This is a genomic window from Rhizobium atlanticum, assembly GCF_030182485.1.
Classification (GTDB): Bacteria; Pseudomonadota; Alphaproteobacteria; order Rhizobiales; family Rhizobiaceae; genus Rhizobium.
Genome location: NZ_JAQJCJ010000009.1, coordinates 169,166 through 226,329 on the forward strand (window position 1 = coordinate 169,166; position 57,164 = coordinate 226,329).

A 57,164-nucleotide genomic window follows, 5' to 3' on the forward strand; every position below is an offset into this window, starting at 1 on the left:
GAAACCTCTCGCGGAATTCGTGCAGCACGTCCACCACGGCCCGCGAGGGCACCATGACGCTGATGGCTACGGAAACTTCCGCTTCAAGCCCTTCCCTCAGGCTCTTGACGCGCGCCCGCATGACCTGCAGGTCACCCAGAATGCGACGCGCATCCTCGAGCATCGCCTTGCCCGCCTCGGTCAGCTTCGGCTGACGTGCGCCAGAACGCTCAAACAGCGCCACTTCGAGCTGCGCCTCCAAGTTGGCGATCGTATAGCTGATGACCGATTGCGCCCGGTTCAATGCCCGCGAAGCGGCCGAGAAGCTGCCGGTTTCGGCAACAGTCAAAAACACCTGCAATTGATCCAGGGTGGGGTTCGGAAGCATCTTCCATCCATTCCATCGATAGTTTCGATCGACATTATCTCCGTTTTTTCGATAGCAGGCCAGACTTATTTTCCTGTTCGACACCGCGGCTCATCTCCCAGCAACGAGCCGTTCCGTTCAATTCGAAAGGAAATGATCCATGTCGTCCATTCTTCTTCTGACGTCCAGCCCGCGTGCCGAATCGCTCTCGACCCCGATCGCCGCCGATCTCGCCGAGAAGCTGAAAAACCAGAAGCCGGGCAGCGTCGTCGTTCGCCGCGACCTTGCCGCCACGCCGCTGCCGCATATCGACGACCTCTTCACCGGCGCGATCCGCAAGCCGGCGGAAGCCCGCACCGCCGAAGAGATTGCAGCCATCAAGACCTCCGACGAACTGGTCGCCGAACTGTTTGCCGCCGACACGATCGTCATCAGCACCGGCTTGATCAACTTCAACATCTATTCGTCGCTGAAGACGTGGATCGACAATGTCGCCCGCGCCGGCGTGACCTTCAAGTACACGGAAAGCGGCCCGGTGGGCCTCGTAACCGGCAAGAAGGTTTATGTGGTGCTTGCTTCCGGCGGCGTCTACTCGCAGGGACCGGCTGCTCCTCTGAACCATGCCGTGCCTTACCTGAAATCGGTTCTCGGCTTCCTCGGCATCACCGATATCGAGACCATCTATGTCGAAGGCCTTGCTTTCGGCCCGGAAGCCGCCGAAAAGGCCATTGGCGCCGCCAAGTCGCGCGTCGAGGAAATCGCACTCGCAGCCTGATCGGCTTCCGAATCCTCCATTGAACGGCCGGCAGCTGCTGGCCGTTCGTCATTTGCCGATATCGGCGACGAAATCCCGGATCGTCTCCAGGATTTCGCCCGAAAGAGCCTCATCCGAGGAAACCCTGGCAAGGCCGACGCCGCCTGCCATCATGGCGAAAGCCATGATTGCCTTTCGCCGTCTTTCTCCTTCATTTGCTCCCGTGGCCTTGCCGGCCAATGCCTGGAAATTGCGTTCGAGCCGCTCCGTGGCAATGCGCCGCGCCTTCTCGCTGCTGCGCGCGATATCGGAGGTCAGCGCGGCGAAAGGGCAGCCTTCGCCCGGATTGTCGCGATGATAGGCGCTGACATAGCGATCGGCGACATCGGCAGCCGTCATCTTCGCGGGGTCCACACCCTCTGCTTCCAGCCTGCGCCCCCATGAATCGAAGGCGGATTCGATCGCCTCGGCGACGAGATCGTCACGGGAGGCGAAGTGCTTGTAGAAGCCGCCGACGGTCAGCCCGGCCTCCTTCATCAGGTCGGCGACGCCGATGCCTTCCAACCCCTCTTCGCGCAACCGCTTTGACGCAGTCTCGACGATTTTCTCGTGCGTCTTCTGTTTTTCCAGCTGCGAACGGCCCATCGGACTCTCCCGTATTGCCTCTTGACTCATGTGGATTTCAATCATAATCCTTATAGATAACGATCGTAATCCAGATTGTTGTCATTTCCAAGAGGAGCATGAATCATGCGTCTAAGAAACAAGGTCGCCCTGATCACCGGCGGAAACAGCGGTATCGGTCTTGCGACTGCCAAAGTCTTCATCGACGAGGGTGCCAAGGTGGTGATCACCGGCCGCAACCCGGAAACGCTTGCCGCGGCCGAAAAGGCGCTTGGGACCGGTGTGCTGGCGCTGAAGGTCGATGTCACCGATGCCGTCGCCACCGAGAAGGCTTTTGCGGAAGCGGCCGCGAAGGTCGGTAAGTTCGACATCGTCTTCGCCAACGCCGGCATCGGCGGCGCAACACCGCTCGGTGACACATCGCCGGAGCAGTTCAATCGGATCATCAACACCAACCTGACCGCAGTGTTCTTCACCGTGCAAGCGGCCCTGCCGCATCTCAGCGACGGCAGCTCGGTGATCCTCAACGGCTCGGTGCATGCCGTGCTCGGCGCTCCCGGCTGGTCGGCCTATGCGGCGACGAAGGCTGCGGTGCGCGCCATGACGCGCAATATGGCGTCGGAACTTGCGCCGCGCGGCATCCGCGTCAACCAGGTGACGCCAGGCGGCACGAAGACGCCGATCTGGTCGCCGATGGCACCAACGGAAGATGCGATGTCGGCGCTCGAGGCTCGCATGGGCGGCCTGAGCCCGCTCGGCCGCATGAGCGAAGCCGAGGAAATCGCCAAGGCAGCGCTCTATCTCGCCTCGAACGATTCTGCCAACGTCACCGGCATAGAAATCACCGTCGATGGCGGCATGACGAGCGCGCCGTCGGGCGCCAAGATCTTCCGTGCCGCCTGACTGCAGCAGGGGTTGGCAAAACCTGCCCAGCCCCCGCTCCCTGCGCAGCCAGCCTTGCTACGGCTACTTTATCTCAACTCTTACGCATGGCGCGGGTGAGCAATACGAAATAGGACGATTGCCACATTGAGGGTGGCAAAAACCATAGGCTTGAAGGAATCTGTTCGATTTCTCGACATCCCAAACACCGCAACGCCGCGCTGCGGTGGGTGACGCGACCCGCCGCCTAACTTGATTGCACCATGGCGGAGCGGCCGACGACGCAATTGCGGCCGCTTTTCTTTGCCGCGTAGAGCCTGCCGTCGGCGGCGGTGAGCACCGTCGTAAAGCTGATGCCGTCCTCGTCAGCGGTCGCAACGCCGATGCTGACCGTGACCGGTTTATCGTCCGGTGTTTTGACGCTGGTCTCGATCGTCCAGCGCAGGCGTTCGGCAAGGAGCAACCCTTCCTCATGGCTTGTGCCGGGGCAGACGGCGACGAATTCCTCGCCGCCGAAGCGGAAGATGCGGTCGCTGGACCGCAGCGTCGTGCCGAGACGGGCGGCTATCGCCCTCAGCACCTCATCGCCCTGAAGATGGCCATGACCATCGTTGACATCCTTGAAGTGATCGGCGTCAATAATGAGGACGGTGGCAAGCAGCCCCTGCCTCAAGGCCTCGCGCAGCATCACCGGCGCTTCGAGTTCCATGCGTGTACGGTCATAGACGCCGGTAAGCATATCGCGGCCGGTGCGCTCCAGAAGCTCGTTATAGCGCTCGCGAAATGTGAGATCACCGAAGACGTCGCTGATGGAGCGCGCGGCGGCGTCAGCGCCAAGGCGGCGGATTCGATATTCATAGATAGCAAACATCGCCCCATAAAGGCAGACGGAGAGCATCTTCGCCTTCCAGCCACCCCAGAATACGGCGACCGGAACATCGAGGAAATAGTGCAGCGCGGCGAAGAAGCCGACCTGATCGAAAGTCAGCAGCACAAAGCCGGAGATCATGAAACGCAGGACGACACGCCTGCGGAAGAAATCGCCGAGTTTTTCATAGAGCAGGATGATGCCGAGCGAATCGACATAGAGTAGCGCCGTGCCCCAGATCATCAGCCAGCCCATCTCCTTCAGGAAATCGACGTCGGGCGTGTGGTTCGACGACAGCTGCAGCGGCTGGTGCAACTGCAGCACCCAGGCGATGCCGACGGTCAGCAGATTGCCGAGAAACAGGCCGTAGATCGGCTGGCGCACCGTCGCGGCATCCTCCCACAGATACAGCATCAGGATCATCATCAGCTTGCCGGAGAAGAAGACAGATGAGCCCGGCGACACATCGCCGAACGGCAGCGAGACGTAAAAGACCGCCGCCAGATAAGTCTCCATGAAATGCATGACGCCGAGCGCCGTCAGAAAGACGCCGAGGCCAAGCCGATGGCGGAAATGCAGAAGCGTCACCATCAGCACGAAATAGGCGATGGCTTCGACGACGAAGAGCGCGAGGTTGAGTGCCTCCATCACGGCACCGAGACGTCCGGGAGGCGTCTTCGCGGCCGGGCGGGCACTGCGATCACGACAGCGGATCCTTTGATCGATCGTCTGAAAAATTGAAGCACAAGAGCGGCCCCGCAAATCCTGCAAGCGATAGCTTTCGCCGCAATCCTTTAAGATTGCGTGTGCAAGATCACATGACCGGAGTCAGAACCGAGGACATACGATTGAAAGGGAGGAAAATTCCCGCGATATCCGGCACCGGTCCGGCCGGGATCATGTTTCAGACCTGACGGATCTTCTCGCCATCACCGAAGAGTGACGATCCATGCTGATCGATAATCTGTTGCGCCTTGCGCACCGTGCATTCGATCGCGTCGTCGGAGGAGGAAAACATATCGGCGCGGATGAAATTGCGCACCAGCACCTCGTCGCCGACCTTCTTTTCGATACGGCCGGCAAGGCGATACTGACTGCCCTCCTTGCGCGGCTCCGCATAGATCGTGCAATCGCCATAAAGCTGCGGCTCGCCGGACGGGGCTGCCGCCTCACCGGCCGGTTTGCCGCCGCCGGAGAACATCGAAAAGAGATTTGAAATGAACGAAGCCATGTCGTGTCTCTAGCACGACGCCCTTCCGATCGCCAAGTCAAATGATCAGGTTAGCGACGATCTCGTTTTCGGTGATATCTTCGTAACCCATGCCGGAAGCTTCGAAATTTGCAACCAGCCGGGCAAAATTCTCAGGCGCCTTGGTTTCGATGCCGATCAGGATGGAGCCGAAGTTGCGCGCCGATTTTTTCAGATATTCGAAGCGGGCGATATCGTCGTCGGGGCCGAGCAGATTGAGGAAATCCCGGAGCGCTCCCGGACGTTGGGCCAGCCTGAGGATAAAGTATTTCTTCAGGCCTGCGTAACGCATGGCTCTTTCCTTTACGTCAGGCAGGCGCTCGAAATCGAAATTGCCGCCGGAGACGACGGCGACGATGGTCTTGCCGCGGATCGGTTGGGCGTCCATCGCGGCGATTGCCGTCAGCGACAGGGCGCCCGCCGGCTCCAGCACGACGCCCTCGACGTTCAGCATCTCCTGGATGGTGACGCAGATGGCGTTTTCCGGCATCAGCTGCACTTGGCTTGCCGGAAAATCGCGAAGGGCGGCGAAATTCAGGTCGCCGATGCGGGCGACCGCTGCGCCGTCAACGAAATTGTCGACCTTGGCGAGCGTCGTCACCTTGCCTGCCTCGATGCTGCGCCTGAGGCTTGGCGCACCGGCCGGTTCGGCGAAGACGAAGGCCGATTTCGGCACGATGCCCTCGAGATAGCCGGTGATGCCGGCGGCCAGTCCACCGCCGCCGACGGGCAGAACGACCATATCGGGCACGGTTCCCTCGGGCAGCTGCTGCATGATCTCGGCAGCGACCGTCGCCTGCCCCTCGATGATATCGGCGTGGTCGAAGGGCGGCACCATGACGCCGCCGACCGCCTCGACATGCTCGCGCGCCGCCTGATAGCACTGATCGAAAAAGTCGCCGAACAGCCGGATAGTGATGAATTCAGCGCCGAACATGCGGGTCTTGTCGATTTTCTGCTGCGGCGTCGTCACCGGCATGAAGACGACGCCCGGCACGCCGAAATGACGGCAGACATAGGCAAAGCCTTGGGCGTGGTTGCCGGCCGAGGCACAGACGAAGGTCTTGCCGGCCGCCCCCTGCCCGATCGCCTTGCGGAAAAAATTGAAGGCGCCGCGGATCTTATAGGAGCGCACCGGCGACAGATCCTCGCGCTTCAGCCAAATATCGGCACCGTAGCGGGCCGAGAGATGGTCATTGAGCTGCAGCGGCGTTGCCGGAAAGAGGCTGCGCATTGCCTCTTCGGCGCTTTCGACGTCAAGTCTCGTCACGGGCGTGGTCCATTCTCATGATTGGTCACCGCCGCTATGGCACAGGCCGGCGGCTAAAGGAAAGGTTGAATGACTGGCCGGCTCAGCCCATAGAGCCTTTCTTAAGCCAATTGCAAAATCGGCGGCAGATGAACTGATTTTAACTGTCAATGGAAAGGCCTGCCACTTATATGGAGCGATGATGATCTTCAAATTCGCAAGACCGCTCGCCTGGCTGCTGCTCGCCCTCATCCTGTTTGTCACGGTTTCGCCGATCGGGCTGAGACCGGATACGGTGACGACGGTCGATGCGGACCGCGGCACCGCCTATGTTCTGCTCGGCCTTGCCTTTGCGCTCGCCTATCCGAAGCAGTGGAAACTGGTGGCCGTGCTGCTGATCATTGGGGCGGTCGCCATCGAATATCTGCAGTATTTCGCGCCGACCCGCCATCCGCGCCTGCATGACGCAGGCATCAAGGCCATGGGCGCTGCCCTCGGCCTCGCTGCCGGCTGGGTGATCAACAGATGGCGCGAGAGCAGAGCTCCAAACAGCCTGCCTTTCACAGAACGCTGACTATTGCGGATCAGAAACCCGGCAAATCCGTTGCCCAGAAAAACAGCGGTATCGCAGCCACAACAGTTGCAAGAACAAATGCGACGCTCGTCCTGAAGATCCGGACGCGCCGAACCCTGGTCCCGCTCCAATCGTAAACCATCGTCTTACTCCCACAAGACAACACTTACTCTACCGCCGCGGCGCAATCCTTGCACCGAAAATGTCATTGTCAAGCAATAACGCGCTCTTACGCGCAAGATACAGGCATATTCCAACAGGATTATAACGATTGTTGCAGCTAACCGGGGCATTATCGAACCGGTCCGCCTTCGTTCCTGACGGTACTACGGCGCGACAAACTTCGCTTGGCTGCTCTCTTCGGCTCGCCGAGCCGAAGCTCACAGTGCTTAGGCTGGTGCGGGCGACGGGGATCGAACCCGTATAGCCTAAGGCCGAGGGATTTTAAGTCCCTTGCGTCTACCAGTTTCGCCACGCCCGCTTGCGGCGTTTTCAATATCTTGCGTCATGGGCAATGGGAAGAGCCGTGGGGCCTAAAAATAATTTCGGCTCTTCCGGCAGCGTCACGGAATGAATGGGCAGGTATTTTAACGCGAAAGTGACTGTCGGCGCAGCTCGTTTCGTCTGGCCCGAGAAACTGAAAAAGGCGCGGCGGGCTCACGCCCATCGCGCCTTCATCATTTACGCATCGAGATCAGGCGAGCTTGGCAGCGAGCCGGGCGACATGGGCGCCCTGGTATTTGGCGCCTTCGAGTTCGATCTCGGAAGGCTGGCGCGAACCGTCGCCGTTGGTGATGGTGGAGGCGCCGTAAGGCGAGCCGCCCTTGACTTCCTCAGTGCCCATCTGGCCCTGGAAGGCGTAAGGCAGACCGGCGACGACCATGCCCTGGTGCAGGAAGGTGGGGATGAAGCCGAGGATGGTCGATTCTTGGCCGCCATGCTGGGTCGCCGAAGAGGTGAAGACCGAACCGATCTTGCCGACGAGCTTGCCGGTGAACCAAAGGCCGCCCGTCTGGTCCCAGAAATTGCGCATCTGAGAGGCGACCGTGCCGAAGCGGGTGCCGGCGCCGACGATGATTGCGTCATAATCCGTCAGTTCATCGACGGTGGCGATCGGCGCGGCCTGGTCGATCTTGTAGTGAGAGGCCTTGGCGACCTCTTCCGGTACCAGTTCCGGGACGCGCTTGACGGTGACGTCGGCACCAGCCGACCTCGCGCCTTCAGCAACGGCATAGGCCATGGTTTCGATATGGCCATAGGCCGAGTAATAAAGAACGAGAACTTTCGCCATCTTCCATTTTCCTTGAAACAGCGGGGAATTTCGCAACGGGCGGATTTCTACCAGCGCCCAGGGCCGAAGGCAGCCCTGCGCGGGAGAACTCAGTGTTCAACGTGCGTAGACGAAAATTCGCTTGCGGTTCTGATTTGGCGCGAAAGTGACGCATCGGCTCGTTCTAAAGAGCATGGTATCGTCCGAAATCGCTCATGCTTTTCGGCATTACGCGCGCGTGTTTGCAAAGCAGCCTGAGGGCGCTACCTATTGACCAGCCTCACACCACGGAACATCCTATGAGCCATGACACCGTCGTCACCGCCGCCATGCTCGCCATCGGCGACGAACTCCTTTCCGGCCGCACAAAGGACAAGAATATCGGCCACCTCGCCGATCTGCTCACCCTGTCCGGCATCGATCTCAAGGAAGTGCGAATCGTCGCCGACGACGAGCAGGCGATCGTCGAGGCGCTGAATGCGCTTCGCGCTCGCTATGACTACGTCTTCACCTCGGGCGGCATCGGGCCGACGCATGACGACATCACCGCCGATGCGATCGCCAAGGCTTTCGGCCTGCCCTGCGAATATGACGAAGCGGCGATGACGCTGCTGGCCGATATGTACCGTCGCCGCGAGATGGAATTCACCGAGGCGCGCCAGCGCATGGCGCGCATGCCGCGGGGTGCCGCTCATATCCCCAATCCGGTGTCGACGGCACCCGGCTTCATCATCGGCAATGTCTATGTCATGGCCGGCGTGCCGCAGGTCTTTCAGGCGATGGTCGACAATGTGCTGCCGACGCTTCGGACCGGCACGCCGGTTCTCTCGCTCGCCATCGCCTGCCCTTATGGCGAAGGTGATATCGGCACGCCCCTTGCCGCGATCCAGAAAGCGCATCCGGATACCAGCATCGGTTCCTACCCGCGTTATATCGGCCAGAGATTCTCGACCGAGATCGTCGTGCGCGGCCGCGCGCAGGCGGCAATCGATGCGGCCGGCGCCGAGGTCCACGCGATGATCGACGCCATCCGCCGGAACAAGGAGATCGCAGAAAACCATTCCGCCGAGGCATGAGAAGCCGGACTTGATCCCCGTCAAGGAAGAACGGGAGAACGGTCTGGTGCATTCCGTCCCTCGCGCACGTCATTTCAGCGCAAGGAGAATTGATATGTCTTACAAAACTATTCTCGCCATTCTCGATACGGCAGACAATAGCGCCGCCGTTGCCGATTTTGCCTTTGCCGTTGCCGCCGAAGGCGGTGCTCACGTGATCGGCCTGCATGCCGAAACCATACCGGCCGTGCCGCTGGTGGCGCCGATGGAAATTCCCGATCCCGTCGCCGTCCAGGCGCTGCAGGATATGGCGCATAGTGAAACGGTCGCCGTGGAACGCATCTTTCGCGCCAAAGCGCAGGCCGCCGACGCCTCCTCGGAATGGCGCAGCTTTGCCACCTCAACCGGCTACGGTTCCGCACCGCTGATTGAAAGCGCCCGCAGCGCCGATCTTCTGATCGCATCGCAGGCCGACCCGGCCAACCCCTCCGACAGCCATGTCGACGTCGACGGCTTCCTCTTCGAAGCCGGCCGGCCGGTGCTGATAATCCCTTATGTCATCCGCCAGCCGAAGCCGATCAAGCGCGTGCTGATCGCCTGGAACGGCTCGAAGGAGGCGGCGCGCGCGACCTTCGATGCGCTGCCCTTCCTGAAAGCGGCCGAGGAAGTGGAGATTTTTTCGGTCGACCCGGCCGATACGGCCCTGCAGTCGCCGCTCTCACCAGGCGCCGAGATCGCCGCCGCACTTGCACGCCATGGCGTGAAGACGACGCTTGCGACGGGCCACAGCGTCGACAGGAATACCTCGCATGTCATCGAAAACCGGCTGTCGGACAGCAGCATCGATCTTCTCGTCATGGGCGCCTATACCCATTCCCGGCTTTGGCAGGCGATCTTCGGCGGCACGACGAAGAGCCTGCTGCAATCAATGACGGCGCTGACCCTGTTGTCGCGATGAGCGGCTCCTCTTGCGTTTTACCGGCAAATCCCGCTAATTGCTGCGACCGATGAAGGCTTCGAGCCCCGGCCACGTCTCGCGCAGTAGCACGTGCGATCTCGCGCAGCAGCTTGCGATCTCACGCAGTTCCGGCTGCGCGATTTGCGTTTTGCCGCTGAAGCCGTCCGGTCGCCGGTCAACGGCGTTTCGTCTCTATTCATGCCGCGGAGCAGCCCGATGTCCCTTCCCGATAAAGCCTTTCCCGTTTCCTGGGATCAATTCCACCGCGATGCGCGCGCCCTTGCCTGGCGGCTTGCCGGCCTCGATCAAGCCTTCAAGGCGATCGTCTGCATCACCCGCGGCGGCCTGGTGCCGGCCGCGATCATCTCCCGGGAACTGAACATCCGGCTGATCGAGACAGTCTGCATCGCCTCTTATCATGACTATGTGAATCAGGGCGACATGGTGCTGCTCAAGGGAATTGCGCCCGAGCTTACTGAAAACGGTGGCGAAGGCGTGCTCGTCGTCGACGATCTGACGGATACCGGCAAAACCGCGGCGCAGGTTCGCACCATGCTGCCGAACGCGCATTTCGCCTGCGTCTACGCCAAGCCGAAGGGTGTGCCGACTGTCGACACCTTCATCACCGAGGTCAGCCAGGACACCTGGATCTATTTCCCCTGGGACATGGCCTTCACCTACCAGGAACCGATCGCCAAGGGCGCTGGCGCGCGCTGATCGCCGCAAACCCGAATTGCGCCGCCATCCTCGGCGCACTTTGGACAGCGCTGATTTCCTCAGCGAATCGGCAAGCGCATTTGCACCGGAAATGCCATCACAAGATTTGCCGCAGGACACTTTTTTGCCGCTGCGGCACTTTCCTTAGCCGGCAACGTCCGCAAGTCATTGTATTTTCAGCGCTCCCCGGCTTTCCCCAATCTCCACAGGCGCGTCCACAAGATGTTGTGGTTACCATTCAATTAAAAACCAGCCCTTGACGGAATCAGCGGTTTCAAACTTTACTGTTCCTGATGTTGCGGCGGCGACAGGACCGGAGGTACGAGCCCGGTTCCCTTTGAAAAACAAGACGCAGAATCAGGCTGTTGTGCCGGAACCGGCCTAGGCCAGAGAGGATTTCTGCGCGGTTTTCTGCCTCCAAAAAAGTGACATCGGGGCTGGCGATAATAAGCTGTTAATACTATATTTAGTGTTTGCAGCCACCATCACCACAAGATACAGGAAGGACATCTCCGGATGACACCCCTGTCACGATACGGAAACGAGACTGGCTGCACGATGACAATGTGCCGCCGGATAGGAAATTTGCGCCCTGGGGACGGGCGCCAACGCGAGGTCAAGACTATGCGCATCGAACGTCGTTTCACGAAGGCCGGCCAAGGCGCCTATGCGGATATCGAATTCCGTAAGGCGACGAGCGAGATCAAGAACCCGGATGGGTCAATCGTCTTCCGCCTCGAGAATATCGACGTGCCTGCGCAGTTCTCCCAGGTCGCGACCGACGTTCTGGCGCAGAAGTATTTCCGCAAGGCCGGCGTCCCCACTCGGCTGAAGAAGGTCGAGGAGAATGACGTTCCTTCCTTCCTGTGGCGCTCCGTTCCCGACGATGCGGCGCTGAAGACCCTGCCCAAGGAGGAGCAGACCGGCTCCGAAATCGATGCGCGCCAGGTCTTCGATCGCCTCGCCGGCACCTGGACCTATTGGGGCTGGAAGGGCGGCTATTTCTCTTCGGAAGAAGATGCTGCCGCCTTCAAGGACGAGCTTGCCTATATGCTCGCCACCCAGCGGGTCGCTCCGAACTCGCCGCAGTGGTTCAACACCGGCCTGCACTGGGCCTATGGCATCGACGGCCCCGGCCAGGGCCATTTCTATGTCGACCCCTTCACCGGCAAGCTGACCAAGTCCAAGTCCGCCTACGAACACCCGCAGCCGCATGCCTGCTTCATCCAGTCGGTCGAGGACGATCTCGTCAACGAAGGCGGCATCATGGATCTCTGGGTGCGTGAAGCGCGTCTCTTCAAGTACGGCTCCGGCACCGGCTCCAACTTCTCCATGCTGCGCGGCGAAGGCGAGAAGCTTTCCGGCGGCGGCCGCTCCTCCGGCCTGATGAGCTTCCTGAAGATCGGCGACCGCGCCGCCGGCGCCATCAAATCGGGCGGCACGACCCGCCGCGCCGCCAAGATGGTGGTCGTCGACATCGACCATCCCGATATCGAGGAATACATCAACTGGAAGGTCAAGGAAGAGCAGAAGGTTGCGGCTCTCGTCACCGGCTCCAAAATCGTCGCCAGGCACCTGAAGGCGATCATGAAGGCCTGCTTCAATTGCGAAGGCGACAACGGCGATTGCTTCGACCCGGCCAAGAACCCTGCCCTGAAGCGCGAGATCCGCGCCGCCAAGAAGGATCAGGTTCCGGAGAACTACGTCCAGCGTGTCATCCAGTTCGCCCGCCAGGGCTACAAGGATCTCGAATTCAAGACCTACGACACGGACTGGGATTCGGAAGCCTATCTGACGGTATCGGGCCAGAACTCCAACAACTCCGTCTCCATCAAGGACGACTTCCTGCGCGCTGTCGAGAATGACGGCGAATGGAAGCTGACCGCCCGCAAGGACGGCAAGGTCATGAAGACGCTGAAGGCGCGCGACCTCTGGGAAACGATTTCCTATGCCGCCTGGGCTTCGGCCGATCCGGGCATCCATTTCAACACGACGATGAACGACTGGCACACCTCGCCGGCCGGCGGCCCGATCCGCGGCTCGAACCCGTGCTCGGAATACATGTTCCTCGACGACACGGCCTGCAACCTCGCTTCGCTGAACCTCTTGCAGTTCAAGGACAAGGCCACCAAGCGCATCAATATCGGCGACTACGAACATGCCGTTCGCCTGTGGACCGTCGTGCTCGAAATCTCGGTGATGATGGCGCAGTTCCCGTCGAAGCGCATTGCCGAACTCTCCTACGAATACCGCACGCTCGGCCTCGGCTACGCCAATATCGGCGGCCTGCTGATGTCGTCGGGCATCCCCTACGACTCCGCTGAGGCCCGCGCCATCGCCGGTTCACTGACGGCGATCATGACCGGAGTCTGCTATGCGACCTCGGCTGAAATGGCCGGCGAGCTCGGCCCGTTCCCGAATTTCGCGCCGAACCGCGAGAGCATGCTCAGGGTCATCCGCAACCATCGCCGCGCCGCTTACGGCGAAACCTCCGGCTATGAGGCGCTGTCGATCGATCCGGTCGCGCTGATCCATTCGGAAAACCCCGACCAGGATCTCGCCGCCCATGCCAAATCGGCCTGGGACAAGGCGCTCGAACTCGGCGAAAAGCACGGCTACCGCAATGCCCAGGTTTCGGTCATCGCCCCCACGGGCACGATCGGCCTCGTCATGGATTGCGACACGACGGGCATCGAGCCTGACTTCGCCCTCGTCAAGTTCAAGAAGCTCGCCGGCGGCGGCTACTTCAAGATCATCAACCGCGCCGTGCCGGAAGCGCTGCGCACGCTCGGCTATTCGGAAAGCCAGATCGCCGAGATCGAAGCCTATGCAGTCGGCCACGGCAACCTGAACCAGGCGCCGGCGATCAACCCGTCGACGCTGAAGGCCAAGGGCTTCACCGACGAGAAGGTGGAAGCCGTCAACGCCGCGCTGAAGAGCGCCTTCGACATCAAGTTCGTCTTCAATCAGTGGACGCTCGGCGCCGACTTCCTGAAGGACACGCTGAAGGTTTCCGACGAGCAGCTCGCCGACATGAGCTTCAACCTGCTCGACCATATGGGCTTCTCGAAGAAGGACATCGAAGCCGCCAACATCCATGTCTGTGGTGCGATGACGCTGGAAGGCGCGCCCTTTCTCAAGGCCGAGCATCTGCCGGTCTTCGATTGCGCCAATCCCTGCGGCAAGATCGGCAAGCGTTACCTCTCCGTGGAAAGCCATATCCGCATGATGGCGGCTGCCCAGCCCTTCATCTCGGGCGCGATTTCCAAGACGATCAATATGCCGAACGAGGCAACCGTCGAGGATTGCAAGAACGCCTATATGCTCTCTTGGAAGCTCGGTCTGAAGGCCAATGCCCTCTACCGTGACGGCTCCAAGCTGTCGCAGCCGCTCAATGCCTCCCTGATCGAGGACGAAAACGACGAGGATGCGCTGGAGGAGCTGCTGCAGGCGCCGGTCGCCTCCCAGGCCGTTACCGTCACCGAGAAGATCATCGAACGGGTGATCGAGCGTGTTTCGCGCGAACGCGAGAAGCTGCCGAACCGCCGCCAGGGCTATACACAGAAGGCCACCGTGGGCGGACACAAGGTCTATCTCAGAACCGGCGAATTCGGCGACGGCCGCCTCGGCGAGATCTTCATCGACATGCACAAGGAAGGGGCTGCCTTCCGTGCGATGATGAACAATTTCGCCATCGCCATCTCGCTCGGCCTGCAATATGGCGTGCCGCTCGAGGAATATGTCGAGGCCTTCACCTTCACCAAGTTCGAGCCGGCCGGCATGGTCATCGGTAACGATGCCATCAAGAACGCCACCTCGATCCTCGACTACGTCTTCCGCGAGCTGGCCGTCTCCTATCTCGGCCGCCACGACCTCGCACATGTCGACACGTCCGACTTCTCGAATACCGCGCTCGGCAAGGGAATCCAGGAAGGCAAGACCAACCTGCTCTCCACCGGCTGGACCCGCGGCTACAAGCCGACGCTGGTCTCCGGCACTGGCGGTGAACGCCAGGCCGGCGAACCCAAGGGTGCTGCCACCGCAGCCCCTGCCCGAGCCGCCTCCACCGGCACGGTAACAGCATTTGCAGGTGCCGCTGCCCGCAAGCTGGAACCGACGGTTGCCGTCTCCACCTCCGAAATCGTCGCCTTCAAGCGCGATTACGAGGAGCGCGCCAAGGAATTGGCGGAAGAGATTGCCGAAGAGGTGCTCGAGGAAATCGCCAGCGACGCCACCGCCCTCTTCTCCGACAAGGCGGCAGCCGACGCCGCAACGGCGAAGACTGAAGCCAAGAAGGTGGAAGCCGAACGCCGCCAGCGCTCGATCATGCAGGGGTACACGGGCAACATGTGCTCGGAGTGCCAGAACTTCACGATGGTCCGGAACGGCACTTGCGAGAAGTGCGACACGTGTGGTGCGACGAGCGGATGCAGCTGAGCAGGATTGCGGTTCTGTGTAGGCAGCCAGTGATTTTGACGGGCAGCCACTAAAGTGACACAGTAACAAGAAGGCCGCAGCTCACTGCGGCCTTCCAGAATTAGTAGAGTTAGGAAAAGTTGGCTGTCCGACCAGCCTCTAAAGCCTGAGACACGAAACGAAGGAAGTAAAGACACAGAAAATCGATAGAGATCGGGTTAGTAACGATTATTTTTTATTTGTTTCCGATAGTTCCGGCCTCAGAAAGACAGCGATATGCAGACCGAAGTGAATAACTACAAAGTTCGCATACCCCGCCATAATGACGATCGACTTCCCGGCGCGTGGGTGACATTTGCCTGGCTGAAGGCCTAGAAGGTGCTACATGTCGGACGCATCCGAAGCTTTCGAAGAAGAATCGGTGGCCGAAAAGGGCGTAAGACGCCGCCCTTCCCTTCCGCAAAATGTAAAGGCGATCGTCTGGGCGCGTGCTGCGGGCCGCTGTGAATTCCGTGGATGCAACTGCAACCTGATTGGCGATCTGCTGACCGGGAAAGACGACCTCAACAGAGCCTACATCGCGCACATCGTTTCGGACGCTCCTGGCGGTCCGCGCGGCGATAAGCTTCTTTCGCCGCAGCTCTCGACCGATCCGTCAAACCTAATGTTGCTCTGCGATACGCACCACCGACTTATCGATGGCAGTTCGACGTGGCGAGAATATCCAAGCCATGTCCTGCTGGAGATGAAAGCCGAACACGAGGATCGCGTCGAAGGCGTCACGTCGATTTCGCGCGACCGCGGGTGCCATGTCATCCGCTTCGCGGCCGGGATCGGAAAGAACGAATCTCCCGTGAATACCGATGCGATCAGAGAGGCGTTGCTGCCCGAGTTCTACCCAGTCCGAAACGGCATGATCGATCTGGACGTCCCCGATCTTGGAATTCCTGACAGCGACCCCGCTTACTGGCGGCTCCACCAGCGTTTGCTTCGCGAAAAGTACCACGAGCGGGTCAAGGGACGGCTCGAGCGGAACGAAATCGGCCGGCTGGCGGTCTTCGGACTTGCTCCGATGCCGCTGCTGATCGAGCTTGGCAGGCTTATTTCGGATATCTCAGAAGCGCATGTTCGGCAGCGCCTTCGCGAGCCGACGACCTGGGAATGGCAGAGCGAACCCGGCGAAATGGAATTAGTCAGAGAGGAGCCGGTGTCCAGTGGATCGGTGATCGCTCTGAAGCTGGGCGTCAGCGGGCCGATCGACGACGGCCGCATCACGGCTGTCCTCGGCGACGACGTATCGATATGGTCTTTGTCCGCCAAAAACGCCAATAACGACATCCTCCGAACGCAGAGCGATCTCGCGCTTTGGCGGAGGGAGCTCAGAGCCGTTCTCGAAAATATCAAGGATCGCCACGCAAGGACGGATATCGTTCACGTCTTTCCCGCCGTCCCTGTCTCCGCCGCGGTGGAACTCGGACGGGTCTGGATGCCGAAGGCCCACCTTCCGATGCGCATCTACGACCATAACTGGGCTCTCGGCGGTTTCCGCCAGACCCTCGACATCGTTCATCAAGCATAGGAGCCGTCAGATGAACTACACGGATCCCGTCCTTCGCGAGATAGCCGCCTTCAGCCCGCTCGACGTCCTGCTCGCCGACATCGCGGTTCGCATTCAACTCACTCCGACGGACCATCGTCTTGCCGTCGGCCATTACCATGCGATCCATCAATGGCTGGAACGAGAAGGCAGTCCGCTCTCGGGCCTCATCGAATCCTTCTACGCCCAGGGCGGGTTCTCGATCGGTGCTACGACGGCCCGACATGCCGAGGACGCCGACTTCGATATCGACGCAATGGTGCAGGTGACCATGCATCCCGATACCGATCCAGAGCATGTCCTATCCACGCTTCACGCGGCAATTCGGGGCGAGCGCGGTTCGCGTTACTACGACAAGACGGAGCGGAAGAGCCGTTGCGTTACGGTGAAGTACGATGGCATGCATCTGGACGTGACGCCGGCGGTTCTAATCCCGTCTCTGCAAGAGCGTACGAGCTTCATTTTTCACTCCAAGAAGAAGGCGGACGGCTTCGACAAAGGCAGGCTGGTCGCCAATCCATGGGGGTTCGCCGACTGGTTTTTGAGGCAGACGCCGCCGGAAAGCGCCTTCGGTCAGTTCTTCGAACGCCAATCCCTGGACTACGATCGGCTCCGCGCTACGGAAGCTGATCCGGTGCCGGATCAAGATCCTGCCTACCGCAAGTCTCGTGCCGTGATCGCGCTCCAGCTCATCAAACGCTGGAGAAACCTTGCATACGATGCACGCCATGGCGGCTTGCGCCTGCCCCCATCCGTCGTTCTAGCGCACTCCGTCGCCGTGAACGCGAACAGAACGTCAAGCCTGTCCGAGGAACTGCTCCATCAGGTCGTCTGCCTGACCTCAGCACTCGAAGCTGCCGAGCGCGATGGACGGACCTACAGAGCCGTGAACCCGACATGCGATCCCTATGACGTCCTGACAGATCGTTGGCCGGAAGACCTGAAAAGCCAGCGCATCTTCCTCGACGAGCTGCGCGCCTTCGCAGTCGACATCCGACGGCTCAGGAGCGGCCTGTCCGTGCCGGAGATGCGCAAGACGCTGGAAAAGCTCTTCGGCGAACGGCCGGCAGCGGATTCGATCCGGAAGTTCATGGACGGCCAAGTAGCCGCTGATCGTAGCGGCATCGCCGCACATATCCCTTCGACAGGAACGGTAGCCGCGGTAACTTCCATAGCGACCCCGGCCTATGCGCGCTCGACGCCGAGAACTTCTCCGTGGGGAGACTGACAACTGGCGTGGTATTCGACAGCAGAGCAGGACGCCCGTCTCCGTTCCGTCTATCCGGGATTTCGGTTAACGTTCGATGGCGGGTGGTTTGCGACCTGGGAAGGAACCCTCACCCCGATCGCTCAATCCTATCGGATCTGGATCAGATACTTTCCGGAGCTTTATTGGGATGAGGTGACGTTGGGCCACCGTTATGCGACAGTGAAGGTTCTCGATCCTTTGATCGCGCCGAACGTTCGAGGTACGGGGGAACTGACACCCCACGTCTACAGATATCGTCAACCGCCGCATAGTCCCGCTCTATGTGCGTGGGATCCGGTCGACGAGCCCTTCAATCCGACGGTCTACCTCGCGGACCACGTCATCCCCGCTGTTATACGCTGGCTGGTCTTCTACGAAGACTGGCTGGATACGGGCGAATGGCGCGGCGGCGGAAAGCATCCGGACCCCGACGCCCTGATGATGGACCGCAGTAAGCCTTCAAGTCTCGAAGGCCGGCCGTCTCCGGCAGAGAAACGTGCCTCGGCATTCCTGGATCGACGGCTGACGAGAGCGACAGGTTCCGCGACGTCGATCATGGCTATAGGCCGCGCCTCTTACGGCTTGTTTCCTAGCGTGCTCGAAATCTTCCACGGTCGTTTCCTCGGAAGGTTCGGACGCCGGTTGCGAAACAGAATCCCGCCACATTGATCGTCTGACCCAATATTTTCGAATGGTCGGCGCTTGATCGTTCAAGGCGAGCCCCGTGTCCCAGAAGGTCCCTCCTTAAGTTTTAAAGCATCGAAGTCCGATGCCGGAAAAATTCGGACATCTCCCATTCCTTAAGAATTTAGACGCCAGTCGGCGCCATAGATCTCCCACCGGCCGCAACCGGTTGAATCCTTCAGGAGATGAAATTGAAATTCATTGTAACTGCCTGCCTCGTCAGCGAGATGCTCAAACCCAGGCCGAAGCCCGGCACGCGGGAATTCTTCGAACGGTACGAGGTCGTCATTCCGTTCGGAACCTATCTCACCATCGAGCGCGGTCTGGATTCGCTCTCGCGTATCGACAGTGCCAAAAGCTTGGAGCTTAGGTCGCAGGTCGAATCCTTGATAGCGGGTCTCCAGCTTCTACAGGGCCACGATCCCGCGATTGCGAGGGTGATGGCCCGCATCCTCGCGCATGGATCTGTGCGGCATACATGGGTTCCAAACGAAAAGGCGAAGGTGCCTTCCTACGGACACTATCCATGGGTGGCGGCGGCGTCGATCGCCACTGGCCTGCCAATCGCGGCGATTAAGACGAAGGATCTCCTTGAGGTCGCAGACCATTTCCAACTTCCCGGTCTGTATGATCCGACGACTGGAAAATGGCTTCGGCGCGAGGCTCGCGCCCCTAGGTCGAACGAGACGCCGCCTTTGACGGGCGGCATCTCTACACGACAGTAACAAAAGCGGTCTGGACGCTTCGCAACGCGTTCAAACCTTCCGGTGGCATGTTCCGAGAGGCCTTCAGGATTCCTCGCCGAACTGCCGCCGGCGCTTACCCATATGACGCCCAATCGTTAACAAATGGCGCCGCTTTTGCCGGTTCGCCCCTTCAGCTAGAACGCCCGCTGTCTTCGCTAGCTTTGTGCCGGCGCGGTTTTGGTCGAGCTACCGCGCTTCGCGCCGCTCTCGAAGCGCGCGTCGGGATGCCCATCTGTTCCGCCGCCCGTTCCACACGTCTGCGCGCCAAGCCGGTCTCCGAACGAGCGCGCTTCTGCATCTCCCGGTGGACCTTGGCATACCATGCCGCCTCCCCTGCGAGCGCCGCATACTGCGGCACGGACTTGTTTCGTTCCTTCAAAGCGTTCGCAATCCAATACCAACCCGTCTTCGGCGACTCCAGCCAGACGTCGACGAACTCCGAGGGCTTTATATGCGCAAGGATTGGGACATCCTCGTATTCGATTTCACCGTTGCGCGTGTGGCAGACTTTCTCGAAAAAGGTCTGCCCGTCCGCTTTCATCACCTCCAGAAGAGCGGGCGCTTCCGTAGGCAAGGTTCGCTCTCTGGCCTTGACCCGCGCTGCCACAAGGTAGTCGAAGACTTCTTTGAACTCCGCCTTGTATGTGTCCGCCACCCAGTATGCGACGCCGTCGTATGACGACGAGAAGGAATCGGTCCACATCCAACCCGCTGGCCTCGGCGGAAGCGAACCGGCCTTGAGCAGATCATCGACGTACGCCTTGGCGGCATCCACCACGTCGCGGGTCGTTTCGTTCGAGACGCCGGCCGACGCCATCATCATCTTCAATGCGACGATATGAAGGAACTCGCCGCTCGCCGTCACCTCGCGCTTTTCGAACTGTTCATTCATCCGCTTCAGAGCCGGTTCGACGTCCTTGTCGTCAAGCTTGTCGAAACTCCCCACGATTTGCCATGGCGGCGCCGCCGTCTTCTCGATGAAGTAGGCGCTTCGATTCAGGTCTTCCCGAACATGCTCGGCCACGTACCGCCCGTCGCACAGCATTTCGATCAATGTGTCGTCACTGAAGAGAGTGCTCTTGATATCCACGGATTTGTAGCGTCCGTCTGCGACCACTATCGGGGGCGGCTCCGCCTCGGCGGCGTTGTTCCCCGCGCGGTCCAGCCGGAAGGCGTATATCGTTTCGCCACGCCTTTTAAGATCTGCCCTCTGGAGCCTATTAGAACGTATCTCGACCGCCAGGGCGGAAAACAGCCGGACGACTTCGACCATCGCGGGCTCGTTCGCAAGATGCCTCTCGTCCAGAGCCGCCACCAGGCGACCGACGTCCTCAACCACGTGGCGCAAGACTCGCAAGGACGTCGCTTGCGCTTCGCGAAACACTGCAAGGGTGTCCCGCCCTCGTCCACCAAGCGGGTCAGGCTTCCCGGCCCCCCCGTGGGAATGGACAAACTCCTCGAAAGCCTCTTCAACATTCGGTTCGACGTTCAAGGATTGGCCGAACACCTTCTCCTTCGTCTCGGCAAAGGACTTCACGATCTTCGCGTCATGGGCGATGACGATCACGCGGCACCCGTGGTGCTCGACATATCGGTTGATGAGGCCGAGGAGAACGTCGTTTGGAATCGTGCAACGTTCAAGATCGTCGAAGATCAGCGGCTTCGAAAGATCAACTTCGTTCTTTATGAACGAGCCCGCCAGCAGACCTGCAAGACCCCCTGTGCCAATGGATCCCCAAACCGGCAGCTTCAGCTCGGCGTCGTCCACCTTCTCAGCAAAGCGCTTGAAAGCCGACGCTCTCGGGAACATCTTCGCGAAGACCTGCGCTTCGACGTCCTGCGGAGTGGCGAGACCGAACAGCGTCACGTAGTGCGCATGGCTGTCGGGCAGCGCTCGTCTCACCTGGTAGGTCTTGCCACTTCCCCACTCGCCTACGACGAGAACTGCGTAGCCGGGTTTTGTCCTTCCTACGTAGTAGGAAAGGTATTGCTCGAGATGCGTCTTCGGTTTGACCGCAAGGGAGAGAACGAGGTTATCTTCCACCGTGGGCTTCCCCTCGTCTGAAGGCTTCTCCTCCGTCCCCTCGGACTTCACGCCCCGTTTCCAAATTCGCATGTTGTCTTTCCATATCGGCGTTGTGCTGAGGTCATGTACCCTCCGGCTCCGGCTCCACCACATCCGTCTCCGGAATCATGTCCTCTGGCAGTTCTTCATCATTTACCGAGCTTTGGCGGCCGATACGTCGGGTGAACTTGACAATCATCGCGGTGATCTGTGGATCGCCAAGCTTGTCTTCCGCCGACTTGAGATGCTTCATTGCTTCGTCGAAATAGGAGAGATCGCCGGTCAGCCTGTAGTATTCGATGCCCAGTTCGGCGTACGCGCTTAGTACGTTCTTATTCGACGCATAACGCTCGGCTCCTACGACAGCCAGTTCGTGCGCCTGCTCCAACATTGCCACCCGGTCCTCCAGCAAGATGCCGGGCGTATGAATGGCACGCTCCACCTCGTACTTGATCTTGTATCGGTGCACCGGGCCATCGCGCCCGAAGTCCTTTTCGAACAGCTTGATCTCGGTCTCGGCTTGGGGGAACTCGTGCATCTCGATAAGGTTGCGGATCAGGCGATGGCGTGGAACGCGTTCGCCAGGCGCCCTCGAGATCATCTTCGCCAGCAGGCGGTTCTGTATCTTCTTGTCAGCGATGCGAGGAATACCGCTTTCCGTGTTGCAAAGTTCGCGAAGCGACCGCACCTCGATGGCGAACGTCGGGGAGATGTTGTCGATCACATCCTCGAACAGCTTGATTGTCTTATCGAGGTTTCCGAACTTGAATTTCGTCACGATGGCGGCGATCACGGGATGCCGGCACCGCCAGCCGAAGATCCCATCCCGTACATGATAATCATATTCACTGACGATATCCGTCAGTCCCTCCAGGGCCGCCGCGACCTCCTGTGCCGGCAGTCCGAGCAATCGGATCACGAGCTGGCGGTGCACGTTGATCCCCGCTGTCTCCATTGCCGCAACATAGCGGAAGATATCCTGCAGCGGCTCGGACAAGGATGCGAAGTCCTGGAGGATGATCGCATCAAGAGAATCGGTGTTGTAGATGTTCTTCAGGCAGACGAACATGTCCTTGGAGGCCCGCACGGTAAGACGTCGACGTCGCTCGGACCTGTCGAAGCCTGCGAAGTCGTTCCCAGCCAGGCGCTTGATCTCCGGAACCTTTTCGACCATGTCGAGCAAGGCGTCGATCTCTGGATCGTTGAGCGTCGACAAGTTGAAGGTCTTCCCATGGCGGAAGAGGTTCCCGGTCTTGATACGCGGATGCCAATGGTTTCGCGTCGATGCCAGCAGGATCTTCAAATGAGCGTTGTCCAAGATGGCCAGCCTGTCGATCAGTTCATTGAGATCGCCAAGATGAAGATGCGCGTCGTCTACGAACAGGACCCCGACGTCTTTCGTCGCCTTCAAATTGGTGGCGACCTTCTCCCAGAGTCGGGGATCGAGCGTGTGGCGAACACCGTGCTCCCAGCACTTCCAGCCTTTGCTTCGGCACTCTACCAAGACCTGTTTCGCGGCCGTGCTCTTTCCCACTCCGCTAGCGCCCAGGATCGTTGCGACAAGACTGAAATCGGTCGAGAGATAGGATTCGATGCGTGAAGCGAGAGAACGTCTGAACGTGAAGCCGGCGACGATGTCGGCGTATGTCGCGGGCCAACCCGTATACATCGACGAAAAGTTTGCCGGGAGCCTGACCGCGTGCTCCACATCCGTCGTGACCGGCACGAGAGCCGGAGCCACATCGAGCGGATTTCCTGCAGTCGAGTTCGAGATCGGTCTACCGGGCGTCTTCTTCGCGAGTTCGATAAAAAAGTCGTCGATGCTCCCGAATGCGACGCTGAGGCCGAACTGCTCGAACAGCGACGCGCGATCCTCATCCGGAGTATACGAAAGAAGCCATACTCGACCGCTTCCGAGCGTCTCTCTGTTAAGCCTTGCCGCACGCATCGCCAGCTCCTTGAGGTGGGAGTCGCCGAGCGAATGACCAATGATGACTAGGTCGGCGGAGATCAGGTCCGATTTCATCCGGTCATAGAGCTGCTCTCGATAGTCCGACGTTTTCGTGTAGTCGGATTCCGTCAGAATGATCCGCGAGTTCTGACCATCGCACTCGTCCTTCTCGATCGTCCCATGCAACTTGAACAGGGAAACGTCAGGCTGTCCGTGATCGCTATTGAAGTCGAAGTTGGACGAGAAGACCATCGCACGCTTGTCGCGTTCCTCGTAGGCCAGCTCGATCAACCGGTCGTAATTCGTCGTATAAATGCTCTTCCAGTCGTAGAGAGGAAGGTTGCGCAGACCGCCGGTCGGCTTGAGATCTGAACAGTATCTGCGAAGGAGGCCGATGACCTTTCGTCTCGACTGGGATTTTGTCTCGGCCAACTGTGTGATTTCACTTAGGGAGAAGTCAGTAGAGAGCTTGAACTCCTGCGCATAGGCTGCCACCAGCTTGGCTACGCTCGGGGCGCCGGAAGGAATCGAAGACCCCGATCCAAAGAGGAGCACGGTTCGACTCGGAGTGATCTCGTGGATCATGTTTTCGATGGTTTGAGACATTGGGCGCCCGCATTTTCGTGATGTCCGGAGCGTGGAGCGACTCATCCTATGATGTCAACCTTCCAACATCCACTGCCGTAGAACGTGCACAACCAAGATTGGCCTTTCCGGCACGGGCGCCCTAAATCCACTTCATCACCGAACGATGAAGGATTCAAATTGTCGCGAATCCTTTGAAGCGACCTAAAGGACTCGTCGCTACTGAGGTCGTCGAACACTACGAGAGCTCGCATCATGAAGGCCTACGCCATCGGCGATGTTCACGGGCGCGCCGACCTTCTCAAAGCCACTCTGGCATTCATCAAAAATGAAAATCGTAACGACCCAGAAGGCTACCGGGTGATCTTCCTAGGCGACATCATCAACCGCGGCCCGGACAGCAGGCTAGCAATGGATCTCGTCGTGGCCGAATTGGACCTCCGCCCCGAAAGCCGTCTCATCCTAGGCAACCACCAAGAATTCCTTCTCCTGTTTCTCGACCGGCCGGACAAGCGTCATATCGTCTTCGATCACTGGATGTCGAATGGCAGTCTTGCCGCAGCGGTCCCCTACGGTCTCGACGCCGATTGTCGTTACACAAAAATCGACGACGACGCCCATGACGTTCTGCCCGCACTGCCATCCCATGGACGCGGGACACCTAACGAAGGTGGATGTTCGACTGCGAACCTAGAACGAGAACTCGATCTGATGACTCGAGAGTGACGATTCCCTGCGCCATACCCAAGCATCGAACTGGCGGCGCGAAAGCGACAGGAGGTCGGCAGCGCAGCAGAATACGGACCTGAGGAAATCGTAGTCGTCGTTGAGGACGCCCACCCTCCTCGCAAAGGTTCTGACGTGCCTGTCGACGGCAACGGAATCCAACCCGACAAGGCAACCCATGTAGTCGACTGTCTTGGGGCCGACTCCTCTCACCTCCCGAAGGAGCTCGACGAACCCTGGGCGCTGCAGTTTCTTTCCGAGATCCAACACCGTCTCGATGGAATTGCCGTCCAAGAACCTGACCAGCGACTCGAAGCGTCCGATCTTTTCCGGATGTGTCCAGTTGAGAAATGTCGCGGTCTGCCCGTCGCCCACCACCGGGAGAAGCCCGCTTGTCCTGTCACACTGCGGGAACTGCGCAAGGATTACTTCTACTCTCGGCCGGACGACAGAGTTGTAGTTCAAGCCAGCTTGCAGGACAGAGTCCGCCAGGAGAGCGCCCATGTGGTCGTAGACTGGTCGGGTCTCCTGTCGCTCGGCGTCTGCGCCTAATTCTTTGGCGTAGTCGGCGACAAGACGTGCCGCGAGCAGCATTTGCACCGTCGTTGACTGCATCCTATCCGACCTTTGCATTGAGACCGGCGTCCTCTAGCGCATCAAGGCGATCAACACAATTGGGACAAGCGCCACAAGGAAACGTGCTGGCTGCCTGGCAGGAATAGGTCCTTCCGATCGGAACACCCAGTCGAACCGCCTCGCGCACTACCTCGGTCTTCGTTGAGAAACGGAATGGCGACGTGAAGCGGACCGGACCGATGTTGTCGATCAGGTTGTCGAGGCCGTTCATGAAGGCTGAGGTGCAGTCGATTTCCTTGGCGTGATTGCTGTTGATGAATCCGGTGTAGACCTCAAGGATGCCCATCGTCTGCGCCCTGGCCGCTGCCGCGGCGAAGAACAGCATCGTCCTGTAGGGGACATACAGGTCTAAGTCGCTCACCTCCTCCTCCCAGAGATCGGCCTCCTTTATGAGACGTGAAGGTGATCCCCGGAAAATGTCCGAAATGTCAAAGCGTTCCGGACGGCGGACGGCAGATGGAAGGACCTCGTTGACACGGCTCCACTCCATTTCCACGCAATGCTGCCCGTAGTCGAAGAAGACCGGATGCACGTCGATGTTCTCGATCGACAGCCAGTATGCGACGGTCGTTGAGTCCAACCCGCCCGACGCCAGCAAAATGACTTTCTTCATTGTGAAGCCGCCCAGAGTTTCGATATTTCGATGAACAACCCATTGATGCAAATATCCAGATCATCAGAGTAGGCCGCGCTGCCGCCGGCCACCATCGTATTGTTGTTCTCCCGCCTGGGATCGAATGTGATGACAGGCTTCCTGCTTGCCATCGCGAGCCCCATCTCGACCAAGGTTCCGGGATCACGTCCCAACGGAACAGCGAAGATCACCCTGCACTCTTCAAGCAGCACGATGTCCTTCGCGAACATTGTCCGCAAGACGGAAGGCGAGCTTCCACGCGGGAGCTCGCCGTTCTCCTCGATCGGACGACGAACGGTGAAGTTATGGTACTGCAGGGCTTCGACGGCACGATCCACCTCCGGCTTGTCCACGTAGGAGAAGTCCGGTGCCGCAAGATAGATATGGAAGCTGGGTCGGGCATGCCATGGAAGCATGGTTCCACCTAGGTCCTGCATCTCTCCGAGCGATAGGGCGAGTTCACGCCCCACGTCCTCTCGGAAATCGTCAGGATACGTTGTGATCGCATACGAGGTCGCCGCCCTCGCGCCTCGCCAAGCCGCTTCTTTCCAGCCCCGCTCCCGAAACCCCACCATGACGGCCGAGTAGACATCTCCTACACCGACGGAATTCGCGGTGGCAGAAAGGATCGCGGGCACGCTCTCAACTTCATGCGTGCGCAGGTCGAAGAGGCGGCTGCCACCGCGGTTTTCCTTTAATAGAAAGGCCTCTGCGCCCAACGCGGCGGCGGCCTCGATCATCGGGTCGATATCGACCGCACCGACGCGGGCGAAAAGCGGCGACGACGTCGAGATGGCGACTGCTCCCACCCGACCCGCAAAGCATTCGATCGATGAGAAATCTTCGGTGTCGTAGGCGACGTCGAAGCTTACGCGCGCGGTCGCGGAAAGGACCCTCGTGATCTCGGAAAGGTCGAACTTCCCCGGAAATATCAAGACCTCGGAGAATGACTTGAGCGCGTCCCCCACTTCCAGGAACTCGACAGACTTTTCCTCCCGAAGGAGATCTTCATATCCCTGATCGGAGACCTCGGTCGCATCACCGATCACGATGACGTTTGGACCGCCCTTCACTTCGCCTAGCCAGGCGAATTCATTGCATCCATGGGCGGCGAGGAACCGCTGAGCTTGATCAACCATGTATCTCGGGCAAACAGCCGCGATTGAATAGGGTACGCCGCACGCCCACAAACCGCGCGCAGCATGTACGATCCCGCCGAGTCTGAGCTTGCACTCGGCACCGGGTCTGGCGACCGTGAAATCGACGATGATCTCACCGACCACAAGGATCGGAGCAGCGCTGCTCGCGCTCATTTCGGTGTGAACACGGCTGACACGAATGGCATCGGGGTTGCGCCCGACGCGGTGACGGCGCCAACGTATGAATAGCCCGCCTTGATGCATGCCGCGATGTAATTGTACGCCGTCGGCAGCGCACCCACCTTTAGACCGTCAGGAGCGACCGCAAAGATCCTGCGCTCGAGCACGAGTGTCAATTCGGTGCCCACAGGCGGTACCGTCGCATGCGTTGTGAAGTAGTCGCACTGGGCCACGTCCTCCAGCGAACAATCGAACGACTGCCCGCAGCGATCGACCCCGCTCGTACCTCCGGTGCCGTTGGAATTCTTCACGCCACTGTAGTCCGTGAGACGGCCAGATGTCCTGCTGCCCATTGATCGAAATCCCCCCGATACCGATTGCGACTACGCAACCTGAGGTGATTCTCAGATCCCTGCAACTGCCAACCGAGAAATGCGCGTGACGCCCCGATACCAGTTCCGGGACGATCCACTTATCGAATGTCGAACGCCCCTCGACATGTTACCCCCGAAGATCATCACCTGACGGCGCGCAAGGCAGAACGAGGGAACTCGATCGCCGTATCAGCAAGGCATCGTAGGCACTCAATGACATCCACCATGGCGTAGTGACATTTCCAGTGGCGCGAGCAGGTTTTTGGTGGATTGATTTTTAATGCTTATTAGCATCGTTGAATGACAAACCTAGTGGCGCGGCACACCGCGGTGAGGCACCCGTGATGCTGTCGCTGGCCGGTGACATCGCTCATGTTTAAAATGTGGTTAGAACTCGCGCGCCACGAGATCCGGTGGTGGGCCCGGCAGGACTTGAACCTGCAACCAGACCGTTATGAGCGGTCGGCTCTAACCAATTGAGCTACAGGCCCGACATCTGTCCATAGACAATGCATGATTAAGCTACAAGAGCGTGCCGGCTTGTCCGGAGGCGCGTGACGCTAACGGCGCGCGCGCTCCATCACTTCCCCCAACGTCGGCGGCGGATCCGCGAGGATCTCCAACAGATCCTCAAGCGACAGCATAAGCACTTCGCCCTCTCCGTGAACGTCGATGAGCCTCGGCTTGCCTGACAATGCGTCTGTCGACAGCGTCAGCAAAAACCGTCTAGCGGTTCGGACGGAGACGGCGTCTCCAGCGACGTCTTTCAGGATGGCGGCGATCGAAACCTTTCGATCGGCCATCAACTTGTTCTTCAATCCCTTGACTGCCAGCTTCCAGGAAAGGTCGAGCGACGCGGTCATCTCCGGTCTCCTCCCCGAAGCATCCTATCCACTTCGCGGCCGTCGACACGCCCGACCGCCTCGAGTCTCGACGCCAACAGCCCAATGAATGCTTCATGCTTTTCGACGATCGCTCGTGCTCGTTTCCATTCCTTCAACAAGGTCTTTTCGACCCGCTCTCGAACGCTCGGGACCTGTCTCCGGACTGCTTCCAGCTCAGCCGACGAGCTGGCCGAAAAGTACCCCAATACCTCACCCATGCAGAACCGCACTTCCATCAAAGTCGCGAGGTCGGTCGCTTTCTGCAGATCGGACCCGTCCCCACCCGCTCCTTCGAAGGCAGAACCCAGGATGACTTCCTCCGCGAGACGCCCGCCCATCAGCATGGCAATGTGCGACAATAGCGCCTGACGATCGCGTTCCATATCCTCAAGGACGAAGTGAGTGAAGCCGGCTGCGGTGCCGCTTTGCCGTACTTCGTCGAGGACCACGACCTCCTTTAACTCGCCGACGTCCAGGTGGATTCCCACAACCGCATGTCCCGCTTCGTGCACCGCTACCGTACGACGTCTTTCGCCGGTGATCTTCAGCGACGGTGGAAGCAACCTCAGGACCATGTCCGCGGAGATGCCAACACCTTCTCGCCTCGCGCGCCTGCGGACGTCGCGGCCCATCTGCTCGAAATCTGCTCCAGTCAGCCCCTCCGTCGATGCGACGATGCCTCCGAGTTCTGTATCGGTGAAATCGCTTCGAATGTAACGTCGGCACAATGATCGTCGCGTATCCGCATCCGGGAGCGGGATCGCCACGTGGCGATCAAGTCTGCCGGCCCGTCGAAGCGCCGCGTCGATCTTTTCCGGAAAGTTCGTCGCGCCGACGAGCACCACGCCTTCGAGCCTTTCGAACCCGTCGATCAATTCAAGCAGGGAGTTCACGACCTGCATCCAGTACTCGACATGGTCGCCGGTAAGGATCGACCTGTCCCCGATCCCGTCTAGCTCGTCCAGGAAAAGGATGCAGGGCTTCCGGGACACCGCTTGCTGGAAGCTCTTTCGCATCGCGGCGAGAACCTTGTCCAGATGGCCCGCGGAAAGCCACTGCCCCACCGACGTAGCCACAATCTCGATCTCGCACGTGCGCGCGAGCGCGGATGCAAATAGCGTCTTCCCACAGCCCGGCGGCCCGCTGATCAGAATTCCCTTGTCAACGTCCGACCATCCGATCTTGCCCCGCCTCCAGTCTGCAATGTCGCTGGCGAGGTCAAGGCCCCAATTTCTAGCTGTTCCGAAACCCTCCAGATCCAGAAGTCCAGGTTTCGGCGCCTGCCTAACGGGTTCGCCGGCCGCCAGCCGGAGACCCTCGATGGCTACGGGGATTGGCCGACCTGCCCGTAGTGAAACGAACACGTGCTTCAGCGGATATTGAAGCAGGCATGCTGCTTCGGCGGTAGTCATCGATTCTCCACGCACCTGACGAAACGATGCGGCAAGATGAGCCGGCCGGACCGGCCCGACGTCGACGATCCGATCGGCTGCCGCAAACAGCGTTGCGGCCACTTGGATGTCGTACGGCCACAACACGATGATGGGATTGCCAGCTTCGATATCTGCCTCGATCGCATCGACACCGACGACTGACAGGCGACGGCTGGCGGGCGCGTGAACGTGAAAGGACGCGAGTTCAGCAACATCTTTAACGAGAACCCGCGCGGCTTCCAAATACGCCTTCTCGTCTGCGGCGAACGGCAGCTTGAGGACGATGACGAGTTGTTGGAGCTTAGATCGCTTGAGAAAGAGGCCACTGCGGCGGATGGCCGATTTCAGTACCTGTCCGTATGTCCTGTCGGCCAGGCTCGGCTGCTTACGGAGTCTCATCTCGACGCCTCCGCGCGACGGATCACAGTATTCGGACCGATAAGGTCCTCGTCCAGATCGATGGAGACGAAACGATGCAAGGCCATCCATGCGATTGCCGCAAGTGGTGGAACCTCGCGGAAGATGCTGAACGTCTCGGCGATGGTGATCGAGCCGACCTCATCCAACGTCGCCAATAGCCTGACCCGGTCGTTCAACGGCGTGCGCTGCCGGGCATACCGCAGAAGGTCCTTCGCATTCTCAAGCCGGTTCCCGGATCGAATTTCACTCACCGTCACGAAGCGATGACGTCTCTTCATGCATGCGATCGTTTCCGTGACCTGGGGATCCCCAAAGTACTCGATCGCGTCGAGAAACTCCCGAGTGCCGTCGATGCGGTCGACCATGAAGTCGACCACATGGACGCGGTCTTCGAGATGCACTCCGAACGCGAGGCAAGACCAGGCGACCACGGTCTCGTCGACGTCTAAAAGGCATCCCAGGTCACGGGCCAGTTGAGATCTGAAAGCCGGAGGTCCGGGCGACCGGACGGAATGTAAGGGGTAGAATACGTTTTTCGAAGCTTCGCGATAGGCGGCGTCGAGGACGACATGGTTGACGGCGTGCGTTTCCAACATCTCTGAAATCCAACATACGATGAGACCGGCCGCGTTAGCGGCGTTCAGTTTCAACGGAAGCTGGATATTCGCAGAGCTTGTGCCATAACGGAACACATAGAGAACAAAGCGACGAGCGTCAACTCTGTCGGTTTAAAAACTTCTGCAGCCGAATTTTTTATGTCCGACGGCACCCGATCGCTAGCCGCGATCCGAAACTATGATCCGGCTTGGAACCTGCGATAGAGAGAAGATACTAGAGGCATGAGGTCGGCGGGACGTCGGTTGATCGAACGCGGTGCACGTGCCGCAGCACTCCCAGCCACACCGTCTTATGAAGACGTGACCGTTGTACACCTTGAAATAGGGTTAGCGAATCCTTGCAAGGACGACGCCTAGATTTCGCCCTTTTGGCGGAGCTTCATCAGAGCTTCGGTAGCGTCCGGCTTGGAGAAATCATCCTCCAGTTTGAGCACATAAATACCCGTCTCATCCCGAATTCGCTGCGGACCAACGTTCCTAGCCTGCTCAAGAACCTGCTCAAGATTCCCCTCGACTTCCTTCGCAGTCCAAACCTGACCCATAAAACTCACCACTTACCAAAACATTCGCGTGGTAACATTTTAACAGGCGTCGACGCCTTAGCCTACATCCGTGTTGCGGGACCAACAACTGAAAGCGACAGTCTGGTGAGGCAGATACTCGTCGATACCAACATTATCAGCACGGCCTACCTTCCAGAACCTCCACAATGGATATGGGAGTGGCTGGGCGAGTTGCCGCGCGGCGCCCTCGCCGTATCGTGGATCACCATCTACGAAACGGAGGTGGGTATCCGGGCCGTTCAGCGGCACAACGTCCAGAAAGCCCTTGAACTGCTGGCTTGGTTCGAGGAGTTCCTCTCCAGCCGAATGATCCAGCCGGAAATGGACGTCGCCGCCGCCCGTACTCTGGGCGCGATGGCGGCTCATCCTCCGCTTCGGCACTTCTTCCATACGCCCGAGAGAAGAGACCGGCACGGCCGGGTGATCAAACAGGACCGAGTCAACCTGGGCTGCGATGCGATGCTGGCGGCCCTTTCGATTGCGCACGACTTGCCCATCGCGACACTCAACCCCGCCGATTTCTGTCTGATCCATCAGCACTTCCCCCTTCCGGGCGTCTACGATCCGCGAGCAGACGTTTGGCATGTCGAGCCTCAGCCGGGATGGTATCTCGGCGAGCCGGCGAACAACGACGTCGCCGCGTCGAGCTGGCCGTACGCCGCCGATCGACCCTAGCGCCGCCGAGCGGAGTTGTGACTTGCACCACGCCGGGCGACCGTCGAACCAGCTCCGTCCGAGAGGTTACCACATGTCGATCAGGCTGATGAACGCGCCTAACAACTACCCGTACACTCACGGCTGGGGGCTTTACCCACAGCGTCAGTCCGATATCGACCGTCGTCGTCAGAGCGCTAAACGATACCTCGCAGTCGTAGACGGAACGACGAACGTAAACCCCAGCGGTTGGCGCTTCGCCGTCGACACCTTGGAAGTTACGTTCCGGGCGGTCGCGGGCGAAAATAGCCGCGACTGGTTCACCCTTTCAAATCACCTAGGTCAGCCGTCGAGGGCTCTTGCTCACGAGATCTTCGAAGCCCTGAGGTTGTTGAAGGACCTCGATCGCCGCTCGAAGACTGCCGAGGGCGTTTTCGACAAACTGGACGAGATGGCCGCTTCCGACATGCTTCAAATGTATAGGGCCACGACCACGGACGGTGATCCGCGGCCCAGCGACATACGCGAGGGGTGGTGCCATGTCCTATGGTCACATGAACAACCGGATCACATCCTGGTGGGCGCCATCCATGGCTCGCCGCTTGAAGTGGTCTCGATCCTCGATCGGCGTAATCCGGGAACGCGGCACGGCGTCGTCGCGGCCTGGCACGTTGAGGATCCCGACTGGGCGGCGGCGCAGATCGCCCGTACGTTCGGCACCTCGCTCGACGAGATCGGGCTCCTGCGTATTCCGGCGACAGAAGGGTTCGCCCGCATCAAGCTTCTCGCCGAGAACGCAGTGTGGAAGACGATCGTCAGGTCGCCTTGGCATCTCGACGTCGATGAGCCGTCGTTTGAAGGTCCATGTACCGAAGAAAGGCAAGAAGGATCTTACTCACCGTGACGCACGAATCCTTGCGTCCTTCAGTTGAATCCTTGGCCGTTTCAAAATGATACAAGACTCGCATCGCGTTGACGATCTGGTGACCAATAATCGTCTAACCCGCTGAGAAGGCGCCACCATTCGTCCTCGACCATTCGAGGCCATGCGGAGTCTAGGTACTTGCATAACGTGTATCAGTACGCTACGAATGGCCTGTGCCGCGTAAATCCGTCATGCCGACGGGTTGGCATTGGAGAAGCATGCCATGACTGCAGTCATGTCGATAGAAGCCGGGCCCCTTGCCCGTTTTGCCATATAGGCGTCGGCAGAGCTGCGCCGGTCTCGCGATGAGAGTCTGGCCGCCCGAAGTTCTTTTCCCTTCTTTGGAATCAGGGTTCGAAATGTCTGGTTACGAGAGTACATCCTCCTCGGCTTTCATCCGCAACATCTCCCGGAACACCGCGGATTTTCCGCAGATAGCCTGACGCGTCGTTCGTCTTCGCCGTCTTTCCCTGCCGTCGCGCCAACGCACGACGATCGCCTGCCGGAGGTTGCCTGCGATTGAGTTGTTCTCCCGCGGTCCTAAGACCGCCATCGCCACCACCGCCCTGCTCGCACGCGGCGCGAAGCCGATAGGCTGACGTCCGAGCGGTCGTTAGCGCGGCCATTTCCCCATCGTGCCTAACAGGACTGCATCGCAGGCCTAGGACTCGTGCGCGCTTTTTTTTGCGCCGGGCCGGCGGCGCCGCGTCCTGCTGAACTCAAAGTTTTGTCGCAGCACAAGGAGTAGTCATGCGCGACCTGATCGAATCTATCTTGCCCCGCACGTACCTTTCCGAACTCGATGAGGAGTTCGGCGTCGTCGACGTCGAGGAGCTCGTCGAAGCTCTCGCTTTCGATGCCGACGATCGTCGTCTTTCCGCCACGAGCGCCGCGCTTCAGAAGACGTTCGCGATGATGCACCTCGACGGCGCCCTGGGCGTCTTCGCGACCTACTCCGAGATGCTGTCGGAGATCGAGGATCTCAACGACTGGCAGCCGGAGGGCCGCGAACTTCGCGGCTGCGCGCTGCGCACCTTCATCAACCGCATTTCGGCGCTCGAGGGCCGCGCGGAAGACGAGGCTGGCTGCGACCTCGCCGTACTCGACCTTGCAGCCTAGCCGCAGGCACACGACGCCTTGCCGGGAAACGCTCCCGGCGGGCATCCCCAGATCTTTGGAAGGACGACGTAGATGATCGCCACGCTTATCGAATCCATGCACCTGCGCGAACAGGGCTTCGACCTCTTTGAACGCCTGTCGACGAGCGCACCCACTTCGCGGACCCGACCGTACCTGCCATGGCGGGGGACTGGGAAATATGACGAGACGACCGCCTCGTGGCGCGGCTCTCCGCCGATGCGCGGCGAGACGGACCGCGACGTCGCGCCCAAGGCGCCGCCTGTGACCGTCGATGAAGACGAGGACCACGAGCACGTCAAGACGACCGCCTCGAGCCGCCCCGCCGTGGTCGACCGCAAGACGAACACGTACCACCGCCTGGAAAGCGGTCTTGAACGCGACCTCGTGAAGCTGCTCTTCCTGCGCGACGACGTCGTGTCTATCAAGGCCCAGGACGGCCCGCACCGCTACAAGGTCGAGGGCAAGATCCACGAACACATCATCGACGTCGCAGCCCGGCTGGACGACGGGTCGGTCGAGCGCTGGGCGGTCAAGCCGGAAGGCCCGACGGCCGAGCGCACCCGTGCCGAGATGAAACTCCTCAATAACCAACATCCGAAAGATGGCGGCCAGGAATTCATTTTGGTCACGAGCGAGGACATCTCGAAAGCGCGCGTTAACTTCGCCGGGAACATTCTCCACACCCGCGAGGTGGCGAACGAGTTCGAGACCGCGCGCGTGCATGAAGCACTGCTGGAGCTCGGCGGACGCGCCCGGATCTGGCAACTCGCCATTCGCCTTCCCGATCTCTACCTCTCGGCGGTCCGCACCGCCGTCTGGGATCTGATCGACAAGGGCCTAGCCGTTCATGACCATCCAAGTCCCGAGGCCGTCGTGGTCTCCGCGGGATCGTGGATCCTTGCCGTTGGAAAGGATTAAGAAGATGACCGTAGCAGCACCAGTTGGCAGCTATACGAAATACGACTTCGGCGCAGACGACCGCATCCGCTTCGAAGGCCGCTACTGGTGCCTCAAGACCCGCAACGAAGGCGACCCGGAGGAGGTCGCCCGCTGGTCGGAGGGCATCGTCATCGAAACCGTCGACGGCGGGCAGGACCGGCGGGTGAAGGCCTTCAGCTTCGAGTATGTGGACTACCTCTTCCGCCACAAGAAGATCGACTGGGAACAGGGCTACTTCAGCGCGCGCAACGCGATCGCCAGGGCGAAGAAGCTGAAGCGCACGGACCTGCCGGCCGTCACCCTCCTTCGTACTAGGATGGTGCTGGAGTTCCTGGACATGGAAACCGACAAGTACGAGACGGGCGAGTTCTTCACCCGCTCGGAGGCGGGCTTCCAGAAGTTCATCGACCACTTCAAGGCGGAGAACGCCCACCTGATCCCGCCGAAGAAGTGCAAGCGGGAGGTCATTCCGGGTCCGCGGCAGTTCGGGCGCCTCGTGGAGCGCTTTCAGGACAACCAGCTAGAACCCTGCTCCCTGCTCCCGCGCCATCGCGGCGGCGTCGGACAGAAGTCGGACTTCACGCCCGAGGAAGAAGCCTTCCACATGGAGCACGCGGGCGCGTACCAGAGCAAGGACCGGCCGTCGAAGCTCGACTGCTACGCACAGATGGGCGAGGCGAACCGCAGGCGGGTCGAGGAAGGGCTCGCCGAGCTCAAGGTGCCCTCGCTGCGCACGTTCCAGCGGATCATCGACGACCTTGGCGACTACCGCAACGAGCTGACGCGGGCGGGTGATCCCTCGCGCGTGGCTAGACGGTTCGGAATGTCCCGGCGCGGATACCAGCCGCAGCGTCCGCTCGAATACGTCGAGATGGACGAGCATAAGCTCGACGTGATGCGGCTTCTGGTCCGCAGCGGGATCTGGGAATTCCTCCATCCGGACGTGAAGCGTAAGATCGAGGAGAAGATGACGCAGACGAACGACGGCCGTGTATGGCTGTCGGTCGCGCTGGACGCCTATTCCAGATCGGTCTGCGGGGCGAAGCTTCTGTGGGGCGCGCCCGATGGCGCGTCCGCGGTCGCGACCCTCGCGATGGTGGCACGCTCGAAGGAGTTCGAGACGAGGCTGTACGGCACCGCGACGAATTGGCCCCAGGGTGGCACGGCAGAGAACATCCACGTGGACGCGGGCGCGAGCTACACGTCGCTGGAGTTCCAGGAGGCCGCGCTGTCCTACAGCGGCAACGTCACGGTCCCGCCTTCGAAGCACCCTCACCTGCGCGGCCGCGTGGAGCGCTTCTTCCGCACCATCAACCAGCGCTACATCCATCTCCTGTCCGGGCAGACCTTCAGCAACGTGCTGCTGCGCGACAGGTACGACGCCCAGAAGTACCGTCACATGACGGACGAGCAGCTCGCCGAGTTCCTCGTCATGCTCATCGTCGACTGCTACCACAACACGCCACACCGAGGGCTCAAGGGCCTGACGCCGCTCCAGGCATGGTATTTCGGGACGCAGAATGCCAACGGCGCCGTCAAGGGCTACCCGTCGGAACGGGAGTATGCGGAAGCCTTCAGTGTCGTCACGAAGCACAAGGTCGGCAACTACGGGATCATGATTCTGGGCCTTCCCTATTCCAACCCTTGGCTTCAGGAATGCCGGGAGATGCGGTACGACCTCGAGCTGTCCGTCCGCTACAACGAGACCGACATCTCGAAGATCCTCGTCAAGGATCCCTTCAAGGTCAACGACTGGGTCGAGGTCGAGTGTGCACTGGACGGGCTCAAGGGCTGGCGGGTGACCCACTGGCTCGAGCAGATCAAGTACTTGAAGAGGCAGTTCGGCGCGTCGAGATCGATCGGCATGCGGGTGGCCCAGGCGGCGCTGGCGAACGCCAGGGAGTTCGCCAAGTCGAGCAAGGCTGCTGCGGGAATCGGCTCGCCTCTCACCACCGCTTCGCAGCTTGCCTACTGGGACAAGGAGGTGGTCGCCGGTTTCAGGGTCGTCAGGGAGACCGTGACGGACTACGGCGAGCCGGCCGAGGCGGCCCGCGTCGACGCCCAGCGGGTCCGTCCGGATCCGTTCGATTCGAAGGAGAAGGATCCGGTGAAGGAGGCCCGCGACACCGGGCGTGCTGCGGCTGAAGTCGGCGGCATGGCAACGGATACGGCGTCCGCGGAGACTGACCGCAGCTCCGACGCCTCGGAATTCCGGCCCGACGAGAAGCCGAAGAAGCCGGGCAGGAAGTCCAAGAAGTCTCGTGACCTGTCGGCTCCAGAGGACATGCAGCCTGCTGCGGCACGATCGGCAGGACCGACGGACGATGGAAACTCGGTGATCCCCCGCAGGAGCAGCATCCGCATCGAGAAGACAGGGAAGGACGACAGATGACGGATTCGAGCTACGATGATGAAATGCTGGCCCATATCAAGTCGACGGTGGCTCCCGCCACCGTCGACCGTGCGGAGATTCTCGCCGAACTGAAGGCGATGCACGTCGTGACCGGCGACGACCAGGCGATCGACGTGGAACTTGACCAGATGATCGCACACATCCTCGCGGGCAACTCACGGGAGGGCTACGCTCTCACGATCACGGGCAAGAGCGGGGCCGGGAAGACTACGTCGCTCAACCGGCGCCTCGACGCCCACCCGTCCTTCAAGCCGTTCGTGGGCAAGTACGGCAACAAGCTCTCCCTGAGCCTGCGGGCGACCACGCCGTCAAGCTGTACCGCCAAGACCCTTGGAAAGGAGCTTCTTGAAAAGACCGGCTACGTCCTTCAGTCGGACAGGGACGAGCATGACATCTGGCGTATTCTGCTGGACCGAATGGAGAAGATGCAGACGAGAATTCTCGTCCTCGACGAGTTCCAGCACGTGCTCGACGCCCCGACCAGCAAGAAGTACATGCACCTCAGCAACACCATCAAGAACCTCCTGATCAACGACGGCCGGCCCATCTGGCTCATTCTCTCGGGCGTGCCCAGCATCGTGGACTTCATCGACCGCGATCCCGCAAAACAGTTGGACCGCCGGGCGCCGCTCATCGAAATTACGGGATTGAAGGACAGCCAGGAGGATCTCGAACGCATCGCCGACGTGGTGTACGAGCTGGTCGAGGCCTGCGGGCTGACGCTGGGCTTCGCTCTCACGCGGGACTTCCTCCTGCGCCTCATGCATGGCGGGATCTGGCGGTTCGGCATGACGGTCCAGATCGTTAAGAACGCGATCGAGCGCGGCCTCTGGGACAGGACCTGGACGAAGGAGAAGGGCGCGGTTCTTCACCACAGGCATTTCGCCGAAGGATACAGGCGGCTGGCCCGGAACTGCTCTCTGGAGACCAACGTGTTCCTGATCGACGACTGGCACCACATCCAGCGCGAAGTCGACAACGAGGGACGCTTGATGGACGCCGCGACCATGCCCAGGAAAAGCGGGCGACCGAGGATGGCATGATGACCTCCACCGAATCTCGTAGGAAAGGGAGATAGCCGTGGCCGGCCTGTTCGACGTCCCCCTCCTCCAGGACGAGCCCCTCACAAGCTACCTCGCCCGTCTAGCCCGTGCAAACGGCGCCGGGACCACGCGCGGCTTCTGCCAGGACATGAAGCTCGACCGGCCGCGTCTGATCCGGGGCGACGAAGCCGAGGTCCGCAAGCTCGCCGTCCTTGCAGGCAGGGATGCGGAGGAACTGCAGGCCCGCGCGGTCGTCGTCGACGACTTCTCCGGCGCGACTGTGGCCGGACATTACTTCCCGCACGGCAAGCTCCGGCGGTCGAAGCTGCGCTTCTGCCCGCGCTGCATCGCGGACGACGACGCCGACGGCAGCCGCATGCCCGGCACCCGCCGCTATTCGCGCCTCCACTGGATGTTTCCGCAGGTGCCGGCCTGCCATGTCCACTGCGTCGCGATCGTGGAGACGGAGGCGGACCAGAGCCACCACTACGACCTGAACACCCAGCTCGATCTCCTGGGAGACCGGATGTACGAGTTCATGGAAGCCCGCGTCCCTCGTCGGCCGACGCCGTTCGAGGAATTCGTCCGCGAGCGTCTCTCGGGACGGCGCGCGCACGGGGAGTTTCTGGACGGCTTCGGCCTCTCCGCCGGGATGTCCGCCTGCGAGCTGCTGGGCGTCGGGCTGCTGTTCGGAAGGGAGGTTCTGGTCGGGAAGCTCGGCGAGGAGGACCTCCATCGTGCAAGGCAGGCGGGCTTCGAGCGTCTCGTGACAGGCAATGGCGGCTTCACCTCGTTGCTCGACGACATCCGGTCGACGGACGAGAGATCGAACATCCGCGGCGGTCAGGCCCTCTACGGAAAGCTCTACCTTTCGCTCAACGAGAACTACGAGGACCCGGACTACGACAGGCTGCGAACAATGATGCGCAAACACACCCTGTCTAGGATTCCGATGCTCGACGGCATGGAGTTCTTCGGCCCGATCACAGAAAGCCCCTGGACGTCCATCGGCAAGATCGCCGAGGCGACCGGCTATCCGGACGAGACGCTCCGGCGCATTCTGGTCGAGCTCGGGCATATCGGTTCGCTTCGCCAGTCGAAGGGCGACCGGTACGTCCGGAAGACGGCGGCGGACGAGGCCGTGGCGGCGATCAGGGACATGGCGACCCGCGAGGAGACCGCGGCGATTCTCGGTCTCCCCAGCAGGACGGTGAAGCGCCTGATCTCGGACGGCATGATCGCACCGGTCCTGAAGAGCGCAGATGCGGGCGAACGGGGATACCGCCTTCTCGACCGGTATTCGCGCAGGGCTGTCGCCGATCTGCGGGACAGGCTTCTGGCACGCGCGCGGCCGGAATTTCCCACCGAATGGACGAATCTGACAATGGCGGCACGAAAGGCAGGGCTCCGGCTGGTCGACGTACTCGAGATGGTCCTCGACGGGCGGCTCCGGAACCTCGGGAAATCGCCCAACGAGGACGGTGTCGCCTCGCTACGGTTCGACGTCAGGGAGATCGAGTCGCTGATCGCCGTCACCGGAGAGGTATATGTGGAGCGGTCGGAGGTCTGCAGACGCCTGCTGCTCAAGGCCGAGGCGTTCGCCTTCCTCGTGCGGACCGGAGACATCAAGGCCGAGCAGAGGCAGCTTCGTGTCGCACGCGCGCCGACCTGGGTGATGACGGAGGCCGACTTCAAGGAATTCGACGCGCGCTACGTGACGTTCTCGCGCCTGTCGAAGGAGATCAGAGTCGGGTCGCGTGGGCTCGGCAAGATACTCGCGGAAAGGGGAGCGTCCCTCGCCTTCCCCATGGAGAGCGTGAAGCAGGGAATTGTTGAGCGGCGTCATCTGTCAGCGTGACGAGGTCATCGGTGGCCAGGATGCGCCTTTGACTGGCTCCGCAGACGCACCCTTCGTATCGCCTTACTGCAGAGCAAACGGTGGAGGTGTAGCATCGTCGTCGGGCTCAGGTCGACGGCGCATGCGGTCCTCGATCAACTTGGGCATGAAGAATTTTCGATCAATCTGTTCGATTGCCGGACTTTGGTCGTGGCGGGAGCCTTCTAGGTGTCGACTCTCGCGGCCATTAAAAGTCGGGTCGAGCTGAAAAATGTCATCGCCGTACTCCGCGCTGCGGATCCGCCTGAACCTTACGATCTCGGCAATTCGCTCTGGTAGAATTTCAAGAAGACGGGCCTGTGCATCATTGGTGGAGAGCAGAGACAGCACCCAGATCTCCTTTGTCACCACACGCAAGACGGCTCTTTGGATCATCGCCGAGACCGCCTCCGGATCGAGTGTCTGACGCACGACGAGTAGTGCATCAATCTGGCCATCGTGATATTCCGCGTACTCTTCGAAGGCATATGCGGTCAGGACCAGTCTCGGAATCCGTATGAGCTTCTTGTCGAGCCAGTAGCAGAACAAGGGGATGTCGCCCGTGGGCAGATACTCCAGCAGATCTGTTACGAGGTCGTCTGCGTCCGTGTTCTCGAAAGCGACCGCAATCTGATCTGGTACCATGCCCGCAAAGGGTTGCGACAAGAGCCGGCAAAACTCGCGGCGATCGAAATCGGCGTCTTCGAGCAGGGCGTATACCGCGGCGTGCCGGCGGTGCAGGTAGTTTGTCGCTTCGTCGGACTTCATATCAATTCACCTGCCCTTCAAGGAACTCAATCAATACCTGTCGGAACTCGAGATAACAGCGTGCGTTGGAGCTCAGAAAACGCTCCTCAAGAGCCTCCCACTCGCTTGTACCAGGCACAACAGGTATTTCGCCTATCACCTGACCAAATATGTCATGGTGGATGAAACGAACAGGCATGACGTCGGGTTCGAAAGTCATGTCTGTGACGCTCTCGAAGAAGTCTTTAAGTTCCGCAGATACGCATGGTGACTGCATGTCCCCGATGCGGCCCCCAGAATTCCTTCGCCATTCGCCAACTATGTCCGCAAGAGAGCGTAGCGGATGCGGACCGCGCCAGACCCCGATCAACATGTGGATCAGTCCAGTGATTTCATCGTCAGTTCCCAGGCCTCCGGCGAAGCTGCGTACCGACCGTCTGATCCTCGACCAATCGGCCCGGAACGAGCTAACGACGACGGAACGTAACCCCCGCTGCGCTGAGTCCGCCATCCTTTCCGCCAGCTCGGCGTCGGACACCACCAGTACTAGCTTCGCTTTCAAACGGTTCAAGCGCAGTATTTTGAGCTGCCGCAGAAAATTCGCCCTCAACGCCTTCGTCCAGGTCTGGCTCGGGCTGCTCTTAAGTTCGTAATAGGTCTTGGTTCCGTTGTTGTTGACAAACAGATCGTCAACAAACCCCTCGACCTGAGCCGCAAGGAAGATGTCATGCGGGTCGCGGACATACTGTCTGCAAATTTGTGACAGTCGCAGTATCTCCGCAAGCGCGAACTCAGCCTCGAACGTATCTCCCTGGACGTCGGCGTCGCCACCGCGCCGCTTACGGTCGAACGCATCAAGCCCTCTGGTTCCCAGTGCATTGGATATGTGGCGTCGATCTATCATTTCAGCTCGCCTTAAGATTGCGCGAGATAGATAGACCGTTCGGGTTAATCAAACGGAAGCGGCGGCCGCCAACACACGCGGTCTACTCTGGCGAAACTTTACCTGATCGCAGACTTGAAGATCTGCGAACGACGAGATCGATTCGCCGTCGTGAGCTCAGAACCCTCTTGCTAAAAACACAAGAGATTTCAGGAATTTGACAGGACCCGTCAAAATCACGTGGCTGCTGCGTCAAAATGGCTTGGCCGGATGTCGTCGTAAGTGCCTGAGTTTCCACGAAGCGCTGCGTCATAATCACTGGCTGCCTACATTCTTCAGTGTTTTGAGGAATAGACTTCAAGTCTGGTCAAAAGCGTTGGCCATTTCCGACAGAAGAAATGGCCAACCCGATACAGGAGGCCGTCCGGGCACTAACAAGTGCCCGGAGAATGCTCTGAGGAACAAATAGAGAAACAATCGTAAGAGCAGCGAAACGCCCTATCCGCGGGATGCTCCAGTTCGCAAACGTAAGTCGAGACAATTGGACCTGCCAAAGACATTCGTCTAGTTTGCGAGCTGTATCGCAGGCGCCCCTCATGCTCCAGGAGTCAACACGAACCGAAGCGACGCCGAAAGCCCATGCTGCCGAAACACCGCCTCATTCTTTTGCGCCACGCCAAATCCGCCTGGCCCGATGGTGTGTCCGACTTTAAACGGCCATTGGCGGATCGCGGGCGCAAGGCAGCACCCGTCATCGGCAACTATATGAGGCGCGAAAAGCTGATCCCCGATCTAGCCCTTGTCTCGCCGGCCCGCCGGGCGCAGGAAACCTGGAAGCTTGTCCGCCGGGCCCTCTCGAAAAAGGTCTCCGAACGCGAGGCGGCGGATATCTACGAGGTGTCGGCCGAGCGCATCCTCGATGTGATCCGGGCCGTCGAGCCTGGCATCCGCACGCTGCTCATCGTCGGCCACAATCCCGGCATGGAAAATGCGGCCTCGCTTATCGTGGCGGACGGCGATGCCGATGCCGTGGGACGCATGCGGAAGAAGTTCCCGACAGCGGGGCTTGCCGTCATTGACCTCGATCTCGACGGATGGGACGAGATTGCGGCAGGTACCGGTTATCTCGAGCGGTTCGTAACCCCCCGATCCTTGGAATAATAAGGCCATTTTCCGGTTGAATTGGCAGACATGGCGCACAGTCGTGTAGCCCGGCACCTCCGGCTCTCGTCAAAACGTCAGAATGTCGAACAGGCGCTTGCTCGCCCTCGCCGCCCAGGAGGGTTTCACCGTCCCGGATGCCAACGGCAGGCCGGAGGACGGCGCCAGCAGCGGTTGATAGAACCGGTTGAGCATAGCATCGCAGACATAGTGCCCCCAATTCGTCAGGTGCTCCGTCTCATCAGCGCCGAGGAAATGGAGGTAGGTGCCGATCTCGGAGGGAACGACCGATGACGGCGGCAGCGTGTAAGAGGCGTAGGGTTTGAGTTCGGCGTCCTTGCTGTCGATCGACCAATAAACGCCATGGGTTCTTGCGCGCAGCGCCGATTTCGCGAGGTCGTCGAGGCCAAGCGTATCGGCCCGTTTTGCAGCCTTGAAGCCGGCGATCAGGTCTCGCCGCCTTAACGACCGCACCTGATTGTCCGTCGTATCGAGAACGCGCTTCAGCTGGGAGAGATAGTTCCAGTATCCGCGGGTCGAGGAGCGCCAAGGCGCGCCGGCATCGCTGACGAGCAGGCAGTCGCAGCGTTTCAGCGCCGGCTCGATGCCGTGATTGTCGTAAACACCGCCATCGCTTAATATCGCCCGGTCCGGAGCGACTGGTTCGCCAACGGTATCATCGAGTTTTTCCCTCTTCCAGGAAAACTGCGACAGGTCCAATCGCAGCGGTGACAGCACCGGCGGAAATGCTGCCGAAGCGGCAACCGCGGTTGCCAGCGACAATGCCGGACGAAACGACACACCGATCCGGTAATCCGCGATATAGCGGTTGGACATCCGGAAGAGCGAACCGGTGCTGAGATTGCTGGCGCAAAATACGAACCAGGGCGAGCGCGGAAGATCTCTGAGGGTTGGCGACCTTCCGTCGAACAGATGTCGCTCGTATAGTTTGGCGGCTTCCTCGGCCGCGCTTGAGAAGGGATTGAACACGCCCTTCAGGAAGCTCGGCCCATCCGCGAATATCTGACTGAAGGCGAGAATGCGATCCAGGTATTCCGTCTTGAAATTGACGGCGATCTCGCTCGAGAACACCAGCCGTGGCCAGATATAGGCGAGCAGGCCCGAGGCGATGGATCCGCCCGAGACCGACGAGATCATATCGAGCTTCGCCAGAAGACCGGCCTCGTTGAGCCTCGCAAGCGATCCCGCATGGAAAAGCATGGCCCGATAGCCGCCGCCCGAAAGGCAGAGGCCGAGTTTATAACGCTCCGCCGGCTTCTCGGGATCGTCGGATCCCGAAGAGACGGCATTCGATGGGGCATGCTCGTCTTCCGACATGCTCGGCCTCACTCAGGAAGATGAGTTTTCACCGATCTCCTCCTCCAGGCAAGCTGCCGAACTTTGCGGTCATTGCCTGCGGACCGGCAATATCTACTCTGCGTACCTCCGGGAATTGGCATCGCATTTGTGCCACTCCCAGTTTATTTCGGCTTCGTCCTTTTCGCCATAGCACCAGTCGGCGCGATTGAGCAGCGGACCGAGTTCGTCGCGCCGTCTGCATGCCCGCAGCGTTTCGGGTCCAGTGCGATCGACACTCGTGCGGCAGATGTCGTCCAGTCCTGTCCACTGATGGATCAACCGATCCGGCGCCTTGGCCCCCTTGTCCGTGGCGAGCACCTTTCCGGTCTCGGACTCGATCTGCAGGGAGGCCGTGTTCCACACGTAAGAGAATTCGGCCATCCCGGAGGACGTCTTACCCGTGTCCCTATTTCCGGCAAACCATTCGACAATTCCCGACATTTCGCATTTTCCGGCACAGCTGGCAGTCACGGAGCCCGGCTTGACGCTGTAGATGCGCTCCGGCCAGCGTTGGGCGAAGGCTGCCTTTTCCTTCAGGACGGCGTCTTTGTCGACCGAGTTTCCGAAGAAGGAGACCTCGTCGGCATAGACGCCCTTCATGAAGGCCAACGCCGATGCGCTGTCTTTCGACCATTCGTCATTGTATCGGTTTGCGAAATTAACCGCCTCCGTGGTCAGGTCGCCGGGTTCCGGTGCGCCCGCCTCCTCGGAATCACTCGGCTCTGACGGCATGTCGGCGGGTGTTGCGCTCTCCTGCGGTGCGGCGCTTGGCGAGGGTGGCGCGCTTTCCTGTGCCGAAGGCATATCCTCGGGCGTGTTGATATTCCAGTCCCGCATTTCCGCAGCGGTGAGATACCGTATATCGGTGCTGTCGATCGACAGGCTGAGCTGCAGCAGGTTGGGGCTTACCCCCATGTCGGTGAGATAGCCGATGATCTCGCCGGTCAGTGCTTGAACAGTCGAGACGGCCAATTTGTTGTCGATGGCAACATCGTCGGACAGGGAAACCCGATGCACGCCGATAGAGCCCGGCTCGGCAAATCTTTCAACGCCGCCGACGAAGGCGAAGGCGCAAGCCGACGCGCACTCGGCGGCTCTGATCTGTATCGTTTTTGCATTCAGCAGGCGGAGGGCCCGGCCGAACCTGATCGCGGCGACCACGTTTCCGCCTGGCGAGTCAAAGGTGACATAGCTCGGCTGGTACTGCGTATATTCGTCGACAAGCGTCATCGCATCGTCGGAACTCTCGAACACGCCTTTTATCGTCAGGACGCGCTCTCCCGGCGCGGTCTCCAGACGTTCGTAGGAAATGGCCGCATGCCCCTCCCCGGCTAGGGCGACGAACGCCAGCAGAATCAATATCAACGAGACGGATTTCCGCATTCTACCCCGGTCCCCAAGCACCTGTATTTCTCCTGTCGTCATTCGCAGCATAGCTTTCGCAGGTCTGAATAGCCGGATGATGAAAACCTGCTCTACCCCCGCCTCATTCGCGACCAGCCGACGCCAATTACGGTCCGAAGAACAACAGCTTCGCAGAGAATGTTGACAGCTACCCCAGCAGGTCAGATCAATGCACAAGGGCATCTTCTGGCAAGCGTCACAATCAGAAGTGATGAGACAAGGTAAATACAGGCCCTTCGCTGTTCTGGAGGCTTCATAGACGCGTGCAATTGATATCGGCTATGTCGGCTGCACCGACACATTTGACCAGCGAGGCCGTTCGTGACTTCCCCCTATGACAATCACGCCCTCGACCTGAGGAATGATCCCAATTTCTTCGCCCTTCTGACCCGCAGCTACAAGCGCATCGTCGGCCGCGCTCTTATCGAGGATGGGCAAGGGCCGGACTGGCTTTACCGCCATGCACCTTTCGTGGTCCTCGCGCACAATACACTGCCCGACCCGCGCTTCATCTACGCAAACCGGACTGCGCAGAACTGCTTCGAATATAGCTGGGACGAATTCATCATGCTGCCGTCGCGACTATCGGCCGAGCAGCCTGATCGCGCCGAACGCCAGCGGCTGCTGGATGCAGTCACGCGCGATGGTTTCGTCGATAATGGCCGCGGCCTCAGGGTCGCGAAATCGGGTCGCCGTTTCTGGGTCGAAAATTTCACTGTCTGGCAGCTCATCGATGAGACGGGCAAGCGGTTGGGCCAGGCTGCGATATTTTCATCGTGGCGGGACGCGTAGTTCCTACGGTTTCACGCGGTCCGGATGCGCTGCCTGAAAGGCGGGGAGTTCGGCGCACCTGGCGTCGATGTCGCTGAGGCGTCTGAAGGCGGTCATATCAACTCCCCAGCGGCGGGCATTGTAGACCTGGGGAGCAAGGCAGAGATCGGCCATCGACGGCCTGCCGCCAAAGCTGAACGCGCCATCGGATTCGCCGAGCATGGTCTCCAGCTTGCGAAGTCCATCGCCGATGAAATGCTTCATCCATTCCTCGCGAGCCTCGGCCTTGTCGGTCAGCGTCAGAAGATGCGAGACCACATGCAGATTGCAGATCGGATGGATGTCCATGGCGACCGCATATGCGAAGGCGCGCACTCTGTGGCGATCGAAGCTATCCGATGGCAGCAATCCGCAATCCGGCCGAGACTCGGCCAGATATTCGATGATGGCCAGCGACTGTGTCAGCGTTTTCCCATCGATCACCAGTGTCGGCACGAGCCCCTGCGGATTGAGCGCGAGATAGTCCGGCATTCTGTGCGCACCGTCGAGCAGGTTGATCGGCACGATCTGGTGGTCGAGGCCCAGAAGATTGAGCGCGATCCGCACGCGATAACTCGCAGATGACCGCCAGTAGTCGTAGAGAATGATCTCGTTCATCCCCCGGCAGCTCCCTCGTATTTTCCGACCGTCTGCTCGATCGCCCCGAAGATCGAATGGCCGGCATGATCCTTCATTTCGATGCGGACCTGGTCGCCGAACCTCATGAAAGGAGTCTTCGGCGATCCACTCTCGATTGCCTCGATCATTCTTAATTCGGCAATGCAGGAGTAGCCATCTCCTCCCTCGCCCACCGGCTTGCCGGGGCCACCGTCGAGCTTGTTGGAGATCGTCCCGGAGCCGACAATCGTTCCGGCCACGAGGTGGCGGGTTTTGACGGCATGGGCGATCAGCTGGCCGAAATCGAATGTCATGTCGACGCCGGCATTCGCCCTGCCGAATGGCCTGCCATTCAAGCTCACGAGCAGCGGCAGGTGCAGCTTGCCGCCATCCCACGCCTCTCCAAGTTCGTCGGGCGTCACCGCGACCGGCGAGAATGCCGATGCGGGCTTGGATTGGAAGAAGCCGAAGCCCTTGGCCAGCTCGTCGGGGATCAGGCCGCGCAGCGACACGTCGTTGACGAGCATCAGCAGGCGGATGGCGCCGCGGGCGGCTTTCGGGCTCGCACCCATGGCGACGTCGCCGGTGATGACGGCGACCTCGCCCTCCATGTCGATCCCATAGTCCTCGTCTGCTGCCAGGATCGGGTCTCGCGGCGCGAGGAAACCGTCCGAGCCACCTTGATACATCAGCGGATCGGTCCAGAAGCTAGCCGGCATCTCGGCGCCGCGCGCCTTGCGCACCAGTTCCACATGGTTGACGTAGGCCGAGCCGTCGGCCCATTGATAGGCGCGCGGTAAAGGGGATGCGGCGTCATGTTCGTGAAAGCGGATGGTCGGCTGAGCCCCCGTCTCGATGCCTTCGGCAACCAGCCGAAGCCTCGGAGCGACATGCTCCCAGTCGTCGAGCGCCGCCTGCAGGGTGCGGGCGATGTGACCCACCTCCGAACAGCGGGTCAGATCGCGGGACACGACGACGAGGCGGCCGTCCCTGGTGGAGTCCTTCAAGGTCGCAAGTTTCATGTCTCAATTCCGTGCCGGAGGGGGCTTCGCCGATCTTCACCGATCCTGTCACTTGATACCCGGAGTTCCGTCGAACTTGCGCTCGAGGCCATCCCAGCATTCGAGGTAATCGTCCTGTAGCGTTTCGAGCTCGGCTGCATATTTCGTCAGCTGCTGCGGATAACGGGTCTCGAACATGAAGGCCATGGTGTGATCGAGCTTCATCGGCTTGAGCTCGGTATTCGATGCCCTTTCGAAGGCGAGCGCGTCCGGGCCGTGAGGAAGCATCATATTGTGCAGGCTGATCCCGCCCGGCACGAAGCCCTCCTCCTTGGCGTCATACTGCCCATGGATCAGACCCATGAACTCGCTCATGATGTTGCGGTGGTACCATGGCGGGCGGAAGGTGTGCTCGGCGACCAGCCAGCGCGGCGGAAAGATCACGAAATCGACATTCGCGGTGCCGGCATCTTCGGTGGGCGCGGTCAGCACCGAGAAGATCGACGGATCGGGATGATCGAAACTGATGGCGCCTACCGGCGAAAATGTTCGCAGATCGTATTTGTAGGGCGCGTAGTTGCCGTGCCAGGCAACCACATCCAGCGGCGAGTGGCCGATTTCGGTAACATAGAATTTGCCGCACCATTTCACATGCACGCGGCAGGGCTCTTCCTTGTCCTCGAAAGCAGCGACAGGCGTCTTGAAGTCGCGCGGGTTGGCCAGGCAATTGGCGCCGATCGGCCCGCGGTCCGGCAAAGTGAATTTCGCGCCATAGTTCTCGCAGATATAGCCGCGCCAGACCGCCTGCTCGCCGCTCTTCATAACTTTGAACATCATGCCGCGAGGGATGAGGCAAATTTCCAGCGGCTCGACATCCATGATGCCCATTTCGGTCAACACTCTGATGGCGCCGAGCTGCGGCACGATCAGCAGTTCGCCGTCGGCGTTGAAGAAGTAATCGTCGACCATGTCTTCGTTGAAGACATAGGCATGCGCCGACATGCCGACCTGGGTCGTGGCATCGCCCGCCGTCGTCATCGTCCGCACCCCTTGCAGAAAATTCAGCTTCTCGGTGGGAGCAGGCAGCGGATCCCAGCGGAGCTGACCGAGCGGGAGCGAATGCTCGTCCAGGCAGGGTGCGGTTTTCCAGAGCGGATAGGACGCGTTCGAGAAGCGGCGGGTGTGGCGCACGCTCGGGCGAATGCGGTACAGCCAGGACCGTTCATTCGTACCGCGCGGCGCAGTGAAGGGCGAGCCGGAAAGCTGCTCGGCATAAAGGCCGTAGTTGCATTTCTGCGGGCTGTTCTGGCCCTGCGGCAAGGCGCCGGGCAGCGACTCCGTCTCGAAGTCGTTGCCGAAGCCCGGCATATATTTCAGTCTGTTTGCCTTCGCCGCTTCCGCGTCGGAAGCCTGGATCGATGTCTGGTCCATGCTCAACTCCTCCCCGAAAACTCTACTACGTCGTAGAGTTTACTCCGCTGCCGTGCCGATGACACCACGCTTGATCTGATCTGCCTCGATCGACTCGAACAGCGCACGGAAGTTGCCCTCGCCGAAGCCCTCATCGCCCTTGCGCTGAATGAATTCGAAGAAGATCGGACCGATTACCGTCTTGGAGAAGATCTGCAGCAGGATTTTCGTCATGCCGCCGTTCACCACCCCCTCGCCGTCGATCAGGATGCCGTGCTTCTTCATGCGGTCGATCGGTTCGTCATGGCCATGCACGCGATCATAGGACATGTCGTAATAGGTCTCGGGAGGGCCTGGCATGAAGCGCAGGCCGTTATTGGCAAGCCGGTCGGTCGCTTCGTAAATATCCTCCGTCCCAACAGCGATGTGCTGGATGCCCTCGCCCCGGTACTTCTTCAGGTATTCCTCGATCTGGCTGGTGTCGTCCTTCGATTCATTCAGGGGAATGCGTATCTTGCCGCAGGGCGAGGTGATGGCGCGGCTGACCAGACCGGTGATGCGGCCGTCAATATCGAAGAAGTGGATCTGCTTGAAATTGAACAGATCGCGGTAGAAATCCCACCACTTGTCCATGTTGCCGCGGAAGACGTTGTGGGTGAGATGGTCGAGATAATAAAAGCCGATCCCTGGGGGATTTGGATTGGGCTCGCCGAGCCAATCGAACTCGGCCTCGTAAGCCGATCCCTTTGTCCCATAGGTCTCGACGAAATAGAGCAGCGAACCGCCGATGCCGACAATCGCCGGAACGTCGAGCACCTTGTCATTTCCTTCATAGGGAACGGCGCCCTTCGACACGGCGTGATCGAAGGCGTGCTTGGCATCGACCACGCGCCAGGCCATCGACGGGGCGCAGGGACCATGCTTTGCGACAAAACCAGCGGCATGGCTACCGGGCTCGGCATTCAATACGTAATTTATGTCGCCCTGGCGCCAGACGGTAATGTTTTTCGTCTTGTGCTTGGCGACCGCGATATAGCCCATGCGTGTGAAGAGCTCGCTGAGCTTCTCAGGCTCGGGGTGGGCGAATTCGACGAATTCGAAGCCGTCGGTGCCGGCCGGATTGTCGGCGGTGATTTCCGACGGAGGCGCATCATGCGGGAACGGACCCATTTTCTTTTCCTCCAGAGGAGATTGCAATTCTATGCAAACTATGGCTCAAAACTGCCGCAAAGTTCTTGCGTTCTTGGTTCTATAGGAACAGATTATGCACGATCTGTGAGCATTCCGGAGATTTTGCGCAATGGATGAGCCCCTAGACAAATTGGATCTACGCCTCCTTCTGGAGCTTCAAAAGGATGGAAGGCTCACGAACAACGAGCTTGGTGAGCGGATCGCGCTTTCACCGTCGCAATGCTCGCGCCGGCGTACCAGATTGGAAGCCGAGGGCTATATTCGCAGCTACCGTGCCCACCTCGATCGGGAGAAGCTGGGGCTCGATATGCTGGTGGTCATTTCCGTCACGCTTGCCACCCACAACCGAGACAATGCCCGCCGATTTTCGCAATTGATCAACGGTCTGCCCGAAGTTCTCGAAGCCTATGCGCTGACCGGCGAGATGGACTATCACCTCAAGGTGGCGACCCGGGGGCTCGCCGATCTGTCGAAATTCGTCAACGACGTTCTGCTGCCGCACGAATCCGTGCAGCACGTGAAAACCTCGATCGTGCTCGACACGCTGAAGACGTTCGAAGGCTATCCAGTGATGATGCCGGGCAGCCGGCATGGCGACAGCGCGCGATAAACGTTAGAGCGGCAGTTCGGTGGAGAATTTCAGCTCGCGCAGCACGAAGCTTGATACGACGGTGCGCACATGCGGGTTGCGCATGAGATAGCGGGTCATGAAGGCTTCGTAGCTTTCGACGTCCCTCGCCCTTATCTTCAGCATGTAGTCGAAGGCGCCCGACAAGGCGTAGCACTCCATGATCTCCGGCCGCTCCAGCACCACTGAAGCGAAAGAAGCCACCGCCTCCTCATGGTGATCCTCCAGCGTCACGTGCGCAACCACGCAGAGCTTGAGATCGAGTTTGCCGGGATCGAGCAACGTCACGCGCTTGCGGATGACGCCGTCGGCTTCCAGTTCCTGGATCTTCCTCCAGGCCGAGCTCTGCGACATGCCGGCTTTTTCCGCCAGATCCGCCAGCGACAGAGTGCCGTCGGCCTGAATCAGTTGCAGAAGCTTGCGGCGGAAATTCCCAGATTCTTTCATTGTAGCCATCGTACTCGGAAATATCTCCCACCACTATGGCGATACCCGGCATGAAAGAAAAGAAAATCCGTCAAACACGGAGCATAATAACAGAGACATCGCCATTCCCGGGAGGATCAGCCGATGACCAAGGAAAGCAGCTACACCGCCAAACTGCCCGGCTCGGACGGCCTATATGACTATAGCCCCGAAGAAGATCAGATCTGGGGCGAACTCTACCGGCGTCAGATGAAGCTCTTGGCCGACAAGGCTTGCCAGGAATATCTGGACGGCGTCAAACTGCTGGGGCTCAAGCCGGAAAAAGTGCCTCAGCTCCTCGATGTGAACAGACGCCTGAACGAGACCACCGGTTTCGGCGTCGAAGGCGTGCCGGCACTTATTCCGCCTTCGCGCTTCTATGAGCTTCTCTCGCAGGGCAAGTTCCCGCTGGCGACCTTCCTGCGCCGCCGCGAGCATATCGATTATATCGAGGAACCGGACCTGTTCCACGAGGTGTTCGGCCATTGCCCATTGCTGACCAATCAGAGCTATGCCAATTTCGTCCGGCATTTCGGCGAAACCGCCATGCGCCTCGGCAAGGGCTATTCATGGCATCTGTTCCGGATTTTCTGGTTCACCGTCGAATTCGGCCTGATCAACACGCCGCAAGGCCGCCGCTGCTTCGGCGCCGGCATCGTCTCCTCTCCGAGCGAAGCGAAGGCGGCAACGGAAGGCACGGCGTGCGAATTCCGACCGTTCGATTTGATGAGCGTGCTCAGGACGCCCTACCGCATCGATATCCTTCAGCCGATCTACTATGTCATCGACAGCTTTGCCGATCTCGAGGCGATCGTGGAGCAGGATATCGGCGGCGCGATCCTCAAGGCGAAATCACTTGGGGATTTCGCCCCGGCTTTCGAAGCCAAGGCTTCGTGAACTCGACGCTGCGGTAGCGTGTAGGTAGTCGCAGATCCTGCGCTTCACTTCGGAGCGGCGGGACTGCGATTGACGAATTCGACCAGGACGCCCGGCTTGACCATGCCGGCCAGCTCTTCGGCGTCCCAATTCGTCAGCCGCACGCAGCCATGCGAGCCGACCTTGTCGATGAGCTTCGGCTCCGGTGTGCCGTGTATGCCATAGGTCGGCTCGGTCAGATCGATCCAAACGCTGCCGACGGGACCGTTCGGCCCCTTCGGGATCGTCAGAACCTTGTTGTTCTTTCCCTGCTTGAAATTTCGCATCGGATCGTATCGGTAAACCGGCATTCTCGAGACGCCCTTGATCTTGTGTTTTCCTGAAGGCGCCGGATTGTCCTCGCTGCCGATCGTCGCGGGATAGACGGCAATTAGGGACCCATCCTCGCCATAGGCCAGCACCTGCCCTGACTTCTTGTCAGCCTCGATGCTCTTGACTTTGCCTTGCCTGGGAGGGCCGGGATTAACGACCCACACCTTTTCGCCGGGCGCGAAATGCGAGCCAGGGTTAAGTGCATTCAAGAGATCGAGATCCATGTGGAAGCGCTCAGACAGCTTCTCCGCAACGCTGGTATAGCCGAGGCTCTGCATCTTTGCCTTCTCGCCGTAATCCTCAGGAATCCTGTCGACCAGCCCCGTGGCGTCCTCCGGCGAGACAACATAGCTCTCAACGACGGGGGAATTGTCTTCCAACCGGGAGGCGACATCCGGATCCGGCCTGCCGTCCACGGGAAGTTTGTTCATCGCCTCGAAGCCGGCCACCGCCTTGTCGACATTCTCGCCGGAGAGACCGTCGACCACGCCGGGAGACGAGCCCGCGCGGTCGAGCAGGACCTGTAGGCGGATGATCGCCGGGTCCGGATCTGCGGGTTGCAGCTTTCCTTTCCCGATGTCGGCAATGGAAGCGGCGTTGATCGTTTCGGGGAGAAGCTCCCGCGCGGAGGCGCCGCCAACGGAAAGGGCCAGAGCGAGCAGCGACATCGGCAGGGCTGTTTTCATGGACAACAAATGGACGACGTGGGAATTTGTTCCCACACCAGCCGGACATCCTCCGACACAGCTACAAGTCCGCAGGACCGGTGGCAGGCTCCGGTCACGGCGCCTTCGCTTGCTTCCTGGCTTCGCGTGCTCTTGCGGCGCGCCGGGCGGGCCTCAGTTCTTCGATCATCGGCTGCCACCATTCGGCATCCCGGCGGGGAGGCGTTTTCGCAGGCCAGCTACGGACAAGTTCGTCGAATGTCGGGACCCGCCAGTACCCCCAGAGATGATCCTCGGTGACCCCGGGGTAGAAATCCGCGACGAGAGCCGGATCGACCAGTTCGCCGGTGATTTCTGTGAAGACGACGATCCCATACGAGGTGGCCACCGGACGTCCTGTCGGCGGCAGGTCGTCGGTCGGAAGCGGGTAACGGCGGCGCTTGCGTTCCGCTGCGCGAAGCCTGCTGCGCATCTCCTGTTCGGTTCCCTTCCGCTCGTCGGCACGCCGTCGCCTCTCCTCCGGTTCGTTTCTGCGAGCCGCCGCTTCGATCTCAGGCCATCTGCGTCTCAGCTCCTCATAGGATCGAAAGGGCACGTGCCATATTCGAAGATCGCCGTCCCATCGCGAGAACGGCACCTCGCGAAGTTCGTCGACGACGGTTTTTGAATAGGGCGTTCGGATTCGAAAGCCGGCCTTACCAAGTTCCAGATATGGACTGTCGATGGGATCGAAGGCGAAGGCATCGCGTCCCTTCGCATCCGCATGCGCGTCGGCTTCGGCCTCCAGCTCGGCAAGCCATCGGCCGATGCGACGGGACGCCGTTCGGCCGGGAACGAACCAGGCCTTTCGCACGTCGTTCCAGCGGGCACGAGGGAAGCGGTTTCGAAACTGCTCGACAGTCATCCTGTCGTAAGGGAAGGAAACCTCTGCACCTGGCTTCGGCTCATCGTCACGGAGCGACCTCTCGTCCTGGTCAGCGGGCGATTTTGTTTCGATCATAGAAGGAGAACGCTCCCGCGCTGGGATCGGTTTCCGGCGCGATCGTACGTCGCCTTAACCGACGCTAGTGAACCGTCTTCGACGGCTTCTGCGGGTGCGAAATGTTATGCAGCGTTGCCATGAGCTTTTCGAACTCGTTCAAGACACGGTTGAACTCGGCGTCCGGCATCGTAACGATTTCCGATACTGTCGAAGAAACCGACGCAATCAGTTTATCGATCCAAACGCAGCGATCGGCCGGCACATTTCCGAGAACTTCGCGACGGAGTATCTTCAACTCGCGAAGAATACGAACGATAAGGGCTCCGCGTTCCGCCCTGCTCAAGAACGGAAGCCTTGTCTGCGCCAGGTGGATTTCTGCTATCAGCGTCGTTGCCATCCCCGCTCTCCGCCCCTCAAATACAACCGGATATCACAACCGCTGCGATTACAACACGGACTTTAGTCTGGCTTGCCAGTTCGGTTCAGTTTCGTACGGCTCGCCCGTCAACCGTCAATTGCTCGTCGCGACCAGATCCGACATGTCGCAACTGCGGCGCGGTCCTTCCCATGGCTGATATGTATTGTCCTCCGGTCGGTACGATCTATAGCGGGCGGCGCATCGGGCTGCTGCCTGGGCATTGACTTTCGGGCCGCCGCCTTCATGGCTCTCGGCGATATCCTGCTGGAACGGCGAAGAGCATTCGCGGGTCCTGCCGCTATAGGATCGATAGCTGTTGGTCGCAGGATCGAAGGAACGGTAGCGCTGCGCGCACCAGGCAAGGTGCTCGGCAGCGAATTCTGGCCGCAGTTTCTGAGGTTCTGTCCACGGACGAGCGGGTTGCGAAGCCACCCTTGGCACCGTGGTGGTCGGAGCCTCGGTGACATAGCTGGAATAGACAGGTGGAATTCGTTCATAATGCTGCCGATGGGGATCGACCTTCACCGGACTCGTCGTCCACAGATCGGGGGCAGCAAGGTCCGTGAACGCGCGCGGTTCGGAATTCGCCACAACATGCGAGGCAACGGATGCCGCTGCCATGCAGGCGCCAACCGAGCTGACGATGCCGAAGGCGACCGTCGCAATGCCATTCATCAGCCCGCCTCCTGCTCTTGCGCCTGGGGAACCCAGACGCGCGCCGCGGCGCTGCTGTGACCGCCGGTCGCGACCAGCACGGCAAGAATGCCGACGATCGCCAAGAGGATGGCGATCAGCGGCACGGCGAAACCAGCGGATTTCTCTTCGGGATAAATCATGTTCCCTCTCCTGACTCGGCGGCCGCACGATGACGCTGCCGTCCATCGTGCGGCTGATCTGAAGATGATTTGGAAAACGCGGCAGAGCCACGTGAACGATCAGGTTACTTGATCACCTGAATCACCTTGCGGGACGAGGGTTCGACAATGACACGCTCGTCATTGACCACCGCGTAGGCATATTTCGGATCGTCCGGAACTGGGGTCACGACGACCGTTTCCGGCAGGGGCTGGCCGACGACCACCTTTTCCTTCACGACCACTCGTGCCGACGGTGCCGGAGCCTCGCGGACATAGGTGACGACCTTTTGCGGCGGCGGATCGATCGCCGTGCCGACGACTGCACCGGCAACGCCGCCGATAGCAGCACCGGCCGGACCACCAACGATAGCTCCGGTGATTGCGCCACCAGCTGCACCATTGACGGTCGAGGACTGGGCGAATGCCACACCTGACATCAGGGTCATGGCAGTTGCCGCGCCTGCAATAAGCTTGAAGAGCATCTTTTCCTCCTTCCTTTCAATGCGGCCTGCTTGCCGCTGCCAAACCAACTTGCTGGCGACGAGGTCGTTCCACGCCCCGGACCTCGGTCTGAGGCATCCCGGCCCTTGGTCTGGATTTTATTATTCTTCAGCCGCGCTATTCTCGAGCCGCACGCCATCGCATCGCGGGCTTGGGCAGGAGACCGAGGAGATGACACGATCCAACCGCCGGGAAGCAGGACGCAGGCGCCTGGCCATGCGTCTGCCGCAAATGCGGACGCTGATCATGCAGGCGCGCGACCCGTGGCAGCTCGAGCTTTTCGAGGCCTATCAGATGGCGGTCGAAGCGCGTGATCGGCTTCGAAGGCGACGGTTCAATTTGAAGCTGGTGCGGGAATATGACGAAACCTGTGTCGAGATC

General features: G+C 60.1%; 54 protein-coding genes and 2 tRNA genes (2 of these 56 running past the window's edge). 24 read left to right on the forward strand and 32 right to left on the reverse strand.

The genetic code is table 11. The annotated features are described in order from the left end of the window. Positions 1-367: the start of a LysR family transcriptional regulator gene (locus tag PH551_RS15280; protein WP_285193608.1), read on the reverse strand. The gene continues 602 nt to the left of window position 1, outside the view; 367 of the gene's 969 nt are visible here — the first part of the coding sequence; its start codon is at positions 365-367; the stop codon falls past the left edge of the window. Positions 368-506: 139 nt separating this feature from the next. Here PH551_RS15280 and PH551_RS15285 point away from each other — a divergent pair, with 139 nt between their 5' ends. Next, positions 507-1,121: an FMN-dependent NADH-azoreductase gene (locus PH551_RS15285; RefSeq protein ID WP_064802027.1), complete on the forward strand. Its 615-nt coding sequence runs from the start codon at positions 507-509 to the stop codon at positions 1,119-1,121. Between the two features lie 48 nt (positions 1,122-1,169). Here PH551_RS15285 and PH551_RS15290 read toward each other — a convergent pair whose 3' ends face one another. Then, on the reverse strand, positions 1,170-1,745 hold the full coding sequence (locus tag PH551_RS15290) for a TetR/AcrR family transcriptional regulator (RefSeq protein WP_285193609.1): 576 nt from the start codon (positions 1,743-1,745) through the stop codon (positions 1,170-1,172). Positions 1,746-1,850: 105 nt separating this feature from the next. On the opposite strand from PH551_RS15290, the gene PH551_RS15295 reads away from it, so the two are divergent. Continuing rightward, the gene (locus PH551_RS15295) at positions 1,851-2,627 is read left to right on the forward strand and encodes an SDR family oxidoreductase (RefSeq protein ID WP_285193610.1); all 777 of its coding nucleotides are present in this window, start codon (positions 1,851-1,853) and stop codon (positions 2,625-2,627) included. A gap of 226 nt (positions 2,628-2,853) precedes the next feature. Here PH551_RS15295 and PH551_RS15300 read toward each other — a convergent pair whose 3' ends face one another. From PH551_RS15300 to ilvA, 3 genes are all read right to left on the reverse strand, one after another. Next, positions 2,854-4,125, reverse strand: coding sequence for a GGDEF domain-containing protein (locus PH551_RS15300; RefSeq protein WP_285193611.1), 1,272 nt, complete (start codon positions 4,123-4,125; stop codon positions 2,854-2,856). A 253-nt stretch (positions 4,126-4,378) separates the two neighbouring features. Beyond that, complete coding sequence (locus tag PH551_RS15305) at positions 4,379-4,705, reverse strand: HlyU family transcriptional regulator (RefSeq protein ID WP_285193612.1); 327 nt, start codon at positions 4,703-4,705, stop codon at positions 4,379-4,381. A 37-nt stretch (positions 4,706-4,742) separates the two neighbouring features. Next, a complete protein-coding gene (gene ilvA / locus PH551_RS15310; protein WP_285193613.1) occupies positions 4,743-5,993 on the reverse strand; it encodes a threonine ammonia-lyase in 1,251 nt (416 codons plus the stop codon). A gap of 178 nt (positions 5,994-6,171) precedes the next feature. Here ilvA and PH551_RS15315 point away from each other — a divergent pair, with 178 nt between their 5' ends. After that, entirely contained in the window at positions 6,172-6,546 is a 375-nt protein-coding gene (locus PH551_RS15315; RefSeq protein ID WP_085777879.1) for a VanZ family protein, read from the forward strand. 395 nt (positions 6,547-6,941) lie between these two features. Here PH551_RS15315 and PH551_RS15320 read toward each other — a convergent pair. Both PH551_RS15320 and wrbA read right to left on the reverse strand, forming a co-directional pair. After that, positions 6,942-7,027, reverse strand: a tRNA-Leu gene (locus PH551_RS15320). Between the two features lie 213 nt (positions 7,028-7,240). Further along, complete coding sequence (gene wrbA, locus PH551_RS15325) at positions 7,241-7,837, reverse strand: NAD(P)H:quinone oxidoreductase type IV (protein ID WP_085777878.1); 597 nt, start codon at positions 7,835-7,837, stop codon at positions 7,241-7,243. Between the two features lie 278 nt (positions 7,838-8,115). Between wrbA and PH551_RS15330 the strand changes: the two genes are divergently transcribed. The 8 genes from PH551_RS15330 (at position 8,116) to PH551_RS15365 (ending at position 19,217) form a co-directional block, all read left to right on the forward strand. Continuing rightward, positions 8,116-8,892, forward strand: coding sequence for a competence/damage-inducible protein A (locus tag PH551_RS15330; RefSeq protein ID WP_285193614.1), 777 nt, complete (start codon positions 8,116-8,118; stop codon positions 8,890-8,892). A gap of 94 nt (positions 8,893-8,986) precedes the next feature. Then, positions 8,987-9,829: a universal stress protein gene (locus PH551_RS15335; RefSeq protein ID WP_285193615.1), complete on the forward strand. Its 843-nt coding sequence runs from the start codon at positions 8,987-8,989 to the stop codon at positions 9,827-9,829. Between the two features lie 216 nt (positions 9,830-10,045). Then, on the forward strand, positions 10,046-10,546 hold the full coding sequence (gene gpt / locus PH551_RS15340; RefSeq protein WP_285193616.1) for a xanthine phosphoribosyltransferase: 501 nt from the start codon (positions 10,046-10,048) through the stop codon (positions 10,544-10,546). A 624-nt stretch (positions 10,547-11,170) separates the two neighbouring features. Further along, positions 11,171-14,983 carry a vitamin B12-dependent ribonucleotide reductase gene (locus PH551_RS15345; protein WP_285193617.1) on the forward strand — a complete coding sequence of 1,271 codons (3,813 nt, stop codon included), beginning with the start codon at positions 11,171-11,173 and terminating at the stop codon, positions 14,981-14,983. A gap of 364 nt (positions 14,984-15,347) precedes the next feature. Next, a complete protein-coding gene (locus PH551_RS15350) occupies positions 15,348-16,541 on the forward strand; it encodes an HNH endonuclease (protein WP_285193618.1) in 1,194 nt (397 codons plus the stop codon). 10 nt (positions 16,542-16,551) lie between these two features. After that, positions 16,552-17,787: a nucleotidyltransferase domain-containing protein gene (locus tag PH551_RS15355; protein WP_285193619.1), complete on the forward strand. Its 1,236-nt coding sequence runs from the start codon at positions 16,552-16,554 to the stop codon at positions 17,785-17,787. 3 nt (positions 17,788-17,790) lie between these two features. Continuing rightward, positions 17,791-18,477: a type II CBASS E2 protein gene (locus PH551_RS15360; RefSeq protein WP_483315424.1), complete on the forward strand. Its 687-nt coding sequence runs from the start codon at positions 17,791-17,793 to the stop codon at positions 18,475-18,477. A gap of 206 nt (positions 18,478-18,683) precedes the next feature. Continuing rightward, a complete protein-coding gene (locus tag PH551_RS15365; protein ID WP_285193621.1) occupies positions 18,684-19,217 on the forward strand; it encodes a PIN domain-containing protein in 534 nt (177 codons plus the stop codon). A gap of 151 nt (positions 19,218-19,368) precedes the next feature. Here PH551_RS15365 and PH551_RS15370 read toward each other — a convergent pair whose 3' ends face one another. Both PH551_RS15370 and PH551_RS15375 read right to left on the reverse strand, forming a co-directional pair. Continuing rightward, a complete protein-coding gene (locus PH551_RS15370) occupies positions 19,369-21,282 on the reverse strand; it encodes a P-loop NTPase family protein (protein WP_285193622.1) in 1,914 nt (637 codons plus the stop codon). 103 nt (positions 21,283-21,385) lie between these two features. Continuing rightward, positions 21,386-23,860 (reverse strand): SIR2 family protein, encoded by a 2,475-nt coding sequence (locus PH551_RS15375; protein ID WP_285193623.1) that lies wholly within the window; start codon positions 23,858-23,860, stop codon positions 21,386-21,388. 234 nt (positions 23,861-24,094) lie between these two features. Here PH551_RS15375 and PH551_RS15380 point away from each other — a divergent pair, with 234 nt between their 5' ends. Next, on the forward strand, positions 24,095-24,565 hold the full coding sequence (locus PH551_RS15380; RefSeq protein ID WP_285193624.1) for a metallophosphoesterase: 471 nt from the start codon (positions 24,095-24,097) through the stop codon (positions 24,563-24,565). Here the strand turns inward: PH551_RS15380 and PH551_RS15385 are convergent. From PH551_RS15385 to PH551_RS15420, 8 genes are all read right to left on the reverse strand, one after another. Then, positions 24,530-25,159, reverse strand: coding sequence for an HhH-GDP family DNA glycosylase (locus PH551_RS15385; RefSeq protein WP_285193625.1), 630 nt, complete (start codon positions 25,157-25,159; stop codon positions 24,530-24,532). The two genes, PH551_RS15380 and PH551_RS15385, sit on opposite strands and share 36 nt — an antisense overlap. A 22-nt stretch (positions 25,160-25,181) precedes the next feature. After that, complete coding sequence (locus tag PH551_RS15390) at positions 25,182-25,814, reverse strand: 7-cyano-7-deazaguanine synthase (RefSeq protein ID WP_285193626.1); 633 nt, start codon at positions 25,812-25,814, stop codon at positions 25,182-25,184. Then, a complete protein-coding gene (locus tag PH551_RS15395) occupies positions 25,811-27,148 on the reverse strand; it encodes a nucleoside 2-deoxyribosyltransferase (protein ID WP_285193627.1) in 1,338 nt (445 codons plus the stop codon). The genes PH551_RS15390 and PH551_RS15395 overlap by 4 nt, the downstream gene beginning before the upstream one ends. Beyond that, on the reverse strand, positions 27,145-27,507 hold the full coding sequence (locus PH551_RS15400) for a hypothetical protein (protein WP_285193628.1): 363 nt from the start codon (positions 27,505-27,507) through the stop codon (positions 27,145-27,147). Before PH551_RS15400 ends, PH551_RS15395 begins: the two co-directional genes overlap by 4 nt. 435 nt (positions 27,508-27,942) lie before the next feature. Beyond that, positions 27,943-28,019: transfer RNA gene (locus PH551_RS15405), tRNA-Ile, on the reverse strand. A gap of 69 nt (positions 28,020-28,088) precedes the next feature. Further along, positions 28,089-28,391 carry a hypothetical protein gene (locus tag PH551_RS15410; RefSeq protein WP_285193629.1) on the reverse strand — a complete coding sequence of 101 codons (303 nt, stop codon included), beginning with the start codon at positions 28,389-28,391 and terminating at the stop codon, positions 28,089-28,091. Then, positions 28,388-30,244 carry an AAA family ATPase gene (locus PH551_RS15415; protein ID WP_285193630.1) on the reverse strand — a complete coding sequence of 619 codons (1,857 nt, stop codon included), beginning with the start codon at positions 30,242-30,244 and terminating at the stop codon, positions 28,388-28,390. Before PH551_RS15415 ends, PH551_RS15410 begins: the two co-directional genes overlap by 4 nt. Next, complete coding sequence (locus tag PH551_RS15420; RefSeq protein ID WP_285193631.1) at positions 30,241-30,861, reverse strand: hypothetical protein; 621 nt, start codon at positions 30,859-30,861, stop codon at positions 30,241-30,243. The genes PH551_RS15415 and PH551_RS15420 overlap by 4 nt, the downstream gene beginning before the upstream one ends. Before the next feature lie 389 nt (positions 30,862-31,250). Between PH551_RS15420 and PH551_RS15425 the strand changes: the two genes are divergently transcribed. The 7 genes from PH551_RS15425 (at position 31,251) to PH551_RS15455 (ending at position 40,417) form a co-directional block, all read left to right on the forward strand. Beyond that, complete coding sequence (locus PH551_RS15425) at positions 31,251-32,120, forward strand: type II toxin-antitoxin system VapC family toxin (RefSeq protein ID WP_285193632.1); 870 nt, start codon at positions 31,251-31,253, stop codon at positions 32,118-32,120. A 73-nt stretch (positions 32,121-32,193) separates the two neighbouring features. Beyond that, positions 32,194-33,003 carry a hypothetical protein gene (locus PH551_RS15430; RefSeq protein ID WP_285193633.1) on the forward strand — a complete coding sequence of 270 codons (810 nt, stop codon included), beginning with the start codon at positions 32,194-32,196 and terminating at the stop codon, positions 33,001-33,003. Positions 33,004-33,774: 771 nt separating this feature from the next. Next, a complete protein-coding gene (locus PH551_RS15435) occupies positions 33,775-34,143 on the forward strand; it encodes a hypothetical protein (protein ID WP_285193634.1) in 369 nt (122 codons plus the stop codon). A gap of 72 nt (positions 34,144-34,215) precedes the next feature. After that, on the forward strand, positions 34,216-35,082 hold the full coding sequence (locus tag PH551_RS15440; RefSeq protein WP_285193635.1) for a hypothetical protein: 867 nt from the start codon (positions 34,216-34,218) through the stop codon (positions 35,080-35,082). A 4-nt stretch (positions 35,083-35,086) separates the two neighbouring features. Further along, entirely contained in the window at positions 35,087-37,495 is a 2,409-nt protein-coding gene (locus PH551_RS15445; protein ID WP_285193636.1) for a transposase, read from the forward strand. Beyond that, on the forward strand, positions 37,492-38,559 hold the full coding sequence (locus PH551_RS15450; RefSeq protein ID WP_285193637.1) for an ATP-binding protein: 1,068 nt from the start codon (positions 37,492-37,494) through the stop codon (positions 38,557-38,559). Before PH551_RS15445 ends, PH551_RS15450 begins: the two co-directional genes overlap by 4 nt. Before the next feature lie 37 nt (positions 38,560-38,596). Beyond that, positions 38,597-40,417 (forward strand): TniQ family protein, encoded by a 1,821-nt coding sequence (locus PH551_RS15455; protein WP_285193638.1) that lies wholly within the window; start codon positions 38,597-38,599, stop codon positions 40,415-40,417. A gap of 63 nt (positions 40,418-40,480) precedes the next feature. Here PH551_RS15455 and PH551_RS15460 read toward each other — a convergent pair whose 3' ends face one another. After that, the gene (locus PH551_RS15460) at positions 40,481-41,203 is read right to left on the reverse strand and encodes a hypothetical protein (RefSeq protein WP_285193639.1); all 723 of its coding nucleotides are present in this window, start codon (positions 41,201-41,203) and stop codon (positions 40,481-40,483) included. 1 nt (position 41,204) lies between these two features. Then, a complete protein-coding gene (locus PH551_RS15465; RefSeq protein WP_285193640.1) occupies positions 41,205-42,086 on the reverse strand; it encodes a hypothetical protein in 882 nt (293 codons plus the stop codon). A 618-nt stretch (positions 42,087-42,704) separates the two neighbouring features. Between PH551_RS15465 and PH551_RS15470 the strand changes: the two genes are divergently transcribed. Beyond that, positions 42,705-43,226 carry a SixA phosphatase family protein gene (locus tag PH551_RS15470; protein WP_285193641.1) on the forward strand — a complete coding sequence of 174 codons (522 nt, stop codon included), beginning with the start codon at positions 42,705-42,707 and terminating at the stop codon, positions 43,224-43,226. A gap of 69 nt (positions 43,227-43,295) precedes the next feature. On the opposite strand, the gene PH551_RS15475 is transcribed toward PH551_RS15470, so the two are convergent. Then, positions 43,296-44,564, reverse strand: a complete 1,269-nt coding sequence (locus PH551_RS15475; protein ID WP_285193642.1) for a patatin-like phospholipase family protein — start codon at positions 44,562-44,564, stop codon at positions 43,296-43,298. A 93-nt stretch (positions 44,565-44,657) separates the two neighbouring features. Continuing rightward, positions 44,658-46,019, reverse strand: a complete 1,362-nt coding sequence (locus tag PH551_RS15480) for a COG3904 family protein (RefSeq protein WP_285193643.1) — start codon at positions 46,017-46,019, stop codon at positions 44,658-44,660. A 291-nt stretch (positions 46,020-46,310) separates the two neighbouring features. Between PH551_RS15480 and PH551_RS15485 the strand changes: the two genes are divergently transcribed. Next, positions 46,311-46,781, forward strand: a complete 471-nt coding sequence (locus PH551_RS15485; RefSeq protein ID WP_285193644.1) for an MEKHLA domain-containing protein — start codon at positions 46,311-46,313, stop codon at positions 46,779-46,781. Positions 46,782-46,784: 3 nt separating this feature from the next. Here PH551_RS15485 and maiA read toward each other — a convergent pair whose 3' ends face one another. Genes maiA through hppD form a run of 4 tightly spaced genes read right to left on the reverse strand, consistent with a single transcriptional unit; the run spans position 46,785 to position 50,998 of the window. Further along, the gene (gene maiA / locus PH551_RS15490) at positions 46,785-47,417 is read right to left on the reverse strand and encodes a maleylacetoacetate isomerase (protein ID WP_285193645.1); all 633 of its coding nucleotides are present in this window, start codon (positions 47,415-47,417) and stop codon (positions 46,785-46,787) included. Continuing rightward, positions 47,414-48,439, reverse strand: a complete 1,026-nt coding sequence (locus PH551_RS15495) for a fumarylacetoacetate hydrolase family protein (protein WP_285193646.1) — start codon at positions 48,437-48,439, stop codon at positions 47,414-47,416. The genes maiA and PH551_RS15495 overlap by 4 nt, the downstream gene beginning before the upstream one ends. A gap of 48 nt (positions 48,440-48,487) precedes the next feature. Next, positions 48,488-49,849 carry a homogentisate 1,2-dioxygenase gene (gene hmgA, locus PH551_RS15500; protein ID WP_285193647.1) on the reverse strand — a complete coding sequence of 454 codons (1,362 nt, stop codon included), beginning with the start codon at positions 49,847-49,849 and terminating at the stop codon, positions 48,488-48,490. 39 nt (positions 49,850-49,888) lie between these two features. Continuing rightward, entirely contained in the window at positions 49,889-50,998 is a 1,110-nt protein-coding gene (hppD, locus tag PH551_RS15505; RefSeq protein ID WP_285193648.1) for a 4-hydroxyphenylpyruvate dioxygenase, read from the reverse strand. Between the two features lie 130 nt (positions 50,999-51,128). On the opposite strand from hppD, the gene PH551_RS15510 reads away from it, so the two are divergent. Then, on the forward strand, positions 51,129-51,629 hold the full coding sequence (locus PH551_RS15510; protein WP_064801992.1) for an Lrp/AsnC family transcriptional regulator: 501 nt from the start codon (positions 51,129-51,131) through the stop codon (positions 51,627-51,629). Positions 51,630-51,632: 3 nt separating this feature from the next. Here the strand turns inward: PH551_RS15510 and PH551_RS15515 are convergent, their stop codons facing one another. Next, the gene (locus PH551_RS15515) at positions 51,633-52,094 is read right to left on the reverse strand and encodes an Lrp/AsnC family transcriptional regulator (protein ID WP_285193649.1); all 462 of its coding nucleotides are present in this window, start codon (positions 52,092-52,094) and stop codon (positions 51,633-51,635) included. A gap of 123 nt (positions 52,095-52,217) precedes the next feature. Here PH551_RS15515 and PH551_RS15520 point away from each other — a divergent pair, with 123 nt between their 5' ends. After that, the gene (locus PH551_RS15520; protein WP_285193650.1) at positions 52,218-53,009 is read left to right on the forward strand and encodes a phenylalanine 4-monooxygenase; all 792 of its coding nucleotides are present in this window, start codon (positions 52,218-52,220) and stop codon (positions 53,007-53,009) included. 44 nt (positions 53,010-53,053) lie between these two features. Here PH551_RS15520 and PH551_RS15525 read toward each other — a convergent pair whose 3' ends face one another. The 6 genes from PH551_RS15525 to PH551_RS15550 all read right to left on the reverse strand — a co-directional run bounded on the left by PH551_RS15525 (position 53,054) and on the right by PH551_RS15550 (position 56,764). Beyond that, on the reverse strand, positions 53,054-54,046 hold the full coding sequence (locus tag PH551_RS15525; protein ID WP_285193651.1) for a L,D-transpeptidase family protein: 993 nt from the start codon (positions 54,044-54,046) through the stop codon (positions 53,054-53,056). A gap of 94 nt (positions 54,047-54,140) precedes the next feature. Continuing rightward, positions 54,141-55,025: a hypothetical protein gene (locus PH551_RS15530; RefSeq protein ID WP_285193652.1), complete on the reverse strand. Its 885-nt coding sequence runs from the start codon at positions 55,023-55,025 to the stop codon at positions 54,141-54,143. Between the two features lie 64 nt (positions 55,026-55,089). Beyond that, positions 55,090-55,404, reverse strand: coding sequence for a hypothetical protein (locus tag PH551_RS15535; RefSeq protein WP_085777861.1), 315 nt, complete (start codon positions 55,402-55,404; stop codon positions 55,090-55,092). A gap of 114 nt (positions 55,405-55,518) precedes the next feature. Further along, positions 55,519-56,100: a BA14K family protein gene (locus tag PH551_RS15540; protein ID WP_285193653.1), complete on the reverse strand. Its 582-nt coding sequence runs from the start codon at positions 56,098-56,100 to the stop codon at positions 55,519-55,521. Continuing rightward, on the reverse strand, positions 56,100-56,261 hold the full coding sequence (locus tag PH551_RS15545) for a hypothetical protein (RefSeq protein ID WP_285193654.1): 162 nt from the start codon (positions 56,259-56,261) through the stop codon (positions 56,100-56,102). The genes PH551_RS15540 and PH551_RS15545 overlap by 1 nt, the downstream gene beginning before the upstream one ends. Positions 56,262-56,365: 104 nt before the next feature. Further along, positions 56,366-56,764 carry a DUF1236 domain-containing protein gene (locus PH551_RS15550; RefSeq protein WP_085777859.1) on the reverse strand — a complete coding sequence of 133 codons (399 nt, stop codon included), beginning with the start codon at positions 56,762-56,764 and terminating at the stop codon, positions 56,366-56,368. 190 nt (positions 56,765-56,954) lie between these two features. Here PH551_RS15550 and PH551_RS15555 point away from each other — a divergent pair, with 190 nt between their 5' ends. Next, positions 56,955-57,164 carry the 5' portion of a hypothetical protein gene (locus PH551_RS15555; RefSeq protein ID WP_097598724.1) on the forward strand. Its footprint extends 72 nt past the window's final position, so the window shows 210 of its 282 coding nt (coding positions 1-210); the start codon lies at positions 56,955-56,957; its stop codon lies beyond the right edge, outside the window.

Bases quoted from the DNA above. Each gene is read 5' to 3' on its own strand.
- PH551_RS15285 (WP_064802027.1), top strand. From the start codon at position 507: ATGTCGTCCATTCTTCTTCTGACGTCCAGCCCGCGTGCCGAATCGCTC.
- PH551_RS15290 (WP_285193609.1), bottom strand. From the start codon at position 1,745: ATGGGCCGTTCGCAGCTGGAAAAACAGAAGACGCACGAGAAAATCGTC.
- PH551_RS15295 (WP_285193610.1), top strand. From the start codon at position 1,851: ATGCGTCTAAGAAACAAGGTCGCCCTGATCACCGGCGGAAACAGCGGT.
- PH551_RS15305 (WP_285193612.1), bottom strand. From the start codon at position 4,705: ATGGCTTCGTTCATTTCAAATCTCTTTTCGATGTTCTCCGGCGGCGGC.
- PH551_RS15315 (WP_085777879.1), top strand. From the start codon at position 6,172: ATGATGATCTTCAAATTCGCAAGACCGCTCGCCTGGCTGCTGCTCGCC.
- wrbA (WP_085777878.1), bottom strand. From the start codon at position 7,837: ATGGCGAAAGTTCTCGTTCTTTATTACTCGGCCTATGGCCATATCGAA.
- PH551_RS15330 (WP_285193614.1), top strand. From the start codon at position 8,116: ATGAGCCATGACACCGTCGTCACCGCCGCCATGCTCGCCATCGGCGAC.
- PH551_RS15335 (WP_285193615.1), top strand. From the start codon at position 8,987: ATGTCTTACAAAACTATTCTCGCCATTCTCGATACGGCAGACAATAGC.
- gpt (WP_285193616.1), top strand. From the start codon at position 10,046: ATGTCCCTTCCCGATAAAGCCTTTCCCGTTTCCTGGGATCAATTCCAC.
- PH551_RS15345 (WP_285193617.1), top strand. From the start codon at position 11,171: ATGCGCATCGAACGTCGTTTCACGAAGGCCGGCCAAGGCGCCTATGCG.
- PH551_RS15350 (WP_285193618.1), top strand. From the start codon at position 15,348: ATGTCGGACGCATCCGAAGCTTTCGAAGAAGAATCGGTGGCCGAAAAG.
- PH551_RS15355 (WP_285193619.1), top strand. From the start codon at position 16,552: ATGAACTACACGGATCCCGTCCTTCGCGAGATAGCCGCCTTCAGCCCG.
- PH551_RS15375 (WP_285193623.1), bottom strand. From the start codon at position 23,860: ATGTCTCAAACCATCGAAAACATGATCCACGAGATCACTCCGAGTCGA.
- PH551_RS15380 (WP_285193624.1), top strand. From the start codon at position 24,095: ATGAAGGCCTACGCCATCGGCGATGTTCACGGGCGCGCCGACCTTCTC.
- PH551_RS15385 (WP_285193625.1), bottom strand. From the start codon at position 25,159: ATGCTGCTCGCGGCACGTCTTGTCGCCGACTACGCCAAAGAATTAGGC.
- PH551_RS15390 (WP_285193626.1), bottom strand. From the start codon at position 25,814: ATGAAGAAAGTCATTTTGCTGGCGTCGGGCGGGTTGGACTCAACGACC.
- PH551_RS15395 (WP_285193627.1), bottom strand. From the start codon at position 27,148: ATGAGCGCGAGCAGCGCTGCTCCGATCCTTGTGGTCGGTGAGATCATC.
- PH551_RS15400 (WP_285193628.1), bottom strand. From the start codon at position 27,507: ATGGGCAGCAGGACATCTGGCCGTCTCACGGACTACAGTGGCGTGAAG.
- PH551_RS15410 (WP_285193629.1), bottom strand. From the start codon at position 28,391: ATGACCGCGTCGCTCGACCTTTCCTGGAAGCTGGCAGTCAAGGGATTG.
- PH551_RS15415 (WP_285193630.1), bottom strand. From the start codon at position 30,244: ATGAGACTCCGTAAGCAGCCGAGCCTGGCCGACAGGACATACGGACAG.
- PH551_RS15420 (WP_285193631.1), bottom strand. From the start codon at position 30,861: ATGTTGGAAACGCACGCCGTCAACCATGTCGTCCTCGACGCCGCCTAT.
- PH551_RS15430 (WP_285193633.1), top strand. From the start codon at position 32,194: ATGTCGATCAGGCTGATGAACGCGCCTAACAACTACCCGTACACTCAC.
- PH551_RS15435 (WP_285193634.1), top strand. From the start codon at position 33,775: ATGCGCGACCTGATCGAATCTATCTTGCCCCGCACGTACCTTTCCGAA.
- PH551_RS15440 (WP_285193635.1), top strand. From the start codon at position 34,216: ATGATCGCCACGCTTATCGAATCCATGCACCTGCGCGAACAGGGCTTC.
- PH551_RS15445 (WP_285193636.1), top strand. From the start codon at position 35,087: ATGACCGTAGCAGCACCAGTTGGCAGCTATACGAAATACGACTTCGGC.
- PH551_RS15450 (WP_285193637.1), top strand. From the start codon at position 37,492: ATGACGGATTCGAGCTACGATGATGAAATGCTGGCCCATATCAAGTCG.
- PH551_RS15460 (WP_285193639.1), bottom strand. From the start codon at position 41,203: ATGAAGTCCGACGAAGCGACAAACTACCTGCACCGCCGGCACGCCGCG.
- PH551_RS15465 (WP_285193640.1), bottom strand. From the start codon at position 42,086: ATGATAGATCGACGCCACATATCCAATGCACTGGGAACCAGAGGGCTT.
- PH551_RS15470 (WP_285193641.1), top strand. From the start codon at position 42,705: ATGCTGCCGAAACACCGCCTCATTCTTTTGCGCCACGCCAAATCCGCC.
- PH551_RS15475 (WP_285193642.1), bottom strand. From the start codon at position 44,564: ATGTCGGAAGACGAGCATGCCCCATCGAATGCCGTCTCTTCGGGATCC.
- PH551_RS15480 (WP_285193643.1), bottom strand. From the start codon at position 46,019: ATGCTGCGAATGACGACAGGAGAAATACAGGTGCTTGGGGACCGGGGT.
- maiA (WP_285193645.1), bottom strand. From the start codon at position 47,417: ATGAACGAGATCATTCTCTACGACTACTGGCGGTCATCTGCGAGTTAT.
- PH551_RS15495 (WP_285193646.1), bottom strand. From the start codon at position 48,439: ATGAAACTTGCGACCTTGAAGGACTCCACCAGGGACGGCCGCCTCGTC.
- hmgA (WP_285193647.1), bottom strand. From the start codon at position 49,849: ATGGACCAGACATCGATCCAGGCTTCCGACGCGGAAGCGGCGAAGGCA.
- hppD (WP_285193648.1), bottom strand. From the start codon at position 50,998: ATGGGTCCGTTCCCGCATGATGCGCCTCCGTCGGAAATCACCGCCGAC.
- PH551_RS15510 (WP_064801992.1), top strand. From the start codon at position 51,129: ATGGATGAGCCCCTAGACAAATTGGATCTACGCCTCCTTCTGGAGCTT.
- PH551_RS15515 (WP_285193649.1), bottom strand. From the start codon at position 52,094: ATGAAAGAATCTGGGAATTTCCGCCGCAAGCTTCTGCAACTGATTCAG.
- PH551_RS15520 (WP_285193650.1), top strand. From the start codon at position 52,218: ATGACCAAGGAAAGCAGCTACACCGCCAAACTGCCCGGCTCGGACGGC.
- PH551_RS15525 (WP_285193651.1), bottom strand. From the start codon at position 54,046: ATGAAAACAGCCCTGCCGATGTCGCTGCTCGCTCTGGCCCTTTCCGTT.
- PH551_RS15530 (WP_285193652.1), bottom strand. From the start codon at position 55,025: ATGATCGAAACAAAATCGCCCGCTGACCAGGACGAGAGGTCGCTCCGT.
- PH551_RS15535 (WP_085777861.1), bottom strand. From the start codon at position 55,404: ATGGCAACGACGCTGATAGCAGAAATCCACCTGGCGCAGACAAGGCTT.
- PH551_RS15540 (WP_285193653.1), bottom strand. From the start codon at position 56,100: ATGAATGGCATTGCGACGGTCGCCTTCGGCATCGTCAGCTCGGTTGGC.
- PH551_RS15545 (WP_285193654.1), bottom strand. From the start codon at position 56,261: ATGATTTATCCCGAAGAGAAATCCGCTGGTTTCGCCGTGCCGCTGATC.
- PH551_RS15550 (WP_085777859.1), bottom strand. From the start codon at position 56,764: ATGCTCTTCAAGCTTATTGCAGGCGCGGCAACTGCCATGACCCTGATG.